Raw genomic sequence first — 46,254 nt, 5'->3', positions numbered from 1 at the left:
GCATCGCGCCGTTCGAGGTCGAGGACCCGGCGATGTCCATGTACAGCCCCGAGTGGCGGGACTGCAGGAGATACCAGGTGCCGGTTTCGAGCGCCAGCGCTGGAGCGGTGACGACAAGGGACAGGGCTGCGGACACGGCCGCGCCGAGGAGGGCCGCCAGAGCGACCCTGAGTCTGCTGTTCTTCATGTTGTTCTCCAGGGGGAGGGTGCCGGGACGGCCCCAGGAATCTACGCACATACACGTATCGATTTATGGATGGCGCAGATCATAACCCGCTGAGAGCGATTGGACAAGCCCTCGAGCTCAGGCGGGCAGCAGCTCGGCGAGACGCTCGCGGGCCGAGGCGAGGTCGATCCCCTCGGCGGCGATCCATTCGTCGTCGAAATAGGTCGAGGCGTAGCGCTCACCGGAGTCGCACAGAAGCGTGACGATGCTGCCGCGCTGCCCCGCCTCGCGCATTTCGGCGATGATCGCCAGGGCCGCCACGAGGTTGGTGCCGGTCGAGCCGCCGAGCGGGCGGCCGAGCCGCTCCGAGGCCCAGCGCAGGCACGCGATCGAGTCGGCGTCGTCTATCTTCATCATCCTGTCGACCAGGTCGGGCAGGAAGGAGTCGGCGAAGTACGGGCGACCGACGCCTTCGATGCGCGAGCCGCGTGCGGCGGTGGCGCCGCGGTCGTCGTCCCTCCAGCCCGGGAAGTAGGCCGAGTGTTCGGGGTCGGCCACGCACAGCCGGGTCTGGTGGCAGCGGAAGCGGGTGTAGCGGCCGATGGTGGCCGAGGTGCCGCCGGTGCCGGCGCCGACGACGATCCAGGCGGGGACCGGGTGGGGCTCCAGGCGCATCTGGTCGAAGATCGACTCGGCGATGTTGTTGTTGCCCCGCCAGTCGGTGGCGCGCTCGGCGTAGGTGAACTGGTCCATGAAGTGGCCGCCTGTCTCGGCGGCGAGGCGCCCGGCCTCGGCGGTGGCCGCCGCCGGGGTTTCGGTGAGGTGGGCCTTGCCGCCGTAGAACTCGATCTGGGCGATCTTGGAGCGGCTGGTGGAGGCGGGCATGACAGCGATGAACGGCAGGCCGAGCATGCGGGCGAAGTAGGCCTCGCTGACGGCGGTCGAGCCGCTGGAGGCCTCGATCACGGTGGTTCCCTCGTCGATCCAGCCGTTGCAGATCGCATAGAGGAACAGCGAGCGGGCGAGGCGGTGCTTGAGCGAGCCGGTCGGGTGGACGGATTCGTCCTTGAGGTAGAGGTCGACGCCCCATGCGGCGGGCAGCGGGAACGGAAGCAGGTGGGTGTCGGCGCTGCGGTTGGCGTCGGCCTCGACGGTGGTGATGGCCCAGTGCGTCCAGGAGCGGGCGCGGCTGCGGTCAATCGACTCCATGCTCGTCCTCGCCGATCGGGATCGGCTGCGGTCGGTCTTCCCATTTCGTCGAGAGGGTGATGGTCGTTCTCGTCTGAGCGACACCGGGAATGCCGGAGATGCGGTGGATGAGGTGTTCCAGATCGGCCATCTTGGGGACGCGGACCTTGAGCTGGTAGCACTCGACGCCGGCGAGGAAGTAGCACGATTCGACCTGGGGAACGTCGTTGAGCCGGTCGTAGATTTTGATGTGCTCGGCGCTCGAGTCGGGGATGATGCCGATGAGGGCGGTTATGCCCAGTCCGATGGCCTCGGGGTCGACGACGGCCTGGTAGCCGATGATGACGCCGTTCTTCTCGAGTTTGGTCACTCGGTCCTGCACGGAGGGCGCGGTGAGACCGACCCGTCGCGCCAGTTCTGCGTAGGTCGTGCGGCCGTCGGCGCGCAGCAGGTTAAGGATTGTCCGATCGATCTCGTCCACTCGTCGAGGATAGCCAAAGTCTTTTCTCGGGGCCTGTGCCCAGACGATGCCCGACTACTCCTAGAGGGTCGAAATCAGCCCTGAGAGCCCTGGTCATACGCCTGGTACTTTCAGGCAAAACCTACCGGCCGAAAGTATGTCCAAGAACTCATGGCAGGTTTGACTGAATAGTGATGTAATGGGTTTAACCGCACTAAGTGAGTATTCATCACGGGGAGGATGGAATCATGGAGACCGAGGACCGCCTACTCACGCCTGGCGAAGTGGCCTCGCTGTTCCGCGTCGATCCCAAGACGGTGACGCGCTGGGCCGCGGCCGGTCGGATCGGCAGCATCCGTACACCCGGCGGTCACCGGCGGTTCCGCGAGTCGGAGGTGCGCGCACTGCTCGAAGGCGACGCCGGGGCGGCCGCGTCGTTCGAATCCGGCTCGAACCCGCAGTAGGCGACCGCAGGGACGCATCGAGGCCGCGAAGCCTCGCCGAGAAGAGAGGGCCGGAGCCCTCCACTCGACACAGACTTGGCATACAACCGAAGCCTGGCACCTCGAGCGCTGGTGCCGCGCAGCCCTCCTGGGCCCACCGAAGGGGCCCGGCCCAGGAAGAAGCGCGCGGCGACCGGCGTTTCTGTGTGCCCGCTTTCAGATATTTTGCTGCTTTTGGAATGAAATTCTGCCTCATGCGGAGGAATACTCACTTGTCGTCGTGACGCAGGACTTTCACGAAGCGCGCGCCGGTGGACCGACCCCGGTTCCCGCCGGCTGTCAGCACCCCGGAACGGCAGCGCCGGAAGGGACCTGTGTGACGGAACGAGTTCCCTTGCGCGGGAGCGGTTTCACAGGATCAAGCGCTTGCCGTTCGAAACCATCCTGAAATAACCGCACGAAAACCTTGACAGGCCATCCAAATATCGGAGATTATCAATACATCGCTTGGGAGCGCTTCCCTCGCCACGACCGAACCCTCGAACGATTTCGCAGTTGCCAGAACCCAGCGGGACCCCCATTCAGAGCCGCATCGCGGCAGGGACTACGAACACGAAGGATATCGAATTATGCAAGTACATCGAAGGCGTAAGCGGATAGCGGTCACCGGCATCGCCGTCGCAGCGCTCGGTGCCAGCGCTCTGACGATCGCCACGGCGAACCACGCGTCCGCCGAAGAAGGCTGCGAAGTCGACTACAACGTAGTCAGCAGCTGGGGCGGCGGCTTCCAGGCGAGCGTCACCATCACCGCGAACGAACCGATCAACGGCTGGAACATGAGCTGGGACTTCCCCAGCGGGACCACCGTCTCGAGCGCGTGGAACGTCGACTGGAGCCAGAGCGGCACGACGTTCACCGGTTCGGACGTCGGATGGAACGCCTCCATCGCCTCCGGAGAGAGCCGCGAGGTGTTCGGATTCGTCGGCAACGGCAGCTCCTCCGCTCCGGCGCAGATCTCCGTGAACGGCGACGTCTGCGATGGACAGGGCGGCGGCGGCGAGACGACCACCCCCGGCGAAGATCCGACGAGTCCCGGCACCGGAGATCCCGGCGACAAGGTCGACAACCCCTATGACGGCGCGCAGGTCTACGTCAACCCGATCTGGTCGGCCAACGCGGCTGCCGAGCCGGGCGGCGACGCGGTCGCCAACGAGCCCACCGGCGTATGGCTCGACCAGACCAGCGCCATCTACGGCAACGGTTCACCGACCACCGGCTCCTACGGACTGGCAGACCACCTCGACGAGGCCGTCTCCCAGGGCGCGGACCTCATCCAGATCGTCATCTACAACCTGCCCGGACGCGACTGCGCGGCGCTGGCCTCCAACGGCCAGCTCGGTCCGGACCAGATCGACGAGTACAAGACCGAGTACATCGACGAGATCGTCGACATCATGGGCGACCCGGCCTACGCCGACCTCAAGATCGTCAACGTCATCGAGATCGACTCGCTGCCGAACCTCGTCACCAACGTCTCCCCGCGCGAGACCGCGACCGCCAACTGCGATGAGATGCTGGCCAACGGCAACTACGAGGACGGCGTCTCGTACGCCGCCGCCGAGTTGGGCTCACTGCCGAACACCTACAACTACATCGACGCCGGCCACCACGGCTGGATCGGTTGGGGCGACCAGGACCCGCAGTACGACAACTTCCACGCCTCGGCGGAGCTGTTCGGCTCCCTCATCGGCCAGAACGGCATGACGGCCGACGACGTGCACGGGTTCATCTCCAACACCGCGAACTACTCGGTGCTGGAGGAGCCCTACTGGGAGGTCGACCAGAACGTCGGCGGCCAGCCGCTGAACCAGAACCCGGACCTGCCCTGGGTCGACTGGAACGACTTCAACAGCGAGAAGGACTTCACGCAGGCCTTCCGTGAGGAGCTTATCGACAACGGCTACAACCAGAACATCGGCATGCTGATCGACACCTCGCGCAACGGCTGGGGCGGCGACTACCGGCCCACCGGCCCGTCGAGCTCGAACGACCCGGTGGAGTTCGTCGACGAGTCGCGGATCGACCAGCGGATCCAGAAGGGCAACTGGTGCAACCAGGCCGGCGCGGGCCTCGGCGAACGTCCCCAGGCGTCGCCTGAGCCGTGGATCGACGCCTACGTGTGGATCAAGCCTCCGGGCGAGTCGGACGGTTCCTCGGAGCTCATCGACAACGACGAGGGCAAGGGCTTCGACGAGATGTGCGACCCCGACTACCAGGGCAACCCCCGCAACGGGAACAACCCCTCGGGAGCCAGGGACAACATGCCCATCTCGGGCCACTGGTCCTCCGAGCAGTTCCAGGAGCTGCTGGAGAACGCCTACCCGCCGATCAACTAGCACGGCGAGCGTCCCGGCTCCATGAGTGGCGGTGCCGGGACGCACAACAGACCGGATTCTCGGTTCCTTCCGAAGACGGGGCCCCGCGGGACGGCGGGGCCCCGTCCTATTCGCGTCGGTAGAGGCCGCCGAGCAGGTGGTCGATGACCTTCTCGCCGAGGCTCTCGGTCTCGAGTTCAGGCCAGTTGCCGTAGGTCTTGATCGACAGGATCGGGGCGACGAGCATGACCACGGACAGCTCGACGTCCATGTCGGGCCGCAGCTCGCCGCGTTCGATGCCGAGCCGGAAGACCCTCCGGACCAGGTCGCGGCGGCGCTCGTGGAACTCCTCGTGGAACTTCCGAAGCTCGGGGTTGGATCGCATCTCCAGCGCCACGCAGTTGAGCACCGCCTGCTCGCGATCGGTGAACTGCTTGCTCATACGCCTCACGATGGTGAGCAGGTCGTCGCGCACGGAGGTGTGCGGCAGTTCGATGTCGACCGGCGCCTTCAGGCTGTCGACGGCGACGGCGATGAGCTCCTCCTTGGAGGACCAGCGTCGGTAGATGGTGGCCTTGGAGACCCCCGAGCGCTCGGCGACCCGCTCCATCGAGACCTCCCCGGTGTTGCCCTCTTCTGCGATGAGGTCGAGGGCGGCCTGGATGATCGCGTTGCTGGCCTCGCTGCTGCGCGGCCGCCCCTTGACGGTCGGCTTGGCGCATCGCGATTGGTCGTCGAGCTGCTCGATGGGTTTCACGGCGCTATCTTCCCTCAGGCCTCGGTCATGGCCCGCTCGGCGGCCTGCTCGGACCGGGCCTCGGGTGTGCGGGGCCGCTTGCCCGGGAAGAACGCGGCGATGACGATCAGGCCGATGAGTCCGACGCCGACGGCGGTGAGAGCGGTGACGTGCAGGGCGGTGACGAACGATTCGTTCGCCGCCTGCGTGACCGCCCCGACCGCCTCCGCCGGAATGGCGCCGGTCTCGATTGCGCCGTAGGTGGAGGCGTAGGACTCCCTCGCCGCGTCTGGCAGCTGCGGGGCCGCGTCGGTGATCTCCGAACGGTAGGACTGGGCCATGACGGTGCCGAGCACGGCGACGCCGAGCGCGCCGCCGGTCTGGCGCAGAGTGTTGCCGAGGGCGGAGGCGACGCCGGCCCGCTCCTTGGACACCGAGGACATGAGCGTGTTCATCGCGGGCGGCATGAGGTTGGCCATGCCGGCGCCGGTGATGAAGAACAGGCCGATGACGACCCAGACCGAGGTCTCGGCGTCGAAGACGAGGCCGGTGACCGCGAAGTTCGTCATGACCAGCAGCATCGCGACGATGCCCACGGTCTTGGCGCCGAAGCGCTGGACCATGCCGTTCGACAGCGGCGCGAAGACGAGCATGGACGCGCCGAACGGAAGGAAGAGCAGTCCGGTCTCCAGCGGCGTGAAGCCCTTGAGCAGCTGGAGGTAGAAGGTCATGAAGAACATCAGGCCCATCATGCCGAAGAAGGTGAGCGTGATGATCGCCGAAGAGGCCGAGAAACGGGTGCTCTTGAACAGCTTCATGTCGAGCGAGGCGTACGGGATGTGCCGCTCCCACAGGACGAATCCGACCAGGATGAGCACGCCGAGAGCGATGGCTCCCCAGACCTCGACGCCGGTCCACGAGCCCGCGTCGCCGGCCTCGATGATGCCGTAGGTGAGGCTGACGAGGCCGAGCATGGACAGGGCCATCCCGACCAGGTCCGGCCTGGCCTGGCTGCCCTTGGACTCGGGGGCGAGGACGATGATCGCGATGATGCCGAAGATCACGATCGGCACGTTGATGAGGAAGACCGAGCCCCACCAGAAGCGCTCCAGGAGCGCGCCGCCGACGATCGGGCCGACGGCGCCGCCGATGCCGACCGCGCCGGTCCAGATGCCGAGGGCTTTGGGGAACTCCTTGTTGGAGAAGACGTCGCGCAGAAGCGAGAGCGTCGACGGCATCATGACGGCCGCGCCGGCGCCCATGAGGGCCCGGTACCAGATGAGCTGGTCGGGGGTCGCGGAGTAGGCCGACAGCAGCGAGGCGGTGCCGAAGACGACGAGGCCGATCAGGAGCATGCGCTTGCGGCCGACCCGGTCGCCGATGACGCCGGCGGCGAACAGGAGGCCGGCGAAGACGAGGGTGTAGGAGTTGATCATCCAGGCCAGTTCGCTCTGGCTGGCGCCGACGCCGTGGTTCGGGTCGGCGAGTGTCTTCATGGCGACGTTGAGGACGGTGTTGTCCAGGACGACGACGATGAGGCTGACGACCAGCACACCGAGGATCGCCCACCTTCTGGGGTGGCCGACGTCCTCCGAGGGCTGTGCCTCTTGTGCTGGGACGGAACCGGTTTCAGTCACGAGGTTTCCATTCTCGGTGGATTCGGGATCTGTTTCGGCCGGAGCGTCGCCCGGCGGTGGTGTTGCGTCTCAGACTAAGCCTTTTCGAAACGATACGGTACCGTATCGTAATGTGCGTCACATGAAAACCTACCGCCGACATGTGACAGGTCGACCCGCTCCGTCTTTCTGCGTCCCGGAGCGCCTCCGAAGGTGGTTGAATGGGCGTCGTGGCTGCGAAATTTCCGTATGACGACCTCCAGTCCTTCCTCGCTGCGCTCCAGGCCGACGGCGAGCTCAAACGCATCAGCGCCGAGGTGGACCCGAACCTGGAGATCTCCGAGATAACCCAGCGAGTCATCCGCAACGGCGGCCCCGCGCTGCTGTTCGACAACCCCTCCGGCAGCGACATACCGCTCGCGATCAACCTGTTCGGGACCCTCCCGCGCATGGCCAAGGCCCTCGGCGTCGACGACCTCGACCAGATCGGCGAACGCATCGGCGAACTGGCCAAACCCGACCTGCCCGTCGGATGGGCGGGCATCCGCGACGGCCTCGGCAAGCTCATGCAGCTGAAATCCGTACCGCCCAAGAAGATCCGCAGGGCCCCGTGCCAGGAGGTCGTGCTCAAGGGCGAAGACGTCGACCTCAACCTCCTGCCCGGACTCCAAGTATGGCCCGGCGACGGCGGCGTCTTCCACAACTTCGGACTCACGCACACCAAGCACCCCGAGACCGGCAAGCGCAACGTCGGCCTCTACCGGCTCCAGCAGCACGACGAGCGAACCATCGGCCTCCACTGGCAGATCCACAAGAACTCCACCGGCCACTACGCCGAGGCCGAACGGCGCGGCGAGCGGCTGCCCGTCGCCATCGCCATCGGGCCCGACCCGATCATGGCCTACGCCGCCACCGCGCCCCTCCCTCCCGACATCGACGAATACCTCTTCGCAGGGTTCCTGCGCGGCGAACGCGTCGAGATGGTCGACTGCCTGACCGTGCCGCTCCAAGTCCCCGCGACCTCGCAGATCATCCTCGAAGGCTGGGCCGAGCCCGGCGAGCGCCTCCCCGAAGGGCCCTTCGGGGACCACACCGGCTTCTACACGCCGGTGGAGCCGTTCCCGATCATGCACGTCGAAGCGATGACGATGCGCGAGAAGCCGATCTACCACACGATCATCACCTCGGCCCCGCCCCAGGAGGACTACGGGCTCGGCAAGGCCACCGAGCGGATCTTCCTGCCGCTCGTCAAGATCATGATCCCCGAGGTGGTCGACTACGACATGCCCGACGCCGGAGGCTTCCACAACTGCGTGATCGTCTCGATCGACAAGAAGTACCCCAAGCACGCCCAGAAGGTCATGAGCGCGATCTGGGGACTCCAGTTGATGAGCCTCACCAAGCTCATCGTCGTCGTCGACGCCGACTGCGACGTCCACGACTACCGCGAGGTGGCGTGGCGCGCGTTCGGCAACGTCGACTACGCGAAGGACCTCCAGGTGGCCGAAGGACCCGTGGACCACCTCGACCACGCCTCCTACCACCAGTTCTGGGGCGGCAAGGCCGGGATCGACGCGACCGCGAAGTGGCCCGAGGAGGGCTACACGCGCGGTTGGCCCGAGGAGACTCGGATGAGCTCGGCGGTGAAGGCCACCGTCGACCGCCGCTGGAAAGAGTACGGACTTGGCTGAACTCGCCCCCCACCCCAACCATGTGCGCGACTTCCTGAAGCTCGTCGCGTTCGAACACTCGATCTTCGCCCTGCCCTTCGCCTACCTAGCGACCCTGACCGTGATGGAGCTGGAGGACGCCTTCAGCTGGGGCGTGCTCGTACTCGTGACCGTCGCGATGGTCTCCGGGCGCACGCTCGCCATGGCCGCCAACCGGATCATCGACCGCAAGATCGACGCCGCCAACCCCAGGACGGCCCAACGCGAGCTCGTGACCGGGAAGATCTCACTGCGGACCGCCTATGCCGGCTGCGCGGTGAGCCTGGTCGTCTTCGTGACCGCTGCCGCGATGCTCAACCCGCTATGCCTGGCGCTGAGCCCCCTGGCCGTGGTCCCGCTGATCGTCTACCCGTACGCGAAGCGGTTCACCGACTACCCGCACGCGGTGCTGGGATTGGCCCAGATGGTCGCACCTGTGGGCGCATGGCTGGCGGTGACCGGCGACTTCGAAGGCTCAGGACCAGCGATCGTGCTGGGGCTGGCCGTGGGGCTGTGGATCGGCGGCTTCGACCTGATCTACGCCTGCCAGGACGCCGAAGTGGACAGAAGGATCGGAGTGAGGTCGACCCCGGCGAAGTGGGGCGTGCAGAGCGCGCTGACGGCGTCGACGGCGACGCACGTGGTGGCCTGGGTGATGTTCGCCTGGTTCGGGGCACTGACCGAGTTCGGGCTCCTGTACTGGCTCGCCCTGGTGCTGGTCGGCGCGGTCCTGGCGTGGGAGCACACCATCGTGAAGCCGAACGACCTGTCAAAGGTGAACCGGGCGTTCTTCACAGCGAACGGATTCGTGGCGATCGCGCTGTTCGTGTTCGCGCTGGCGGACCTCGCGCTCCGCTAGCGAGAACGCAGGCCGCCGGTTAAAGCGCATGCTCTGCCTCGGTGTTCTGACCACGTGGCGCTCTTCGAACCCGGCCTCGGTGGGGAGGAGACGATGGCGCGCGCCGAGCGGCTGCCCGAAGCGGCCCTGCATGAGCGCGTCGACGGCGAGTGGTCGTTCGTCGAGACGCTGCGGCACCTGGTGTTCGCGATGGACGTGTGGATCGGTCGGATGATCCGCGGCGAGCCGCGCCCGTTCCATCGGCTCGGATTGCCGCCGGAGTTCTATCCGGCCGATGGGGCGGCGGAGATCGGCATCGACCTGGAGGCACGGCCTTCGCTTGAGGAGGTGATGGCGGTCCGGGCGGACCGGATGGCCCAGGTCCGAGCGCACACCGGCGATGTCAGACCCCGAGATCTTGAGCCCTGACAGGTCCGAGCCGCGGATCACCGCGCCGGACAAGTCCACCGACTCGAACACCGCGCCCTTGAACTCGCCGGTGAGGTGATGAGTTGCAGTAGGCGGTCAGGTCCACCAATCTGAGGCATATGGACCAGGTCCAGCGTCTTACGGCACCGGTCTCGGGTTGCCCGAACCGATCCGTGCTTCAACCCCGCGCCCCAGCAATAGCACTTGTTTCAGCTTCGGCGAGCGCGCTCTTCCTTCAGTTGCAGGCCCACCAGCGGTAACACCCATCATGAGCAGATCTGAGCAAGCCATGGATGGGTTACTACGCTGACATACGCGAGAAATAGTGTCATACGTCACATAGTTACGGTTTGTAGTCATTGATCCATGGAATTCCGACACTTGTAAACTCGATCATCTGCTCCCGAGGTCTATCGCTACGGATCGTAGTCATTGCAATTGAGATAAGCGTCGATTCGAACTTTGTGGTTGCGATAGCACGCACCTGCCGGTAGGATTCCGAATTGTTGAAAGCGCTCGCATACCCCGCGAGCAAGATCCCAAACACAGAAGGGCCCCGCACCCCTCGCCGACCACTCCTGTCAACCGGATGCCTTGTAGGGACTCAGCCGGATCCAGCCCTCCGTCTGTATTCATTCCTCTGAAGTGGAGATTCAACGCAATCTGAACCGGTTCGGCGGTGTGGAAGTGTTCCATCGCTGTTTGGCTTATTGCATCCTGCGAAGCGCCGGGTGGAAACGAAGCCGATTGAAGCCGCTCGCATCGAAGTTAGGGTGATTTCGAATATGGCCGACAATCCTCAGGGGACCACGAGGCAGATTGAAGAGATCCTGGGAGAGCTTGCCGACGGATCCAACGAGCCCTCGCAGCATCAAGCCGAAAGCAACTTGCGGCTAGTAATGTCGTTCCTGCAGAACAACGATTACTCTGCATCGGCGATCAAGACCACTTCCGTTCTCTCCGAGAACGCGAAGATCATGGTCCTGCAGCAGTACTTCGAACATGTCGAATCTGAAAGCCACTTCACGACGTATAACGAAGAGGCCGTCGGCCGCCTGCTTTCGGGCTGGTTCGGGATCGAGCTGCGTCCGCAGCGCACGCGCACCGCCACCGGAGATCAGCGGATCGCCGATCGGCCTGCCATTCCGGGTCGAGCTGGGAACACGGGCATCTACCGGGCGTCATTCGGCGATACCGAGATCTACTTCTACATGAGCGCTGAGAAGCACGAGCACGTCGAAGGGCTCATCGAGCTCGTCACCGACAATCTCGTCCTCACGACCGAAGCGACCTCTCCTCCGTGCGAGGTTTCCGAATTCGTACCACTGTGGCTGAGCAATCGCGACCGCAGCCGCGAGGACTACTACATCGACGATTCCAGCAGCCACCACCTGGAGGACTATTTCGCGAGCCAGGTCGCGGACGTCGAGGACGCACTGGGCGTGCGGATCCAGCATCCGTCCAAAGAGATGGCCATCGTGGCGAACGGCGACGGTCTCCGGTTCCACCGCGACCGTCTGGTGAAGCAGTATCGCGACCTGGCGCGGATCCCGAACGGGGAACGGGACTACCGACTGGTCCAGGACCTCACGCTCATCGACTGGGACATGCAGGACGGCACGGTCTCCGGCACCGCCTTCGAGCACCCGAACGGCGATCGATACCTCTTCCCTCTGTACCCCGGCGAATCAGTGGGGATGTTCTTCAGCGAGGTTCCCCGGTTTCCCGGACCGATGATGCTGCCCTACCACTGCGCACTCCCCATCATGGACGCGGCCGGCGACAAGACCGCGGGCACCGCGAAAGGCAAGCGGTTCAACACGCTGGTGCGCGGATACGCCAAGGCCGACGAAGTCGACGCCCTCGATGAGCAGGCTCAGGTCCTCGATCTGGGAGAGCCGGTCGAAGGGCCGGATGGAGCACGAACCTACGGTCAAGGTTTCGACGTCTTCCAACCCGGCCCGATACCTGTGACCGAAGCGGTCGCCGTGCGGGTCGTCGAAGGCCGATCGGCATCGCTCTCCCTTACCGAGTTGGACGCGGCCGCCAACAGCGACCTGATTCACGCGGTCACGGACGCGAGTCCCGAGTCCGTGTCCGTGTATCGGGTCGAGAAGTACAGCGCAGGCTTCTCCGAACTCCACGTCATCCCGGGAATCGAGGATGCCGGCGAGATCGTCATCGTGAACCGCAATGAGCAGACATCGATCGCGGCCGTGAGATATCCGCTCGCGTTCGACTTCCTCGATCGTGACATTCCATGGATCCAGATGATCGCGATGCGGACCTCCGCATGCACGCGCATCTCGAGCGATCGCATCGGAGCGCTGAGGATCTCACCGCCGGAGAAGGTGCTCCACAAGCCGGCCGTCCTGGACTCGTTCTACCCCTTCGAATACGCCGAGCCAAGAGAACCGAACGTCCTCGACATCATCGTCGTTCGATGAACCATCCCGCAAGAACAATGCCGCAAAGCTTACATTGGAGGAACCAATGACCGACGAATCGCGATTCGCCGAGAAGACGACGCTGCACCTTCGCAACCTGGCGACCAAGAGCGACGCCATCAAGACCATGTACTCCTTCAACCCGGAGTTCGAGGACGTCCCCGCGGACACCGGTCGCGACCTGCTCAACGAGAAGACGAACAGCCCGCTCTTCGGAACCGTCCGCAAATTCGACGGACGCCTCCTGGTGCTGCTCTCCTACACCTGCGCCGCGAACTGCCGGTACTGCGAAAGGCAGGACCGAGTCGGGGTCGGACTCGACCGCGTGGGCCGTCTCCGGCCCGACCAGATCGACGATGTCATCACCTATATCGCCAACGACCCGTCCCTCTACGAGATCATCCTCAGCGGCGGCGACCCGCTGATGAACCCGAAGGGCATGGAACAGGTCTTCGACAGCATGCGCGAATTGGACCACATCAAGGTCCTGCGCATCCACACTCGGTTCCCGATGCAGTCGCCGCAGCAGGTCAACCTCGACTTGATGCGCCGGTTGGCCACCGCGAAGCCGACCGTCTACCTGAGTCTGCACATCGACCACCCCGACGAGCTGACCCCTGAAGTGAAGGAGCTCATCCGGGAGTTCCGTGCGATGGGGTACATCCTCATCAGCCAGAGCGTCTTCTTGAAGGGCGTGAACGACGACGTCGAGACGCTGCACGACATGTTCCTCCAGCTGTTCCAGCTCGGCGTCCGGCCCTACTACATCTACCACTGCCAGAGGATCGTGACGACCGAGCGCTTCGAGATGGACTTCGAAGACGAGGTCCGGATCATGTCCGAACTCCGCGAGAGAATGAGCGGACTCGCGTTCCCCCAGCATGTGCTCGACCTCCCGGGCGCGCGAGGCAAGGTGGTCGTTCCCACGAACCACTGGAAGTGGGACCGGTCGGTCGTACACGACTTCGATGAACTCCCCCTCGACACCGACTCGTGGAAAGTGATCGAGGAAGGCTAGGTCGCCGGCAGATGGAAGTAGTCTTTCTCAGCTACATTCCGGAAGTCGAGAACGTGGGCGAAGCGATGCTCGCCCAGGCGAGCGCCAATCTCGAGTCCCGGGAGAGCATAGACCGGCTGGTCGAGCACCTCCGGCGCTATGTGCCCTCGATGCAGGCGGTCGACGCCGGGGACGCCCACTGGCCCGAACTCGTCGACGGCAAGACGGTGTTCAACTATACCTACGGGTTCGGGCTGCTCAACGAAAGCGTCCGGCCGACGCTCGTCCTCGAGGGCAGGGGTATCCCGTACGCGGGGGCGACGCCGTTCGGTCTGTACATGAGTGCGAACAAGCCGCACGCCTCGGCGCTGATGCGCAGCCACGGGTTCTCCTGTCCCCGAGAGGAACTCGTCGTCGGTCCCCTTTCCACGGACCAAGCCGGGCGTCTGACGGAGGCCTTCTCGGGGGCTTCTCATCTGGTGGTCAAGCCCGCATATGAGGAATCGAGCATCGGCCTCGCCCTGGTGCCGAACGAGGAGAAGGAGCTGTCCGCAGCCGTCGGGGGATTGCACGACGCACTGCGCCAGCCGATCCTCGTCCAGGAGTACATCGACGGAGTGGACGTCACGGTCCCCGTGATCGGACGCAGCCGCAGCAGCTGCCTCCCTGCCGTGGCGCTGCGCCACGACCGGCTGCATTCGGGCGGCCCGTTCGTCTTCGACGCGATGGGCAAGGCCAGCAAGGCGGGAGTGCACTACGAATCGGTAGAGGATTGGCCGCAGGCCCTGCGGAAGGAGCTGTACGCGATGGTGGAGACGGCCTTCGCGGCGCTCGGCCTGCGGGACTACGCGCGCCTGGACTGCCGCGTGACTCCCGACGGCCGCTGCCACTTCCTGGAGATGAACGCGAATCCCCAACTCGGACTGGACAAGGCGTCCTTCGCGGTCTCGGCTCGGGCCGCCGAGCTGACGGTCGGACGGGTCATCCAGATGGTGCTCGACGACGCCGCGCCGCCGTACGGGACATCGCCGCTGGCCATCGGCAGATGAAGGCCGCTGCGAAGCAATCCGGACGACGGGACCATTCAAAGCAGAGGGAGACCATGCCACGGGAACAACTGGAGGAACAGCGCATCGCCATGTGGTCCGTACCGCGGGCGCTCTCGACCGCGATGCTGCGAGCCTGGGAGAGCCGAAGCGATACGGCCGTCCTCGACGAGCCCTTCTACGGCTGCTTTCTCAAGGAGACCGGGGCCGATCGGCCGGGGCGCGAGGAGTCCCTGGCCATGATGGAGACCGACAGCGCCGCCGTGGTCGCGGACCTGCAGGGGCCCATCCCGGACGGCAAGTCCATATGGTTCCAGAAGCACCACTCGCTGCACCTGCTGCCGACCACGCCGCGGGAGTGGATGGACGGCATGGCCCATTTCCTCCTCATCCGCCATCCGAGTCTGGTGGCCGCTTCCTACCACCGGATCCGCCCCGACATGACCGCGCACGACCTGGGCTGGCGGGAACTGGCGGAGGTCCATGACCTGCTCTCCGCCAGAACCGGTCAGGCGCCGCCAATCCTGGACGCCTCCGATCTCCTCTCGGACCCCGAAAGCCATCTCGAAGCGCTGTGCGAAGCGCTCGGCGTGCCCTTCGATCCGGGCATGCTCGCCTGGCCCTCGGGGCGGAGGGCGACCGACCCTTCGCTCGGCGACCCGTGGTACGCGACCGTGCAGACCTCCACCGGCTTCATCGCCGACGAGGAACGGAAGCACGCCTCCGAGACACCTGAAGACACCGAAGCAATGCAGCAGGTCGTGGACGCCTGCCTCCCCTTTTACGAGCAGCTCCACGCCAAGCGCCTAACCACGAGCGGCAGTTGAGAATCATGGAAAGCACCTTTCGCGACGTCCTGGCGGCACTGTGGCTGGAAGTGCTCGGCCAGCCTCCGGGAAGACCGGTCGCCGACGACGAGAAGTTCTTCGAACTCGGCGGCAGCTCAGTGCAGGTGATCATGCTGCACGCCCTCATCGAGGAGCGGACGGGCGCCGAGGTGGACATCGTCGAACACTTCGACGTCCTACTGGGCAAGGACTTCTCCGGCCTCGTCGAGCTCATCAGCGCGAACGCCCCGCAACCGGACCCGCCCCGCGGCACGGAACGCGACCAAGTCCGCATCGGCGAACGGATCGCCGTCCTGGCCGCCGATCGGCCTGACCGGCCCGCCGTCATCATGGTCCGACCCAACGGCGACGAGACCGCCGTGACATGGGGCGATCTGGAACGGCGGAGCAACGCCGCCGCACACGTCCTGCAGGAGGCCGGCGCAAGCGGCGACAGCGTCGTGGTCGTCAGCCTTCCCAACGGGATCGCGCACATCACGGCCACACTCGCGGCATGGAAGCTCGGTGCCCTGGTGCTGCCGGTGAACCCGGCGCTGCCGGACCGGGAACACGCCGCTGTGCTCAAGAAGCTCCCCGACGCCATCGTCATCGGCAACCGGCCGGGAGACCTCGCCCCCGGCCCGCTGCTCGCCGGAACCGACGAAACCCCGCCGCCACCTCGCGGCACCCCGTGGTCGGCGGTGCTGAGCGGCGGCAGCACGGGCACCCCCCGGGTCATCCGGCGTCGCCACCCGTGGCTGTACGACCCGGACGCGCCCGCGCCGGCGGGATACCGGCTGCCAGGCATGCGTCCCGACCAGACCCAGCTCGTCTCCCTGCCGATGTATCACGGGGGCTTCCTCGAACTCCACAACGGACTGGCCATGGGCCACCGCGTCGTCGTCATGGAGATGTTCTCACCGCGGCTCTTCCTGGAGCTCATCGAACGGCACCGGGTGAACTTCCTCGTGACGGTGCCGACGATCATGCGGACCGTGGCCTCGGTGAAGGACGCCGACACCTTCGACCTCAGCAGCGTCGAAGTCCTGTACCACCAGTCAGGCCCCTGCCCCCCGTCCGTCAAGCGGCGGTGGCTGGAGCTCCTGCCTCCCGAGCGCGTCTACGAGGATTACGGCTCGACCGAGAACATCGGCTTCACCAGGATCCGAGGGGACGAGTGGCTCGCCCACCCCGGGAGCGTGGGCCGGCCCGCCGACGGCGTGGTCGTCCGCATCCTCGACGAAGACGGGAACCGGCTGCCCCCCGGAACGATCGGCGAGATCTTCCTGAGCGCCCCCGGAGCGACCCAGCCGCTGTACCTCGGCGGCGGCCCGCAGCTGCGCGAACACGACGGATTCCGGTCCGTCGGCGATCTCGGCCACCTCGATGAGGACGGCTACCTGTACCTCGCGGACCGGCGCAAGGACGCCATCAACGTCGGCGGAGTGACGGTGTATCCCGCCGAGATCGAGGCGGTACTGCTCGACCTGGCAGGCGTGGCCGACGCGGCAGTGGTCGCCCGCCCCCACGACGCTCTCGGCCAGCGTCCCCACGCGCTCCTGGTACGAGCCGAAGGCAGCCCCGTTCCAAGCCAGGCCGACGCCGAAGCGCACTGCGCCGCCCACCTGGCCACGGCCAAGCGGCCCGCGTCGTACGAGTTCGTCCCCAGCCTGCCCCGGAACGAAGCCGGGAAACTGCGCCGCAGCGAGTTGTGAGGAGGACGCGTACGACATGACCAACACCGGAAACCGAGACGGGCTCATCGAGTTCGCCGCACAGAGCCCGCCGCGAAGCGGCCCCCTGACCGCCGGTCAGCGGTACATGTGGGACATCATCGCCGACCTCAGCCCTCATGACGAGCACCTGAACCTGCAGCAGGTCCTGGAGGTGCCGCCCGGCCGCACCTTGGATGCGGTGCGGACCGCGCTGCGACGCCTGATCGAGACGCACGAGTCAATGCGCACCGCGTTCACCGTCGACGCCGAAGGCGAGCCCGTGCAGCGCGTCGTGCCGCGTGGCACGGTCCCGCTTCGCGTCGTCGAAGCGGGGGACAGGCCCACCGCAGGCGTCGCCGAGTCGGTGTCCGAGGAGAGCGCCGCCCGTCGATTCGACCTCGCCGTGGACCTGCCCGTCAGGATCTCCGTCGTATGCCAGGCCGGCCGGCCGACCCATGTGGTGCTGGCGATGAGCCATCTCGTAGCGGACCGGTGGGGTACCCGCGTGCTGCTCGAACAGCTCAGTGAGCGGCTCGCCGACGAAGCGGCATCGCCCGTCAGTGAAGCGTGGCAGCCGCTGGACCAAGTCGCCTACGAGGCCTCACCGGACGGCATCGCCCAGAGAGCCCGAGCCGCGGACTTCCTCAGAAGCCGACTGCGCGACTTCCCCGAGCGGCTGTTCCCCGTAGAACGGCATGCCCCCCAGCCGGAACGCTACTGGGCGGGTTGGCTGCGATCCGCAGCAGTCGACCCGGCCTCCCAAGCGCTCGCCGGACGCTGGGGCGTCAGCGCATCGGCGGTACTGCTGGCAGCCGCCTTCCACACCTTGCACCGGCTGACCGGCGTCACGGAGTTCGGTCTGGCGATGCGCACGTTCAACCGATTCCAGATCCGAACGCAGCAGGCCGTCGGGCATTTCGCGCAGGACATCCCCGTGCTGCTCCGCGATCCAGTCCGTCCACTTGAGGCGGTCGCCCGCGATGCGCAGATGGAACTGAGAAACACGATGCGCTGCACCCACTTCTGGCCGCCGGAACTCGTCCGCATCAAGGATGAGGTCGTCGCGGAACGCGGTTACGCGCTATCCGTGGACGCGGCCGTCAACCACGCCGCCTCGCCGACGTCGACGGCGCCGCCGAGTGCTGAGACGGTGCAGGCGCTACGGGGTGCCGAGGCACCCGGACCCCGATTCGAATGGGTCATGAAGCGGCGCGAGGAGAAGATCACGTTCCTGCTTTCAGCCGACGCCGCAGGGCTGTCGCTGCTCGCCGACACCACCCATCTGCGGCCAGAGCACATCGAGGAGTACCTGTACGCCCTGGAGAGTCAGCTTCTCGACCATGTGTCAGGGTCCGTCGACCAGGCGAAAACGGGCCGCGCATGACGGCGCCTCCGCTCGGGCTCGCCGCCGACGACAGGCCCGGAGCCCACCCCCGCCCGGCCGTCGCCGTGCTGGGGTGGCTCGTCCGCGCCCAATGGCGCACCATCGTGCTCGGCGCGGTCATCTCCTGTCTCTTCCTCGGCACCCAGCAGCTCATCCCCTACATTGTCGGCCGGGCGCTCGACGAAGGCGTCGTCGCCGGGGACGCCGACCAGTTGCACCGATGGACACTGGCGCTCGCCGCTGTCGTGGGCATGGCCACCCTCAGCGGCATCCTCAGCCACATCGTGGTCATCCGCAGCATCGTCGACGCCATTCTGCGCTCGCAGAAGTGCCTGGTGGAGAGCGTCCTCAGGATCGGCTCCCCACTGCATTCGCGCGTCGACCGCGGCGAGGTCGTCACGATCGCGGCATCGGACGCGTTCACCTTCGGCATGTTCGTCGGCAACATCGGCATGCTCTGCGCCTCGCTCTTCGCGTTCGGCGTCGCCGTGACACTGCTCGCGAGCCAGTCGTGGATGTTCGTACTCGCCGTAGGTGTCGGCATGCCCGCAATGTTCGCCGCGCTGCGGCCGATCTTCCTGCGGCTGGAAGCCCGGCAGGACGTCCTTCGACAGCGGATCGCCGAGCAGACCGACATCGCCACCGACGCCGTTGCCGGCCTGCGGGTCCTCAGAGGCGTCGGCGGCGAGGCCCACTTCGTTCGCCGGTACCGGGACGCCTCCAGGGCCACCCTTCGTGCCGGCGTGCGGGCCGGACACACCGGCGCCCTGCTGGCCGCCGCCCAGACGGTACTGCCCGGCGTGCTGCTCATCGCCCTGTTGTGGCTCGGCATCCGGCTGGCGCTGGCGGGCACCATCAGCGCCGGCCAGTTCGCGGCCCTGTTCGGTTACCTGATCTTCCTGACACGTCCGCTGGCGTTCACCATCATGACCGTCGACGCCTTGACCAAAGCCGTAGTCGCGTCCCGGCGCCTCACCGCTGTGACCGGCGCAGCCGAGGCTGTCCAGCCTGGGTCGCAGCCCGGCGGCCGCGAGCCGCAATGGCCCGAGGCGGCCCCCCTGATCGACCCGACGACCGGAGTCGTCGTCGAACCCGGAAGGCTGACCGGCGTCACCGCGACGTCCGCCGGGCTGCTCGACGGACTGCTGGACCGCCTCAGCGGGCTCGAGCACCCCTCGCACCCCGCGCGCATCGGGGACCTGGAACTCACCTCGTTCCCGACTCGCATCGTCCGCCAACGCATACACCTCCTTTCTGTCCGGACGCGGCTGTTCAGCGGCAACCTGCGCGAGCAGCTCGATGTGGACGGATCGAGGAGCGACACCGAGATCATGGCCGCCCTGCATGCCGCGTCGGCCGTCGACATCGTCGGCGTCGACCCGTCCCGGCTCGAGGACGACGCTCCCCCCTCCGACAGCTTCGATCTCGACCTCGTCGTGGAAGAGCGGGGCCGGAACTACTCCGGCGGCGAGCGGCAGCGATTGCTGCTCGCCCGCTCGCTGCTGACCCGGGCCGACATCCTCCTCCTGGACGATCCGGCGTCGGCCTGCGACGCCCAGACCGAGGCGCGCATCGCCGATCGGCTCGCCCGGCACCGCGCCGGTTCCACCACCGTGGTCGTCACCAGCGCACCACAGCTCCTCGCCTCATGCGATCGCATTGTGTTCCTCGGCGACGGCGACGGCGGCACCGCGATCATCGAAGGCACCCACGCCGAGCTGATTCGCCACGCCGAATACCGCCGTGCGACGAGCCGGTGAGCACCCCACAAGGTTTGCGGAAGAGTTGGACGACTCATGACTGAGACGCTGCCCATTGCCACCCCCCAGCGCACCCGCGCCTACGTGCGCGAGCTCCTGATGCGGCGACATGCCACGCAGTTCGCCACGTCATGCGCCCTGACCGTCGCCGCCGCACTGGCCGCGCTCGTCGTGCCGTATTTGCTGGGGCAGATGACTGCGGACCTCGCGGCGTTCCTCCGAGGTGCCGGGCCGGACCCGTCGAGCGCACTCGATTGGCAGCTGGCGGCAGTCGTGGCCTCCCTCCTCGCTCAGGCGCTCCTGACCTGGGCTGCCGTGCGCAGTGTCTTCACTCTCGGCGAACTGGTGCTCGCCGAGGTGCGTGAGGAGTTCATCGGCCGGACACTCTCGCTACCGCTCGCTCAGGTGGAGCGTGCCGGCACCGGAGCGCTCCTGTCGCGCGCAACGCTCGATGTGGATCAGGTCAGCGTCGGCATGACCGATTTCACGCCGCGATTCTTCACCAACTCGGTGACGCTCATGGTCTATCTGGCGGCGGCGCTGTGGATCTCGCCCTTGCTGACGGCTTCCGTCCTGGTGGTGGTGCCGCTCTTGGTTTTGGCGATGCGGTGGTATCTGCCGAGGGCGTCAGAGGCGTTCCATGCGATGCAGGAGCGCATCGCCGAGCTCACCTCCACTGTGTCGGAGACGGCAGACGGCGTCGGCACCGTGGAGGCCTTGGGCTGGCAGCGGCGGCGTCTGGCCCAGACCGAGCGCGTCATGGACGACGTCCGCGCGACCTACGCCCACACGGTTCGCCTGCGCAAGGTGCTCTACCCGGTGCTCGACTTCTCGGTGCTGTTGCCTTGCGTGGTCACGCTGTTGTTGGGCGGCAGCCTGGTCGCCGCCGGCCGCATCGGACTAGCCGAGACCACCACCATGGTGCTTCTCATGCAAATGGCGGCGGCACCGGCTATCGAGGTCATCCGCAGCATGGAGGGAGTCCAGCGTGGGCTGGTCTCACTGTCGCGCCTCATCGCGATCGGCGGGGAGCGGCCCTCGCCTGCGTTGGAAGCGAGCACTACTGCTGCCGCTTCGATCCCTCCCGACGCCGTGATGGATCGGTCGGCCGATCCCGTCATCGAGCTGTCCCGGGTCGGCTTCGGCTACATTCCTGGTCGGCCGGTGCTGCGGGAGGTCAGTATCGCGCTGCGCCGTGGCGAGAGGCTGGCCTTGGTGGGGCCGACCGGAGCCGGAAAGTCCACCTTGGCCCGGATGCTGGCGGGAGTGCAGCCGCCCGATGAAGGTTCGGTATTGATGGGCAGCATCCCGTCCACCCGCCTCGGCTCCGCCGAGTTGCGGAGGTTCGTGATGCTGGTGACGCAGGAGTTCCACCTCTTCGCGGACACGCTCGGCAGCAATCTGCGGTTGGGCGTGCCGGATGCCACTGATGCCGACCTGGAGGCCGCATTGGATGCCGTGGGAGCCCGAGATTGGGCGGCAGGCTTGCCCGACGGTTTGAGCACTGAGGTGGGTGACCACGGGCGCCCGATGTCGCCGGCGCAGATTCAACAGGTGGCCCTGGCCCGGGTCGTCCTGGCTTCGCCCGAGGTCGTCGTGCTCGACGAGGCGACGTCGATGCTCAGCCCGCATGCCGCCAGCGCCGTGGAGGCGGGGTTGAACCGTGTCCTCGACGGGAGGACGGTCGTCAGCATCGCCCACCGGCTCGCCACCGCGCACGACGCCGACCGGATCGCCGTGGTCGAGGACGGCCGCATCACTGAATGCGGCACTCACGACGAGTTGTTGGCGCAAGCCGGCCGCTACGCGTCGCTGTGGAAGCGGTGGCACAACCTTTGATCCACGGTCCAGTTCCCACAGGTCATTGAGCTCCGACCATATTCCTTCGAGCGTTTCCGAGAGATGATGCAGGTTTTCGAACAGGTCGAATCGCAGGTCCGCTCATACTGTCGCAGCTGGCCCACGGTGTTCACCACCGCCGTCGAGCCAATCACAGACCTGGTGGGTACCGACGCCGATGTCGAAGGGGGCGACAGGGACCGGGCGGCGGGAACCTGGCGCTCCCGCCGCCTGCTCCTCGCCCGGGACGGTGCCGGGTTCTCTCTCCACGACACGGTCCTGTTCACCGGGACCTCCACGACCATGCACTATGCCAACCACATCGAGGCCGTCTACGCCATCGAAGGCGCAGGGACGCTCCGCGACCTGGAAATCGGCGAGGTGCACCACCTCGCCCCCCGGCACTATGTACGTCCTCGACGGACACGAGCGCCATACCCTTGAGATCGAGCAGGATCTGCGCTGTATCTGCGTGTTCAACCCGCCGGTCACCGGCCAGGAGGTCCACGATGCCGACGGTGTCTACCCGCTCTTGCTCGATTCCGACACCTGACCTAGAAACGACTCTTCGCGCAGAAGTTATATGATCAACGAAGGAGGTGTCAATTAATGGAACCGTGGGAGCGGCTTCGAGCCGATTCGCTTGTGTTTGAGGATCGCGATCTACTGGCATTGAATAAGCCTGCTGGGATCTCCGTGGTAGGGGAGAGATCGGGGACCGACCTTCTTCGTCTCGCCAAGGAGGCTGGAGAATACGTGAATCCGATACATCGAATAGATAAGGCGACTTCGGGCTTGATTCTCCTTGCTAAGAATTCCAAATTTCACGGCACTGTTACTAGGCAGTTTGCGAAGCGTTCGGTCTTGAAGGCGTACCTGGCCATCACGAAATCAACGGATCTCCCAGAATTCGGCGTCATAGATCTTCCCGTGATGACGGCCAGCAACGCGCGCGTCAGGATTGCTGCGCTTCGCGATGACATTCGACATGATGAAGAAAGTAATCGATGGTATGTCCGCGATTTCGATGTCTATAAGCATGTAAGAAGCTATCCCTCACAGACCATTTTTGCGCGGCTCTTCGAAACCGAGTCGAATTCGGTAGTCCTTCTCCGCCCTGTCACGGGGCGCCGACACCAAATCCGGGTGCATCTCGCTTGGATCGGGCACCCCATCAACGGAGATCCTCTCTTCGATAAGAAGGCAGCCGCTAGAGGCGAACGAACCGCACTCCATTCATGGGCGTTGACGTTTCAAATGTCCGATACTTCTGATTCTAAGACTTCATTGACCGCGGCCCCAGGAAACGATTTTTGGACCCCCATTGAAAGAGCATCGGATCCAGGCACAGTCTCGACCATCATCGCGGACGCCCGAGACAGGTTCTCGGAGCTCGATTCGGTGTACCTGGACGTACTCCAGAGCCTATCCATCAAAGAAAAGTGATTTCAATACCTATCGAGGCTCGGTCCCCGTTCTTGAAAGGTGACAGGATGACCAGCGATGCACGTGGTCCACTGCGAGACCAGATTCTTTCCCTCCTGTTAGAGATTACTCGTGAGACGGGGCGACCGCACTCCATCGGCGACCAAATGGCGCTGATCGAGTTGTTGGAAACGGATCTGGAATTCAGAACTGCAGCCGTCAGTGGGACCGAGAGGAGATTCGGGATCGAAATGGATACGAATGCTGCGTTTATTGAGGGTATCCGCGGCCTCACCGCTCTCACGGAGTACGTTCACGCCAGGCGAAACGGCGGAGACCCGGTATTACGGCCGCACTGCGACGTCTATTCTGACTTCGCATCGACGATGATTCCGGGGGCGCTTGCGGGACGTGAGTCTGCCAAGCACGGACGAATGCTGGCGGGACGGAGCACTTTCGCCGGCTTCGATCGGTACGCCCAGGGTAAGCTCGGTGAAGTGCTATTGGCCCTTGGGATGGAAGGCTTCGATGTCCTCGTCGAGTGATTCACGCGCATCCCTAACGGTGACATGCTCTAGTTCGGGAGACCGGAGGGAATGCCCTATCTGCTGCTCGATCAGTTCAGGATGAGCGCATGGCGAGGTAGCGCAGGCATTGCTCGCCGGGCGTTGCCCTCCATCCGGCGGAACCCGGGTTCGGGCGGACATCGCGGATGCGAAGTCGGGATAGCAGGGTCTGCTCGCTCAGTCCTTCCGCGCTGATGCTGAGATGGACATCCTTCATCTCGTAAGAGAAAGTGGCAATGTCCGCGGTCGCGAGCGTGTCGACGTTCCTCAGCGGGGTCGTTAGGCCTAGCCCGGTACGCTTAACTACGGACTCTTTTCGGGTCCACAAGGGGCTGAGATCATCCTCCCGGAAGAATCGGTCTCGATAGCGGCGCTCTCCCTGGGCGGCGATCTGCTCGAAGAGACCCTCGTCGAAAGGTATACGCGACTGTACGTCAACACCGATCGGCATGGGAGCCAATGCACATGCGCAGACCGAGTCGTCATGCGACCAGTTGAAGTGCCAGCCGCAAGGTCCCTGGAACTGAGGTTTGCCAAACGTCCCGAGGACGACTTCGGGTAGAGGGATCCCGACTCGTTCCTGCCAGAGATACTGCAGCAACGAGAACGCCACCACACTCGTGTACCGATCTTCCTGTCGGTGAAAGCGGTCGCTCTTGAACTGCCGCTCGATTGGTACAGCGGCCCTCAGGTGTTCGAACGTCGTTTCGTCCAGAAGGCCCGCGCGGGCGATTGCCAGATCGATCATTAGCCCGCCTGCGGCCGATCACGATCGGTGACCAGGAGGACTATCACAGCCCAGTGACGGCTGAAGTCGAAGTGCCCACCGGGGAAGACATGGCTCTGCCGCCGTTGGATCCGGACCGGGCCGTTTCGACCATCGCAAGTGTGGCTTCGATCCGGTCGGCAATCGCCTTAGCTTGGGCGTGGCCCTCCTCAAGGCGGTCGACAGTCGCGCCGAGCTGATTCGCGCTCCTCTCGGCGCTGAGAGCGCGGAGCTGGCCGCGGCATTCGTCGGCTGACTCGCTGCTGGCCGCGATCGCGGCGATGAGGTGGCGAGTCTGGTCCAGGGCGGCGCGGATCGCGGCGGCGAGGGCGTCGACTGAGGGCAAGCGGGGCTCCGTCCATGGGGGTGTCGGCTGCGGTCAGCCTAGCGTAAACCGGGCAAATCATGAGGCGCTCGATGGCCCGGCCGTCACAGCATCATCCTGGGTAGCCGCGGTCCGGAACGGGCTCCGATCGGTGCCTGCCCGGGTTATGTGTTGGCGACCTTGGTGGCCTTCGCCATTGCCTCGTTCCAGGGGAACTGTTCAGCGATGGGACCGCCGTGGCGGCGTTCGTGCTCGGGCACCTCCAGGAAGGTCACGCCTTCCTCGGTCAACCTCGACCTTTGAGGGGGACATTTGGCGCAGAGCAACCATCTGCCCGACACCACTCCCGCCAACACCCCCGCGACCATTGCCGGGATTACCAGGCGACCATCTACAAACTCGGGCCCTTCCAGGGCCGACCGCTTGGTCATGGAGCCCGAGCCGGACGGCGAGCGAGGCCTCCTGCAGGCCCACCTCATCGCACGGGCCTCCGGAGACGGCCGACAGCACTGTTTCGGGGTCGCTTCTCCCCCGGTGTCGCCGTCCCCGTTCGGGACCCGTCCCGGCTCGTTCCTGTCGATGCGTTGTATCGACACGGTCTCAACGCTGGACTTGACGGGGTGCCGTAGGCCAAGATGAGGCCATGTGCCCCCGAACGACCGATCTAGACGTCACCGTGGAGGCGCCGTGCATCCTGTGATCGGATACGTCATCGCCTCGGGGCTGTTCGCCATCGGACTCTACGGGGTCCTCACCAGACGCAACGCCGTCATGCAGCTCGCCGCCGCCGAACTCATGCTCGGCGGCGTCCATCTGGTCCTGGTCACCACCGACGTCGTCCGCGGCGCCTACACCGGGCAGAGCTTCGCGCTGTTCATCGTGGTCATCGCCGCCGCCGAAGTGGGCGTGGGGCTGGCGCTCGTGCTCAACCTCTGGCGGGCCCGCGCGACGATCGACACCGACGACCTACCCGAGGAGACGCGGGAAGAACAGGCGGGTCGGCGCTTATGACTTTCTTCGCGTGGGCGCTGGTCGCTCTGCCCGCCGCGGCCGGACTCGCCGGGCTGATGCTGCGGCGTCGCGAACACGCGGCCTGGCTCGGCGTCGGGGCCCCCGCCGCCGCTCTGGTGTGCGCCGTCGCGGCCGGGTTCGCCAATCCGGTCACCGCGTTCGCCCTGGCCGACTTCGGCTCGGTGCGCGTCTTTGCGGCACTCGACCTCTCGCCCACGGCCGTAGCGGTCGCCGTCGCCAGCGCCGCCGTCTCCATGCTCGTGCAGCTCTACTCGGTCGCCTACCTGCGCGATGATCCGCGGTACGTTCCGTTCACGGCGCAGGTGAACCTGTTCTGCGCGGCGATGCTGCTCGTGGTCGCCGCCGACGACCTGGTGTTCCTGCTGATCGGTTGGGAGGTCATGGGCGCCTGCTCGTACCTGCTCATCGCGCACTACGCGAATCTGCCCGAGGCCCCGGGGTCGGCCGCGAAGGCGTTCTTGGTGACGCGGTTCGGCGACGTCGGGTTCGTGCTCGGTGTCATGGTCCTGGGCGTCTCGGCCGGGACGTTCCGCGTCAGCGAAATCGGCGAGGTCTCCTCAGGGGTCGCGACCGCCTCGATGCTGCTGATCCTGTTCGGGTGCGTCGGGAAGTCGGCGCAGTTCCCGCTCCAGGTGTGGCTGCCTCCGGCGATGGCCGGCCCCACGCCGGTGAGCGCGCTCATCCACGCGGCCACCATGGTCGCCGCCGGGGCGTACGTTCTGGCCAGGCTGCTGCCGGTGTGGCCTCCGGAGCTGCTGATCGTGGTCGCGATCGTCGCGGCCGTCGGCATGGTCGGGGCCGGGCTGTGCGCCTTCGCGGCCACCGACGTCAAGGGCGTCCTGGCGTGGTCGACGATCAGTCAGGTCGGGTTCATGTTCGCCGCCGTCGCCGTCTCCGCCGCCGACACCGCCCTGTTCCACCTGCTCGCGCACGCGGCTTTCAAGGCGCTGCTGTTCCTGACCGCCGGGGTCGTGATCCACATGGCGGCCACCGACGGCTCGTTCCGGACCACGCGTCTGCGGCCGGGCTCCTCGCCGCTGGCGTTCTGGTCCATGACGATCGGCCTGGCCGCGATGGTCGGACTGCCGCCGCTGGGCGGGTTCTACAGCAAGGAGGCCGTGCTCGGCGCCGCCTCCGAGGCCGCGACCGCTGCGGGCGTCGTCGTGTTCTGGGCCGGTGTCGTCGGCTCGATCATCACCGCCGCCTACTCGGCTCGACTATGGCTGCTGCTGTTCTGGCGCGGCGGCGCCGAGGCGCGGCATGCGACGCCCCGGCCCGAGGCGATCGGGCTGTGGACGCTCTCGATCGGCACCGTGGGCGTCGGCGTCCTGTACTTCGCCGGGCCGCTCCGCCTGCCCGCGCTGCACCTGGACCTCATGGCGCTCATGCTCATCGCCAGCGCCGGCGGGCTCTACCTGGTCGGCGACTCGTGGTGGCGCGACAGGGCCCGCGACCCGAGCAGACTGCTCGGGAGGACGAGAGGCCTGTTCGCCGAGGGCGTCTACGGCGACGCCGTGGCGACCTCGACGGCGCGTTCTGCCGCGCGGGTCGCGACAGGTGCGGCGCGGCTGCTCGACGAGCAGCTGGTTGACCGGACGGTCGTCGAGGGCTCGGCGCGCGCGACCGTGGCCGCCGCCCGTTGGACCGAGGCGGGCCACCGGGGCGGGCTGGTCGGGTACCTGCGGATCAGCGTGGCCGGAACGCTGCTCGTCGCCGTAGTCGCGATCGGAGTGAGCCTGTGGGCGTAGTCCTCATTGCCGCTGTTGCGCTGCCTTTCCTCGGGGCGGTGCTCGCCTGGCGGTACCGCTGGCACGACATCGGCGTCCTCAGCTCGGTCCTGGCATTCGGGGCGGTCGCGGCGCTCCCGTTCGGGCGCGGCGACCTCTGGTGGCATGAGGTCCACTTCGCCTGGGCCCCGGGGATCCACTTGGACTTCGCCCTGGCCGTCGACGGGGTCTCGTGGCCGCTGGCGATGCTCACGGCCCTGCTCGGCGTGCTCTGCTGCGTGCACAACGCCCGGTCGGGGGAGCCCACGCTCACGGCCCTGCTGCTCGCCGTCCAAGGCGCCTCCACGGCGGTGTTCCTGTCCGAGAACCTGGTCCTGTTCTTCATCGCGTTCGAGGCGGTCCTGCTGCCCATGTGGGCCGTCGTGTACCGCTACGGGGACGAGCGCACCCGCCGCCGGGCCGCGGCGAAGTTCGCGCTCTTCACCATCGCCGGGTCGCTGCTCATGGCCACCGGCCTGTTCGCGGCGATCGCCGATGCCGGCACCGCCGACCTCGGTGACATCATCGCCGCCGGGGGCGTCAGCGAGCGGCTCTCGCTGACCGTCTTCGTCCTGCTCGCGCTCGGGTTCGCCGTCAAGGCGCCCCTGTGGCCGCTGCACTCGTGGCTGCCCGACGCCCACACCGCCGCGCCCACCGTCGGCTCGGTGCTGCTCGCCGGCGTGCTGCTCAAGCTGGGCACCTACGGCCTCATTCGCGTCGCCGGCGGCATCGCCCCCGACGGCGCCGCCGAGGCCGCCCCGGTCCTCGCGGTGCTAGGGGCGATCGGCATCGTCGTCGCAAGCCTGGTGTGTCTGGGGCAGGCCGAGATCAAACGACTCATCGCCTATTCTTCGGTGGGGCACATGGGGTTCGTGGTGCTCGCCTTCGCGACGGGTACCGAGGCCGGGATCCGGGCCGCACTGTTCGCCAACCTCGCCCACGGCCTCATCACCCCGCTCCTGTTCTTCCTGGCCGGGGCCCTCAAGGACCGCACCCGCACCGGTCAGCTCGCCGAGCTCGGCGGCTTGCGCCTAGCCGCGCCCGCGCTCGCGGGTGTGCTCGGGTTCGCCTCTCTCGCCTCGCTCGGACTGCCGGGCCTGGCCGGGTTCTGGGGCGAGGCGTTCACGGTCTACGCCGCCGCCGACCGGGGCGGCCCCTGGCTCGGGCTCGCCGTCGCCGCGGCGCTCGGCGCGTTCCTGACCGCGGCCTATCTGCTGCGGATGCTCAAGTACGTCAGCCACGGTCAGCCCACGCCGGCGGTCGTGGGCATCAAGGGCGCTTCGACCGCCGAACTTGCCATCTGGTCCCCGCTGGTGGCTGCCACGCTCCTGCTCGGCCTCGTCCCCGGCCCGCTGCTCGACCTGTTCGCGACGGGAGTGCTGTAGATGGAGACCCAGGCGATCGACCACGCCGCGCTGCTGCCGCTCTACCTGGCGGCGGCCACGGCCGCGGCCGCGCTGTTCGCCGGGCGCTTCGCTAAGGCCGCCGCAATGGCCGGGCTCGCGGCGTCGGGCTCCGCGGCGGTGTGGCTGGCGTTCGGACCGACACGAGAGACCTTCGCGGTCGGCGAGTGGCACTCCTTCGCGGCCGACGACGCCTCCATGGGCCTCGCCGCGCTGTTCGCCGGGATCACCGTGCTGGTCGCCGCGATCAGCGGCAGCCGGGAGAGCGAGTACTTCTTCCTACTGGCGATCTCGGCCTCCGGCGGCATCGCACTCGCCTCAAGCCGGGACCTCATCACGCTCATCGTGGCACTCGAAACGCTCACCGTCCCGCTGTACCTCCTGGTCGCCAAACCGGGGCGCGCCGGCGCCGAAGCCGGCGTGACGTTCCTGATCGCCTCCATCACCGCCTCGTCGACCGCGCTCATGGGCGCCGCCCTGCTCTACGCCGCGGGCGGCTCCGTCCACTTCGCCGCACTCTCCGAAGACCTCGACGGCGCCGACACCAGACTCGTCGCCGCCGGGACGGCGCTGCTCCTCGGCGGACTCGCGTTCAAACTCGCCGCCGCGCCGCTCCACTCCTGGGCGCCCCTGGTCCTCGAACGCGCACCGCTGCCGATCGCCACATACCTGGCGAGCGCGTCCAAGCTCGGCGGCGCCGTCGCCGTCGTCTGGGTCGTCCACTTCGCTCTCGCCCCGTCCGCGGGGACGGTGGCCGGGATCGTCCTGGCCGGGATCGCCGTGGCCTCGATCGCGGTCGGGAACGTCGGCGCTCTGGTGCAGCGCCGCACCGTCGGCGTGCTGGCCTGGTCCGGGATCGCGCACGCGGGCTACGTGCTCGCGCCGCTCGGAGCGCTCAGCGCAGCGACCGGGAGGGACGGCGAAGCCGCCGCGGCCTCCGCGGCGCTCGCCTACGCGGTGTTCTTCGTGCTCATGGAAGCCGGGGCGTTCGCCTCCCTCACGTCCATGCGCGAACACGACGGCGGGGCGATCGCCGACCTCGGCGGACTGTTCCGGGCCGCACCCCGCGCCTCGACCGTCTTCGTCATCGCCGTCATCGGACTGGCGGGACTGCCGCCCGCGCTCGCCGGGACCTTCGCGAAGATCGCGGTCCTGGAATGGCTCGCGTCCTCCGCGGTGTGGCTCGCGGTCGTCGTCGTGGCCGGAGCCGTGGTGGGCCTGGCCTACTACCTGCCACTGGCCCGCACCGTCCTGGTCTCCCGGGGCGGAGAAGGGGCGAAGGACCGGTACGGGCTCGCGGTCCTGGCGATCGGCGCGGCCCTGGTCGCGGTCAGCCTCGCCCCGCAGGCCGTGCTGGAATTCACCTCGTTCTCGCAGTGAACTCCCAGGTCAGCGAGGAATACTTGCCGTCGAAAAGGCGTTTAGTCCTCGGAATGGGGAAAGAGGGACCATGAAACACCGCAACAGCCTCAAGACCGCGGTCCTGCTCGGCGCGCTGACGGCGCTGGTGATCGCGATCGGCTACGCCTTCGGCGGCTCCACCGGCGTCATCATCGCCGGTCTCATCGCCGTGGGCATCAACGTCTACGCCTACTTCAACTCCGACAAGATCGCGCTGCGCTCCATGCAGGCCCGGCAGGTCTCCGAGGCCCAGGCGCCGCAGCTGTACGCGGTCGTGCGGGAGCTCTCGCAGCGGGCCGGGGAGCCCATGCCCCGGCTCTACGTCGCACCGACCCCGCAGCCCAACGCGTTCGCGACCGGCCGCAACCCCGAGAACGCGGCCGTGGCCGTCACCGACGGGATCCTGCGGATCCTCACCCCGGCCGAACTGCGGGCGGTCCTCGGCCACGAGCTATCGCACGTGTACAACCGCGACATCCTCATCTCATCGGTCGCCGGGGCGCTCGCGGGCATCATCACGACGCTGGCGAACATCGCCTGGTTCATCCCGATCTTCGGTGGGGACCGCAACGGGCCCAACCCACTCGTGCTCATCCTGACGATGCTGCTCGGTCCGCTCGCGGCCGGGCTCATCCGCATGGCCGTCAGCCGCTCGCGCGAATACGAGGCCGACGCCTCGGGCGCGCGCCTCACCGGCGACCCGCTGGCGCTGGCGAGCGCGCTGCAGAAGATCTCGGCCGGGGTCGACCGGATGCCGGCCAGGGGCGACAGCCCGCTGGCGAGCGAGGCGCACCTGATGATCGAGTCGCCGCTGCGCGGCGGCTTCTCGAGCCTGTTCTCGACCCACCCGCCGACCGAGCAGCGGGTGGCGCGCCTGCGCGAGATGGCTCGCGGAGTCATCCGCTGAGCCGTTCACCGGACACGGCAAGGCAGCTGTGCCCGCGCCGGGGCACAGCTGCTGAGTCTTGGCGACGCCGAAGCGCTAGTAGACGCTGCCGCCTATGTCCTTGATGCCGGTGCGGACATCGAGGAGGTAGACGAGCGCGGCGCACAGGGCGACGAGGCCGAACAGGCCGAGGCGGCCGAATCCGCCGAAGATGAGTGCCAGACCGAAGCTGATGACCAGAAGTCCGAGCCAGGTCCCCTTGGTCAAGGTGCCGATGGCGTTGAACGCCTCGGGCTTCTGGACGGCGCAGTGGACAGACGCGATGAGCGACAGGAGTGCGGCTCCGTAGCCGATGATCATCCAGGCCCAGTTGCGGACCTCGAAGGCGAACGCGGCGGCTTCGATCTCTGGCATTGCCCCACCCTACCCGCAGGAACTCAGGAACCGGTCGGCTCGGTTACTTGCCGAGCTTGCGACGCTGCACGCGGGTCTTGCGCAGCAGCTTGCGGTGCTTCTTCTTCGCCATACGCTTGCGTCGCTTCTTGATGACCGAGCCCATACAGCTTCCTCACAGATATCCGTAGACGTTGGTTTGAGCCCAACCAGCCTAGCTCGCGTTCGGAGCGGACACCGAGCCGGGCGCGAGCAACCGAAGGCCCCGTCACAGCGGTTCGCACGGACGGGGCCCGGTGGTCGGTAACCGAACCCGGATCGGAGATCCCATGGTCCGAAAGGCTCGGCCTTGAGGTCTGTTTCTCCGAGGCACTCGGTCAGTCTTCGGTCCGGAGTGCTTCGGAGAGGTAGGTCTTCACGGCGCTTTCGGGAACGCGAAACGAGCGCCCCACCCGCACCGCCGCGATCTCACCGTTGTGGACGAGCCGGTACACGGTCATCTTCGAGACGCGCATCAGCTCGGCCACTTCTGTCACCGTCAAAAACTTGACCTCGTCGAGGAGGTCCCCGGGTTCGCTCATATGTCTCACCGTTCTGTTGAGGGCTGTTGCGAGGACGTGGGGTTCTGTGATGTGTTAGAGGTGCGGTGGACGCGAATGCCCATATGAACCGAAACTAATCGGTCGTCACTGTCCGTGACGTTGATGTCTTTCGATCGGGATGTTGCTCATGTTACGACAGTCCGGCTCATTGGGCAACAGGCGGTCTCGCCTGATCTGCGCCGTGAAGTCCGTGATCTCCTCGGTCGGATCGTTCGGTGCCTGCCCTGTTCAGGCGGTGGAGGCGATGAAGTCGGTGATCTCGTCCATCAGATCCGCGTAGCTCCTGCCGTAGACGTCCTCGGCAGTCCCCGCTGCCGACTCGCCCTGGCGCGCGGTCGCGTCGAACCAGGCGGCGAACTCGTCGACACCGTAGGTGTCGATCATGTAGTGAACACCGAGGAACCCGCAACCGTACTTCCCCGAGCCGGCGAGAGTGTCGTCGTCCTCGTCGGGCGGCACGATGTCGCTGGAGCAGCCGCCGTCCTCCACGTAGTTCCCCACGTCCCACATCCGGTCGTAGTCGTCGACCGGCCGGTCGCCGTGGTCGATGTACTCGGCGATGCCCTCGACCATCCACCAGGTGTCGTTCGCGTACCGCTCCGAAGGCGCGCCCCACAGGGTCACTGCGTGGCCGAGCTCGTGGCGGATGACCGAGGTCAGGTCGTAGCCCCATCCGGTGCGGTCGACGTTCATGACCGTCGCGTAGGTGGAGGGCTGCCGCTCCCCCGCGACGGTGCCGGTGAGCGGCAGCGCGAAGCCGAGCACGTCGTCGGTCTCGAACATCCCGCCGAACCAGACCTCGAACTCCTCGTTTCCGGAGATGTAGACGACGTACCGGTCGGGGGTTTCCCACAGCGCCCACTCGTCGGCGTTGAGGGCGGCCTCCTCTGAGATCTCCAGGGCGTCCTGGAGCCGGTCGGACATGTGCGCCGGGGCTGCGACGACGGTGCGGGCTCCGACGGCGGCCACCAGCTCGTCGGTCTCCCACGGGTGCGGCCCGTCCTGGCCTTCGGAGTTCTCGACCTCGACCATGACCATGCCGTCGTCGCCGGCGCGCCAGAAGGTGCGGAAGACGACGTCGGCCGGGGAGCACTCGTCGGCGGGCTCGGCGAAGCAGTGCGTGACCGCGACGCCGATCTCGTACAGCGGCACCGCCCCGGAGCTGTCCTCCAGCGGACCGGAGGTGATCCGGTAGTCGAAGCGGCTGACCTGCATGGCCCGCAGGGTCTCGTAGCGGGTGGTCATCCGGCCGTGGAGCGTCGGATCGAACGCGGCGAGCCATCCGTCGCGGCTGCCGTCGACGAGCGACTGCGCGTGGGCGTCGAGGACGAGCTGCGACTGCTCCTTGAGGTAGGCGAGGACCTCGGGGGCCGAGGCGTCCGGGCCGGGGCTGGGGATGGTGCCTTCGCCGGGCGCGACCGGAGCGCCTTCGATGACGCCGGTCTCGGCGCTCGGCATCGCGGGCCGCCAGCCGTTGACCAGGGCCCCGGCGAGGACCGAGGAGGCGACCAGGGCCATGACGACCACGACGGTGCGCAGCCGCGAGCGCTTCGGTTCGGGGCGGGGCCAGAAGTAGCCCGGCGGAACCTGGTAGACCGGCGGCGCCGTCGGCGAGGCCATCTCCACCGGAGGGGGCGGCCCGACCGGGGCCGGCGTCACGGTGCCGTCGGCGGAGAGCCGCTGGGCGGGGACCCTCGGCGACTCCGGCGGGGCGGACGGGGTCGTCTCACCGAGACGGCTTGGGGGCGGCTCCGGGGGGAACTCCTCGGGGGCTTGAGTCACCTTCGCAACTTTAGTCTCCGGACGCTGGTTTCGCGAACCGTCAACTGTGCAGAGTGACGCCCTCGAGGGCAACGCGGCCTAGGGCATGTTGTGGATCCAGCCCGTTCGGGACAGACCCTAGGACTTTGTCCACAGTGAGCGGGCGAACACCGCCACGTTGGCGGGACGCTCGGCCATTCGGCGCATCAGGTAGCCGTACCACTGGTTGCCGTAGGGCACGTACACGCGCATCCGGTAGCCGTCGGCGGCAAGGCGCAGCTGCTCGGCCGGGCGGATGCCGAACAGCATCTGGAACTCGAAGGAGTCCGGTTCGCGGTCGAACCAGCGGGCGCGGTCGATGGCGATCTCGACCAGGCGCGGGTCGTGCGTAGCGAGCATCGGGTAGCCGGCGCCTGCCATGAGCGCGTTGATGCACCGCACGAACGAGCGGTCGACGTCGAGCTTGCGCTGGTAGGCGACCGACTCGGGTTCCTTGTAAGCGCCCTTGCACAGGCGGATGCGCGAGCCGGCGGTGGCAAGAGCCTTGCAGTCGTCCTCGGTCCGCCGCAGGTAGGCCTGGAGGACCGCCCCGGCGTCGCCGTACTCCTCGCGCAGGCGCGCGACGATCTCCAGCGTCGAGTCAGTGACGGTGTGGTCCTCCATGTCGATGGTGACCGTGGTGCCGGTGTCGGCGGCGGCGTTGCAGATCTCGCGGGCGAGCTTATAGGACAGCTCAGCGTCGATGCGCTGCCCGAGCGCCGAGAGCTTGACGCTCACCTCGGTGGTCTTGGACAGACCCTCGGCCTTGAGCGCGGCGAGCAGGTTCAGGTACTCGACTCTCGTGGCGTGCGCCTGCTCGACGACGATGGTGTCCTCACCGAGGTGGTCGAGGGTGGCGAGCAGGCCGTCGGCGGCCAGGACTCTGGCGGCGGCGACCGCGTCGGCCGTCGTCTCGCCCGCTACGTAGCGGCGGACGAGCGAGCGGGACACCGGCGCGGTGCCGACGAGACGCTCGATCTTCGATGAGCGAGCGGCGGCGAGGATGACAGAACGCAGCATGTTTGCAGCGTATCCTCCCATCGTTCAATATCTGGTCACGGTCCCATAACGCGGAGGTTGAAACATTAAAAACAAAGACACAACTCGAGCTCAGACCACTACTTCGAAGAGAAGATCATGCCTTCGTCCGTTGAATTATTGATTTTGGTGATGGAGAGGACCGACATCACCGACGGCGTCACCGGACCCTCTCGTAGAGGAAGAACGACGCGAGACCCTCCGCCAGCGGCGGTTCGGACAGGACGAGCTTCCACTCGGGGTACTGCTTCGCGACGTCCGCGGTGAACTCGCGCCGACGCACGTGCGGGGCCGTCTGGCCTCCCGCGTAGTCCGTCGAGTAGACGAGCACGTGCCGACCGGCACTTCCGAACAGCCGGGACAGGTAGGCGTCGTAATCGACGTCGCTCGGGAGGTGGAAGAGCACGTCCATGCTCAGGGCGAGGTCGCGGCGATCCGACAGGTCGACGCCGGACGGCAGATCGAAACTGTAGTTCGGCCGCTCCGAGAACCGCTCGCGCATCCTCTCGACGATGGTCTCGGAGACGTCGACTCCGGTGTACGACGCACCGTGCAGGTCGACCTTCGCGAGGACCTGACCGTCCCCGCAGCCCCAGTCGATCAGGCTGTCGATCTCCCGTTCCTTGATCAGATCGCTCACGAACCGCGCCTTGTACGAACCCTCGTCCCCGCGCGAGCCCTCGCCGGAGTCCCTACCGTCGCGATAGCGCCGGTCCCAGTATCGGGCCGGCGTGTACTCGAGCCGTTCGCTCAGGCGCCCGCCTCGGTCGGACTGCGACAGCCTCTCCACCAGCACACGAGCCGAGAAGTGATCGGTGAGGTGCTTCCATGCCGCCGACTGCTGAGCCGCATGGGCTTCCGGGTCGGCGCAGAGCCGCTCCGCGACCGAAGCGACCTCGTCCGGTTCGCAGTAGACCGCCGCCGGGCCGAAGGTGGGCTCGAAGCGCCGGTCCATAACGACCGGCACCCCCGCGGCCATCGCCTCGAGCGGCGCCCGGCCGAACGCCTCCAGCCCGTCGGTGGAGATGAAGTAGGCCATGATGTCGATCTGCGCAAGGAAGTCCCTGGCGGACAAGTCGTTGAACGCGTGAACTGTCCAGTTCGAAGGCAAGCTCCCCAGGATGCGGGTCGGCGTCTCCGCGCCTCCGAGAACATGGATCTCGAACGGTTCCCGGTCCGGGTAGCAACGCAGCAGCGTCTCCGGGTCTTCCGGCCACTTCAGCAGGTGGTCGCGAGAGTGCCTGCCGATGCGGATGCGACCGTCCGGGGAGCGGCGTCCGTCCAAACGCCACTGCCCGACCTCGATGGTCTCGTTCCAGAGTTCGGATGCCACGTCGAGGCCGGCGATCTCCTCGGCGTGGTGCTCGAGCAGCGTGGCTCGCACGTTCGGTCCGCCCGGGTACCAGGTGGGGCGCCCCAGCCATTCGGTGACGTTTCGCTCCACGGCGGCGACGTCCCAGGCCTCCTCGCGGGGCTCGTCCGTCCCGTAGAACTTGAACGGTGTCTGATTGGCGACTACGACGGTGTTCCCCGCCGTGATCCTCGGACGCCGCTCGAGCGGCTTCACCAACACGGTAGGCAGGCGCACGACTGCGAGGTCGCACTCGACGGCGTCGTCGAGGCCGATCAAGCTCACCGACTTTCCGTTGACGAGCTCCTCCACACGCGGGTGGAGCGGCGCGTTCGGGCCCCATTTGTAGATGGGGTGGTGCAGTAGACCGACCTTGAGTCCCAGGTCGCGGCAGACGCGGATCTCGGCGGCGTTGGTCGAGGTGTTGCCGCCCTGCAGCCCGAGGTGCGAGATGAAGACGACATCGAATCTGGAACGCCGCGTCTCGGGTGACTGCGAGTCGTAGCGCCGATGCCAGTCGACGACCGTCCGGAGCGCCGCGAGCCGATCGGATGCGGGGACTCTGGTCCGCGACGCGACCGCCAACGCCTCCTCGGCCGCCGAGTCAGGGAAGCCTCCGGCGAGTGCCTCGCCGACGCGCTCGAGCCGACGCAGGTCGCCGGGCATCGCCCCACCGGTCGTGGTTTGGCCGGCGCGCACACGGAGCAGCGCGGACGCCCGCCGCTTCAAGGCGATGTCGCGGGACAGGCGGCGCAGCTCGATGACATCGCAGCCGCAGATCGCCGCGAAGGCGAGGAGCGTCAGGCCTGAGCCGAAGAGCGCCGGCCCCAGCGGGAGCGCCAGCGGCATTGCGGCGGCCGCAGCGCAGGCGAGTGCCGGCACGGCGTTCCGGGGTCGGAGGAGTCGCTTGGCGGTCGCGGGCTTCATCGGGCGCCTCCCAGGCTCAGGGCGGCGGCCTCGGCCGCCTCCGGTCGCGGTTCGACGGTGACGCCGAGGCCGCTCACTCGGCGCAGCAGGGCCTCCGGGGAGAAGCGCTCGTGGACCGTGCGAAGGCCGGCGGCGGAACGCTCGGCATAGTGGACCGGATCGTCCATGAAGCGCCGCACGTGCGCCTCGACCTCGTCCGGTTCGCAGTAGAGCGCACCGTCGCCGAACAGCTCGGCGAAGCTGGGCTGAAGGATGCAAGGGACCCCCGCGGCCATGGCCTCCAGCGGTGCGCGGCCGAAGGCCTCGGCCAGGTTCTCGTCGATGAAGTAGACGTAGACGTCGACCTCGGCCAGGAATTCCACTGCGGACTTGGTGCCGAAGGGATGAGAGGTCCACCTCGGCGGTATCGCGCCGAGGATCTGCAGCAGCGCCTCGTGGCCGCCGAGCACGTGCACCTCCATGTCCGCGGCGTCGGGGTAGGCGGCGCGGAGGCGCTGCGCCATGTTCGGGAACTTGGTGACGTGGTCGCGGCTGTGCCGTCCGATCCGGATCGGGTCGCCTTGCGCCCGCGTCCTTCGCGGCCGCACCGTCCAATCGACGATGTCGATCGTCTCGTACCAGAAGTCGTCGGCGAGGTCGATCTCGGCGAGCTCGTCGGCGTGGTGCTCACGCAGAACGTCGCGCACTGCCGGCCCGATCGCGTACCAGGTGTGCGGACCGAGCCACTCGGTGACGTTCCGGTGGACGTCGCGGATGCTCCAGGCCGTCCCGTATCCGCCGGTCAGCCCGTATTCCTCGAAGGGCGTCTGATTGACCAGCAGCACCGTCCGGGCCGCGTCGATCCGGGGACGGTCGTCCATGATGTTCGCCAGGGCCACTGGGAACCGCACGATCGCCAGATCGCATCGGACCGTGTCCTCGGGGTGGACCTCGATGACGTGCTCACCGTCGATCAGGGTGCGCAGCCGGGGGTCGACCGGACGGCCCATGGCCCGGTCCCGGACCGGGTGGTGGACCAGTGCGACCTTCAGACCGGCCGAGAGATAGGCCAGGATCTCGGCCTCGTTCGCAGAGGTCGTGCCTCCCCGCAGGTTCAGCGTGGAGACCACTGCGATGTCGACCTCCAGCGTCCTCCCTTCGGCCCGGCGCACTCGGCCGAGCTTCGCGCGGTGCTCGCACAGGGCGGCCATGGCCTTCACCCGGCACTCGGCGTGTTCGTTCCGGGATTCGGCGATTTCACGAAGGGCGGCTCCAGCCGTCGCCGACCAGCCGTACTTCAGCCGATTCTCCCACGACTCGAGCTCACGGAGCCGCTTCGCCGGCGGCTGTCCGCTGCGTCGCGAACCCCTGGAAGACCGCCGAGGCTCCGGTTCCACTGCGGCGGCCCGCGCCCGGTCGAGCGCCCGCTGCAGACGCAGATGCACGAAGGCGGTCAGCAGGCCGAGCGCGCCGACCGTGACGGCCGCGCGCAGGCCAGGGCCGTCGAATGGGAGCACGATCGCGACCACCGGAGCGGCGGGCAGGGCCGCGGCCGCCGACCAGGTCGGCCGACGCGCGGCGGTTCTTGCTATTTGCTTCAGGCGCATGACTTGTGGGTTCCTCGTCTCTTTCGGTCGAGCGCGTGAGGTACGGTCCGCGGCGGTCATCCCGATACGGAGCGGAAGGCAAAACGCCGAGTGATCATCGCCAGCACTAGGCCGGTCCAGATCGCGAGGCTTCCACCCGCGGACCATTGCAGGGAAGTGGGCTCCACAACTGCCGCGAACCCGATCGCCGCGGCGGTGGCGCACAGTCCGGCGCCGGCGAGCGCCGCTTCCTTCTTGGTGAGCGCTCGACGCGAAGCGGTGCGTCCGCGCCCGGTCTCGGTACTGAGGCGGGGTTTCTCGGCGGGTTCGGGCTCCGCCGACTGCACGCGGATGCGGTCCACCGCGAGCTCGGGGTGCTCGAATCGGAGCAATTCGACATAGGCTTTGGTGGGCACGACGATCGGCGCGGTGTGCCGCTCCTCGAGGTCGATGAAGTCGAACCCGTACTTCGAGGCCGACGCCAGGACGGACCGGTTGATCAAGGGACGCGCGCCGTCTACCGCTGTCCATTCGGGGCGGTGGACGAGTCCGACCCGGACCCCGCTCTCGGCCAGAAGAGCCGCGTCGTCGAGCATCAGGCGGCGCCGTCGGTCGAGAGAGCGCCAGTCCGCCGCGAAGATGCGGCCGTATGCGATCTCGCGGTTCTGCGCCTTGGTGCGCGTGATGTCGCGGGCGATGGGGAACGGACGGGGCCTCGCCAGCGACGCCATGAAAGGCTCCGTAGTGCCTTTGGTTATGTTCCGGTGCCAGTCGGTGAACCCGGAGTGGTAGGCGAGTCGGCTCGCCGACATCCAGTGCCGCGAGACCTCCCCGGCCGACAGCGTGGTCGCCGAGTGGCGGACGAGTGTCAGCGGCCCGGTCGCGAGTCGAGCGACGGCCCGCCTGCCGAACACCGTCTTGACGCGAGAGCGGAATTCGGAGTCGGCGGTCTTCCTGACCTCGTCGAAGAAGCCGATCCGCCGCAGGACCGGGTCGGCGCGGACCATGATCGGGGTCGACCTCGCTGCGATCACCGCGGTCTGGGGATCGATCATCAGCGACAGGTCCTCCCTGACCGCGATGCTGTGCGATTCGACCATGACCAGGCCCGGATTGTCGATCAGCGGTCGCACCTGCTTCTCGAGGCGGTGCGGGTGCGCCCAGTCATCGGAGTCCAGTCCGGTGACGAACCGGCCCTTGGCGACCGCCAACGCGCGGTTCCTCGCCTGGTAGGTGCCGGCGTTCTGGGGTTGGATCAGCAGTTTGACGCGCTGGTCGAGGGCGGCGGCCTCACGGAGGACGTTCCGGTACTCCGCCCCGGAGCCGTCGTCGACCAGCAGCAGTTCCCAGTTCTGCCAGGATTGCGCGACGATCGACCGCACGGCGGTCAGCAGCGTCTTGTCAGGTTTGAAGCAGGTCATGACCACCGAGATCAGGTGGCCGCCCTCGACCGCCTCCACCGGTCGGGTCCGGAGCCGGTCGATGCTCAGGGGCGCATCGTCGTCGGGATCCGACAACTCCGGCCAGTCGGCGAACTCCTTGAGGCGACGCAGGTAGCCCCGCGCGGAACCGCCATTGCACGGGTGCGCGTCCTGGCAGCGAATCGCCTCATCCAGTCGACAGGGCAGCTCGCCGTAGGAGCCGATCAGCGTCTTGACGCGTCTGCCGCGGCCGTCGAGATAGGCCGTCATGACGTGCGGTTCGCGGTACTCCAATGGGATCCGGCCATCCAGCCGCCTGTGGGCCAGGTCGAACAGCTCAAGGGCCGTGGCGCGCTCATCGTGGTCGCGGGCCTTGAGCGCGATCGACGCCGCGAGCGCGCAGACCGCTTCGAGGTTGAGGGCGGCCTTGCTCAGCCGCGACCGGTCGGCGCCGGGTCGCAGGACGGCGTCGGGGTCGTCCGGACACGCGAGGCGTGCCAGCACGTGCCGCGCCAGGCGCGAGTTGTGGTACTGCCCCCACAGGTAGATGTCGTTGACACTGCAGGCCTTCGCGGTGACCAGCGCCCGCTCGACCAACCGGTCGACGGTCTCCGATCCGCCGGTACGCGGCGCATCGTCTCCGGCGGTCGGCATCGGGTTCGGCCCGTGGCGAAATCCGGGATCTCGCGGTCGACTGCCTGCTACGAGGGAATCGGTCATGCACAGGCACGATACTGGCCGAGCGGGACTTTGAAGGCCAATTGCTCGGCGTGTTGCCCGATCCCGTCGAACCGTCTCCCGTTTCGATACAGCCGTTCCGCTGGTGAGCGAGCCCGAGCTGCGGCCGCTCGCGCAAGACCTACGCCGTGGTGGTGACGATTCGGTGAACGCCGGTGGCGACGGCACCGACCGCGTCCGGGGACAGCTCGGCCGTGACCTCTGAGCCGAGGCCCCGGACGCGGCGCCTCACTTCATCGCCGTCAGGCGATCGTCATCGAGTTCCACCCGAAATCGATGACAGGGGACGAGGAGTAACGGCCGGTGCCGTCGCCCTTGAACAGGTAGAGCAGGTTATGGTCCGGCTCACGACCGAGCCAGTCCGCGTGGCCGTCTCCGTCGAAGTCGCCGACGGCGGCCGCCGACTCCATCACGTCCCAGCCGCAGTCGAACAGGAGCGGAGGCGCGAACTGCCCGGTGGCCGGTCCCGCATAGAAGTACATGCACTCGTCGGCGAGCCTCACGCCGACGACGTCGGCGTGGCCGTCCTCGTTCATGTCCCCGACCGCGGTCAGTTCCTCCACCAGGTGGAAGCTCGACCCGATCTGGATCCGTTTGGCGAATGTATTGCCCGTGCCGGCGCCGGGGTAGAGCCACAGAGTCCCGGTGCCGGCCTCGGTGGCGATTATGTCGACGTTGCCGTTGCCGGTGTAGTCGTGCCCGGAGACGATGGCGCTCATGACCCCCCAGCCGAGGCCGATCGACGAGCGCGAATTGAACGTGGTTCCGTTGCCCGGGTAGAACCACAGCCGACCGGTGCTCGCCTCCCGGGCGATGATGTCGGCGTTGCCGTCGTTGTTGAGGTCGCCTGCGGTCTCGATGAGGTTCATGACGCCCCAGCCACCGCCGACAATGTACTTCGTGCCGAAGCCGCCGGTACCGTCGCCCGGCCAGACCTCGAGGTTTCCGGTCGCGTCCCGGCGGGCCACCACGTCGTCGAGGCCGTCGCCGTTGTAGTCGTAATTCCCGGCGGCCACCTGTTCGGCCGGGCCGGCGTCGTGGGCTTCGGACTGCGCCGAGGCCGTGGGCGGAACGACGAAGACGGCGGCGCCCACGATGTAGACGTTCGCGGCGACGAGCCACCGCAGAACCCGGGCGATACGGCCCGGGTGCGAGCTGTTTTTCATGAATGCTTCCTTCGAAATCAGGGCCGATTGGCCTTCGTGGTGCACAGACAGTGACCGTCCTTAGTCAACTGCATACAGTAGCCACGGGCATGATTCCGAAGAAATGAGAAATACCTCGGGTCGCGACCTATACCGTCGGCCACTGCCGACACGTCCGCTCGGCGCTGGATTTCGACCGAATCGGCACATGCGGCGTCCTGGGCACCTATGGTCCGGTGTGGATGCCGATCGGTGCGGGCCATGAGAGCCCCGCCGTGACCACGGAACAGGAAAGGGGCGCCATGGCACTCCAGTCGACCGACCGGCCCATCCGGCCGAGATTCGCCTTCCTTCGAAGGAACCGGCTCACCATCGCCGCGGCCGCGGCGCCACTCGCGGTCCTGCTCGCCGCCACCATGATCACGGCGGCGCCGACGAACGGAGCCCCCTCCGCGCCCGGTGCCACACCGGCGCCCGAACAGGCCACCGAAAACCCCAATTACAGGCGAGTCTCGCTGACGAGCCCCGGGGCGACGATCGAAATTCTGGGGCAGCCTGAACCGTTCGACACCGAGGCTTTCGCGGGCGAAGTTGACCTTGCGAGGCCCCAGGGGACGCAAGCGATGAACACCGCGAACCTCGTGCTCCGGCTGAGCGGCCAGGAGGGGGCCTTCGGAGAAGTCTTCGTCTCAATCCGCCCCGGAATCCCGACGGACTTCCAATACGACCAGTCGACGCAGTCGATCATCTTCAATCCCGGCCTGGAATTCGAGGTCGAGTCGGTGCCCGGCATCGTGAACGGTGGCGATCCCCTCTACCTCTATACCGCCCCGATCAGGCTGCTGCCGACCGAAACCGTCGCGGACCCGCAGTTCCCGCCGTTCGGCCAGACCTTCAGGGTGCCGAGCCTGGAAATCCTGTGGGACGGGGCGGATGGCGTGACCGGCTCCGAACCGGTCGGCTTGCTGACCGACTTCGATTTGACCGTGACACATCCCGCCTGAGGCAAGGATCGGAAATGCATCAATTCAGGGATATTCGACCGCTGTCCATTCTCAGCGGAGAGGGGCAAAGACGAATGAGTTCTCTGTCGCGCCAATGGCTCCTGGTGACCGCCTCCGGTGTACTCACCACAGTCATGATCGGCATCCCCTCCCAGGCCCAGCAGACTCCCCAGACCGGACCGGCGCTCGAATTCGATTCAGCCATCTGCGGCGGCGCGGGTGATCTGGAGGTGGAGTTCCTGCTGACCGATGCGATCGGTGATCCCGTCCACCCCGAATACACCTACGTCCTCGCCGACGTCGACGTCCAGATCGGACCCGAATCGGATCCCTGGGGGGACGCCGATCTCGCCGGCACCCTCCAGCCCGGCACCGAGTTGCCTCCACCCGGAGAGGGCTCGCTGTCCGGGACGGCGATGGTTCCGGGGGACGTCGGCCGCGTCGGCCTGAAGGCGGAGGTCGACCGGAAGTTCGCGGACGGGCGCGGTGACGAGCGGATCGTGCTGCAAGCGGAGACCGACCTGGACGAATGCGCGCCGGTCGTCCCGGAGCAGGCCGTCGAGGTGCCTGACAGGGTCTGGGGGCCCTACGGCGGGAAGCGGACGATCCCGACGGTGCAGTCGCCCTCCGGAGGCCAGACCACCCACCCGAGCGTCGTTCGGGTGCCCGGCGGTTGGAACGGCTTCGAGTACTGGATGGCGCACACGCCGTATCCCTCCAGCAATTCCGCGTGGGAGGACCCGAACATCGCCGCGTCCAACGACGGGGTCAACTGGGTCGTGCCGACGGGCCTGACCAACCCGATCGACGACCAACCCGGGCTGCCGGGGCCCTACAACTCCGACACCGACCTGCAGATGGGCCCGGACGACACGATGTACGTGTTCTGGCGGGTGGTGATTCCCGACGCACTCCAGGAGCGGATCAAGTACTCGACGTCCACGGACGGCGTCAACTGGTCTGCGCCGGCGGAGGCCCTGCGGAGCTCCATGAGGGTGAGTCGGCCGCTGTCGCCGTCGCTGCTGTACGAGGACGGCCGCTGGGTCATGTGGGCGATCGACATCCTGGGCTCGCCGAACCGGATGGTCTACTACGAAGGCGGATCCACTCCCGCGAAAGCGAACTGGAGCCCCGCGGACGCCGTGAGCCTGGGGCCGATGCAGCGGGACAAGGAGCCGTGGCACCTGAACATCTTCAAGGACGACACCTCGTACATCGGCCTGTTGAACGACACCGCGATAGGTTCCACCGGCCGTGACGGAGACCTGTTGTTCATCCTGGGAGAGACGCCGTTGAGCTTTGAGAACTCGCACTTCTCGGGTATTCCGAGAATCAAACCCACCATGCACGACCACCTGTACCGGGCGACCATGTTCACGGACACCGAATTCGGCAGACCCGGATACCGGGTGTGGTACTCGGCGCGGATGGCGCTCAACCCGGACGTGTGGAACATCCAGCAGACGTTCCTCCTTGGCGCGGCGGTCAACGGAGCCCCGCCGTGATCGGACTCCGGCGCGTGGGAACGCGTCGTTCCTGATCCCAAGACGGCGGGCCCGGACTCATCGAGTCCGGGCCCGCTCGTCACTTGCCCTGCGGCGGTTCCGATAGCATGAGCACGCCCGGCCAGGCCAGTACATCTGCAGCGAATGACTCGCAGAACCCGAAGGACACCGATGCAGTACAGGATCCAGCCCTCTGCACAGGTCGACCCGTCCGCCGAGCTCGGCGACGGCACCAGCGTCTGGGAACTCGCCCAGATCAGGGAGAGGGCCGTCCTCGGAGAGAACTGCATCGTAGGGCGCGGCGCCTACGTCGGCACCGGCGTGCGCATCGGCTCGAACGTGAAGCTCCAGAACTACGCCCTCGTCTACGAGCCGGCGACGCTCGCCGACGGCGTGTTCGTCGGACCGGCAGCCGTGCTCACCAATGACCGCCAACCGCGCGCAATCGCCGCCGACGGCCGCCGCAAGAACAACGCAGACTGGGATGCCGTAGGCGTCACCGTCGAGACCGGCGCCTCGCTCGGGGCTCGCTCCGTGTGTGTCGCTCCGGTGCGGATCGGCAAGTGGGCGATGGTCGCCGCCGGCGCCGTGGTCACCAAGGACGTCCCTGACTACGCGCTCGTCCTGGGCGTTCCGGCCCGCCAAGCCGGCTGGGTCGGCCGCTCCGGCGCCCGGCTCGAAGCCGACCCCGCAGAAAACGGTGTGTGGGTGTGCCCCGAGACCAAGGAGCGCTACCGAGAGGCCGACGGCGCCCTCGCGCCGGTCGAAGACCAATAGCACTCCGCTGAGAGGCATTGAACGTCGACAGGATTCGTCCCGCTGCTCAAAGCCGGCGACGATGAAGAGAAGGCGCGCCAAGCCGGTTGGCTGCCACAAGACTTCCTTTGACCCCCGACTTCGGGCGGAGCGGCGATGAGGATGCGGCCGTCCCGTAACAGTGAAGTGCCGGAGTGTGTCCATGTTTGCCTGGGGAGTCCGGCAATGGTCGCGGGGGCGTTGGCGGGAGTGATGTCGGGCAGATGGTTCTTCTGCCCCAAGGGCGGCGGCGATGACGAGGTAGGAGTCGGGTGGGGGCGGGCCCTTCGGAGTTCGGTCCGCTTCGGGCGGGCTTCAGGCGGGCAGCGGCGAAGGATCTGAGTGGAGGTCGGGGGCGGGTCGTCGGCCACGGAGGTCGGTCGTGGGGAGCGGGAGCAGGAGCGGGACTCTAGGGTTCGCGGGAT

Annotated in this window: 38 protein-coding genes and 2 pseudogenes; 24 read left to right on the top strand and 16 right to left on the bottom strand. The window is 67.1% G+C overall.

What is annotated here, in order from left to right; translation table 11 throughout:
- From L0U85_RS13130 to L0U85_RS21350, 3 genes and pseudogenes are all read right to left on the bottom strand, one after another.
- A pseudogene (locus tag L0U85_RS13130) lies at positions 1–187 on the bottom strand (RICIN domain-containing protein); the annotation flags it as partial.
- A gap of 117 nt (positions 188–304) precedes the next feature.
- Complete coding sequence (locus tag L0U85_RS13125) at positions 305–1,375, bottom strand: PLP-dependent cysteine synthase family protein (RefSeq protein WP_241378213.1); 1,071 nt, start codon at positions 1,373–1,375, stop codon at positions 305–307.
- Entirely contained in the window at positions 1,362–1,835 is a 474-nt protein-coding gene (locus L0U85_RS21350; RefSeq protein WP_241378212.1) for an Lrp/AsnC family transcriptional regulator, read from the bottom strand. Before L0U85_RS21350 ends, L0U85_RS13125 begins: the two co-directional genes overlap by 14 nt.
- A gap of 227 nt (positions 1,836–2,062) precedes the next feature.
- Here L0U85_RS21350 and L0U85_RS13115 point away from each other — a divergent pair, with 227 nt between their 5' ends.
- Both L0U85_RS13115 and L0U85_RS13110 read left to right on the top strand, forming a co-directional pair.
- A complete protein-coding gene (locus L0U85_RS13115; protein WP_241378211.1) occupies positions 2,063–2,278 on the top strand; it encodes a BldC family transcriptional regulator in 216 nt (71 codons plus the stop codon).
- Between the two features lie 608 nt (positions 2,279–2,886).
- Positions 2,887–4,653, top strand: a complete 1,767-nt coding sequence (locus L0U85_RS13110) for a glycoside hydrolase family 6 protein (RefSeq protein ID WP_241378210.1) — start codon at positions 2,887–2,889, stop codon at positions 4,651–4,653.
- A gap of 106 nt (positions 4,654–4,759) precedes the next feature.
- Here L0U85_RS13110 and L0U85_RS13105 read toward each other — a convergent pair whose 3' ends face one another.
- Both L0U85_RS13105 and L0U85_RS13100 read right to left on the bottom strand, forming a co-directional pair.
- Entirely contained in the window at positions 4,760–5,389 is a 630-nt protein-coding gene (locus L0U85_RS13105) for a TetR/AcrR family transcriptional regulator (protein WP_241378209.1), read from the bottom strand.
- A 14-nt stretch (positions 5,390–5,403) separates the two neighbouring features.
- Positions 5,404–7,005 carry an MFS transporter gene (locus tag L0U85_RS13100; protein WP_241378208.1) on the bottom strand — a complete coding sequence of 534 codons (1,602 nt, stop codon included), beginning with the start codon at positions 7,003–7,005 and terminating at the stop codon, positions 5,404–5,406.
- 200 nt (positions 7,006–7,205) lie between these two features.
- Here L0U85_RS13100 and L0U85_RS13095 point away from each other — a divergent pair, with 200 nt between their 5' ends.
- From L0U85_RS13095 to L0U85_RS13025, 14 genes and pseudogenes are all read left to right on the top strand, one after another.
- Positions 7,206–8,675, top strand: a complete 1,470-nt coding sequence (locus L0U85_RS13095) for a menaquinone biosynthesis decarboxylase (protein ID WP_277605762.1) — start codon at positions 7,206–7,208, stop codon at positions 8,673–8,675.
- Complete coding sequence (mqnP, locus tag L0U85_RS13090) at positions 8,668–9,552, top strand: menaquinone biosynthesis prenyltransferase MqnP (RefSeq protein ID WP_241378206.1); 885 nt, start codon at positions 8,668–8,670, stop codon at positions 9,550–9,552. Before L0U85_RS13095 ends, mqnP begins: the two co-directional genes overlap by 8 nt.
- 93 nt (positions 9,553–9,645) lie before the next feature.
- Positions 9,646–9,960, top strand: coding sequence for a DinB family protein (locus L0U85_RS13085; protein ID WP_241378205.1), 315 nt, complete (start codon positions 9,646–9,648; stop codon positions 9,958–9,960).
- Positions 9,961–10,859: 899 nt separating this feature from the next.
- Entirely contained in the window at positions 10,860–12,407 is a 1,548-nt protein-coding gene (locus L0U85_RS13080; RefSeq protein WP_241378204.1) for a hypothetical protein, read from the top strand.
- Positions 12,408–12,453: 46 nt separating this feature from the next.
- The gene (locus tag L0U85_RS13075; protein ID WP_241378203.1) at positions 12,454–13,425 is read left to right on the top strand and encodes a radical SAM protein; all 972 of its coding nucleotides are present in this window, start codon (positions 12,454–12,456) and stop codon (positions 13,423–13,425) included.
- Between the two features lie 11 nt (positions 13,426–13,436).
- Entirely contained in the window at positions 13,437–14,453 is a 1,017-nt protein-coding gene (locus L0U85_RS13070; protein WP_241378202.1) for an ATP-grasp domain-containing protein, read from the top strand.
- A gap of 53 nt (positions 14,454–14,506) precedes the next feature.
- Positions 14,507–15,277 (top strand): sulfotransferase, encoded by a 771-nt coding sequence (locus L0U85_RS13065; RefSeq protein WP_241378201.1) that lies wholly within the window; start codon positions 14,507–14,509, stop codon positions 15,275–15,277.
- Between the two features lie 5 nt (positions 15,278–15,282).
- A complete protein-coding gene (locus tag L0U85_RS13060) occupies positions 15,283–16,992 on the top strand; it encodes an AMP-binding protein (protein WP_241378200.1) in 1,710 nt (569 codons plus the stop codon).
- Positions 16,993–17,008: 16 nt separating this feature from the next.
- Complete coding sequence (locus L0U85_RS13055; RefSeq protein WP_241378199.1) at positions 17,009–18,376, top strand: condensation domain-containing protein; 1,368 nt, start codon at positions 17,009–17,011, stop codon at positions 18,374–18,376.
- Complete coding sequence (locus L0U85_RS13050) at positions 18,373–20,136, top strand: ABC transporter ATP-binding protein (RefSeq protein WP_241378198.1); 1,764 nt, start codon at positions 18,373–18,375, stop codon at positions 20,134–20,136. Before L0U85_RS13055 ends, L0U85_RS13050 begins: the two co-directional genes overlap by 4 nt.
- 36 nt (positions 20,137–20,172) lie before the next feature.
- A complete protein-coding gene (locus tag L0U85_RS13045) occupies positions 20,173–21,975 on the top strand; it encodes an ABC transporter ATP-binding protein (RefSeq protein WP_241378197.1) in 1,803 nt (600 codons plus the stop codon).
- 159 nt (positions 21,976–22,134) lie between these two features.
- Positions 22,135–22,528 (top strand): annotated as a pseudogene (locus L0U85_RS21345) (ectoine synthase).
- A 56-nt stretch (positions 22,529–22,584) separates the two neighbouring features.
- A complete protein-coding gene (locus L0U85_RS13030; protein WP_241378194.1) occupies positions 22,585–23,421 on the top strand; it encodes an RNA pseudouridine synthase in 837 nt (278 codons plus the stop codon).
- 47 nt (positions 23,422–23,468) lie between these two features.
- Positions 23,469–23,945 (top strand): hypothetical protein, encoded by a 477-nt coding sequence (locus L0U85_RS13025; protein WP_241378193.1) that lies wholly within the window; start codon positions 23,469–23,471, stop codon positions 23,943–23,945.
- A gap of 76 nt (positions 23,946–24,021) precedes the next feature.
- Here L0U85_RS13025 and L0U85_RS13020 read toward each other — a convergent pair whose 3' ends face one another.
- Positions 24,022–24,714 (bottom strand): 4'-phosphopantetheinyl transferase superfamily protein, encoded by a 693-nt coding sequence (locus tag L0U85_RS13020; protein ID WP_241378192.1) that lies wholly within the window; start codon positions 24,712–24,714, stop codon positions 24,022–24,024.
- Positions 24,715–24,757: 43 nt separating this feature from the next.
- Positions 24,758–25,078 carry a hypothetical protein gene (locus L0U85_RS13015; protein ID WP_241378191.1) on the bottom strand — a complete coding sequence of 107 codons (321 nt, stop codon included), beginning with the start codon at positions 25,076–25,078 and terminating at the stop codon, positions 24,758–24,760.
- 666 nt (positions 25,079–25,744) lie between these two features.
- Between L0U85_RS13015 and nuoK the strand changes: the two genes are divergently transcribed.
- The 5 genes from nuoK (at position 25,745) to htpX (ending at position 31,566) form a co-directional block, all read left to right on the top strand.
- A complete protein-coding gene (nuoK, locus tag L0U85_RS13010) occupies positions 25,745–26,068 on the top strand; it encodes an NADH-quinone oxidoreductase subunit NuoK (RefSeq protein WP_241378190.1) in 324 nt (107 codons plus the stop codon).
- Complete coding sequence (locus tag L0U85_RS13005; RefSeq protein WP_241378189.1) at positions 26,065–27,837, top strand: proton-conducting transporter membrane subunit; 1,773 nt, start codon at positions 26,065–26,067, stop codon at positions 27,835–27,837. The genes nuoK and L0U85_RS13005 overlap by 4 nt, the downstream gene beginning before the upstream one ends.
- Entirely contained in the window at positions 27,828–29,240 is a 1,413-nt protein-coding gene (locus L0U85_RS13000) for an NADH-quinone oxidoreductase subunit M (RefSeq protein ID WP_241378188.1), read from the top strand. The genes L0U85_RS13005 and L0U85_RS13000 overlap by 10 nt, the downstream gene beginning before the upstream one ends.
- Positions 29,241–30,638: a proton-conducting transporter membrane subunit gene (locus tag L0U85_RS12995; RefSeq protein ID WP_241378187.1), complete on the top strand. Its 1,398-nt coding sequence runs from the start codon at positions 29,241–29,243 to the stop codon at positions 30,636–30,638.
- A 70-nt stretch (positions 30,639–30,708) separates the two neighbouring features.
- A complete protein-coding gene (htpX, locus tag L0U85_RS12990) occupies positions 30,709–31,566 on the top strand; it encodes a zinc metalloprotease HtpX (protein ID WP_241378186.1) in 858 nt (285 codons plus the stop codon).
- A 75-nt stretch (positions 31,567–31,641) separates the two neighbouring features.
- Here the strand turns inward: htpX and L0U85_RS12985 are convergent, their stop codons facing one another.
- The 9 genes from L0U85_RS12985 to L0U85_RS12945 form a co-directional block, all read right to left on the bottom strand.
- The gene (locus L0U85_RS12985; protein WP_241378185.1) at positions 31,642–31,959 is read right to left on the bottom strand and encodes a DUF2516 family protein; all 318 of its coding nucleotides are present in this window, start codon (positions 31,957–31,959) and stop codon (positions 31,642–31,644) included.
- Between the two features lie 43 nt (positions 31,960–32,002).
- Entirely contained in the window at positions 32,003–32,104 is a 102-nt protein-coding gene (locus L0U85_RS12980; RefSeq protein WP_081687713.1) for an AURKAIP1/COX24 domain-containing protein, read from the bottom strand.
- A gap of 211 nt (positions 32,105–32,315) precedes the next feature.
- Positions 32,316–32,519, bottom strand: a complete 204-nt coding sequence (locus L0U85_RS12975) for a helix-turn-helix domain-containing protein (protein WP_241378184.1) — start codon at positions 32,517–32,519, stop codon at positions 32,316–32,318.
- Positions 32,520–32,768: 249 nt separating this feature from the next.
- On the bottom strand, positions 32,769–34,322 hold the full coding sequence (locus tag L0U85_RS12970; protein WP_241378183.1) for a hypothetical protein: 1,554 nt from the start codon (positions 34,320–34,322) through the stop codon (positions 32,769–32,771).
- A gap of 117 nt (positions 34,323–34,439) precedes the next feature.
- Positions 34,440–35,360 carry a proline dehydrogenase family protein gene (locus L0U85_RS12965; protein ID WP_241378182.1) on the bottom strand — a complete coding sequence of 307 codons (921 nt, stop codon included), beginning with the start codon at positions 35,358–35,360 and terminating at the stop codon, positions 34,440–34,442.
- Between the two features lie 178 nt (positions 35,361–35,538).
- Positions 35,539–37,656, bottom strand: coding sequence for a methyltransferase (locus L0U85_RS12960; protein WP_241378181.1), 2,118 nt, complete (start codon positions 37,654–37,656; stop codon positions 35,539–35,541).
- Positions 37,653–39,242 (bottom strand): glycosyltransferase, encoded by a 1,590-nt coding sequence (locus tag L0U85_RS12955; protein ID WP_241378180.1) that lies wholly within the window; start codon positions 39,240–39,242, stop codon positions 37,653–37,655. Before L0U85_RS12955 ends, L0U85_RS12960 begins: the two co-directional genes overlap by 4 nt.
- A 56-nt stretch (positions 39,243–39,298) precedes the next feature.
- A complete protein-coding gene (locus tag L0U85_RS12950) occupies positions 39,299–41,362 on the bottom strand; it encodes a glycosyltransferase family A protein (RefSeq protein ID WP_241378179.1) in 2,064 nt (687 codons plus the stop codon).
- 260 nt (positions 41,363–41,622) lie between these two features.
- A complete protein-coding gene (locus L0U85_RS12945; RefSeq protein WP_241378178.1) occupies positions 41,623–42,546 on the bottom strand; it encodes a VCBS repeat-containing protein in 924 nt (307 codons plus the stop codon).
- A 215-nt stretch (positions 42,547–42,761) separates the two neighbouring features.
- Between L0U85_RS12945 and L0U85_RS12940 the strand changes: the two genes are divergently transcribed.
- The 3 genes from L0U85_RS12940 to L0U85_RS12930 all read left to right on the top strand — a co-directional run bounded on the left by L0U85_RS12940 (position 42,762) and on the right by L0U85_RS12930 (position 45,811).
- Positions 42,762–43,529, top strand: coding sequence for a hypothetical protein (locus L0U85_RS12940; RefSeq protein ID WP_241378177.1), 768 nt, complete (start codon positions 42,762–42,764; stop codon positions 43,527–43,529).
- A 74-nt stretch (positions 43,530–43,603) separates the two neighbouring features.
- Positions 43,604–45,034, top strand: coding sequence for a hypothetical protein (locus L0U85_RS12935; RefSeq protein WP_241378176.1), 1,431 nt, complete (start codon positions 43,604–43,606; stop codon positions 45,032–45,034).
- A gap of 171 nt (positions 45,035–45,205) precedes the next feature.
- Positions 45,206–45,811, top strand: a complete 606-nt coding sequence (locus L0U85_RS12930) for an acetyltransferase (RefSeq protein WP_241378175.1) — start codon at positions 45,206–45,208, stop codon at positions 45,809–45,811.
- Positions 45,812–46,254: the final 443 nt, after the last annotated feature.

It is taken from the genome of Glycomyces sp. L485 (genome assembly GCF_022548875.1).
Classification (GTDB): Bacteria; Actinomycetota; Actinomycetes; order Mycobacteriales; family Micromonosporaceae; genus Glycomyces.
Note: the sequence above shows the minus strand (reverse complement) of the source record. Positions and strands in the feature narration are given on the sequence as shown.

Bases quoted from the DNA above. Each gene is read 5' to 3' on its own strand.
- L0U85_RS13125 (WP_241378213.1), bottom strand. From the start codon at position 1,375: ATGGAGTCGATTGACCGCAGCCGCGCCCGCTCCTGGACGCACTGGGCC.
- L0U85_RS13115 (WP_241378211.1), top strand. From the start codon at position 2,063: ATGGAGACCGAGGACCGCCTACTCACGCCTGGCGAAGTGGCCTCGCTG.
- L0U85_RS13110 (WP_241378210.1), top strand. From the start codon at position 2,887: ATGCAAGTACATCGAAGGCGTAAGCGGATAGCGGTCACCGGCATCGCC.
- L0U85_RS13095 (WP_277605762.1), top strand. From the start codon at position 7,206: ATGGGCGTCGTGGCTGCGAAATTTCCGTATGACGACCTCCAGTCCTTC.
- L0U85_RS13085 (WP_241378205.1), top strand. From the start codon at position 9,646: ATGGCGCGCGCCGAGCGGCTGCCCGAAGCGGCCCTGCATGAGCGCGTC.
- L0U85_RS13080 (WP_241378204.1), top strand. From the start codon at position 10,860: ATGTCGTTCCTGCAGAACAACGATTACTCTGCATCGGCGATCAAGACC.
- L0U85_RS13075 (WP_241378203.1), top strand. From the start codon at position 12,454: ATGACCGACGAATCGCGATTCGCCGAGAAGACGACGCTGCACCTTCGC.
- L0U85_RS13070 (WP_241378202.1), top strand. From the start codon at position 13,437: ATGGAAGTAGTCTTTCTCAGCTACATTCCGGAAGTCGAGAACGTGGGC.
- L0U85_RS13065 (WP_241378201.1), top strand. From the start codon at position 14,507: ATGCCACGGGAACAACTGGAGGAACAGCGCATCGCCATGTGGTCCGTA.
- L0U85_RS13060 (WP_241378200.1), top strand. From the start codon at position 15,283: ATGGAAAGCACCTTTCGCGACGTCCTGGCGGCACTGTGGCTGGAAGTG.
- L0U85_RS13055 (WP_241378199.1), top strand. From the start codon at position 17,009: ATGACCAACACCGGAAACCGAGACGGGCTCATCGAGTTCGCCGCACAG.
- L0U85_RS13050 (WP_241378198.1), top strand. From the start codon at position 18,373: ATGACGGCGCCTCCGCTCGGGCTCGCCGCCGACGACAGGCCCGGAGCC.
- L0U85_RS13045 (WP_241378197.1), top strand. From the start codon at position 20,173: ATGACTGAGACGCTGCCCATTGCCACCCCCCAGCGCACCCGCGCCTAC.
- L0U85_RS13030 (WP_241378194.1), top strand. From the start codon at position 22,585: ATGGAACCGTGGGAGCGGCTTCGAGCCGATTCGCTTGTGTTTGAGGAT.
- L0U85_RS13025 (WP_241378193.1), top strand. From the start codon at position 23,469: ATGACCAGCGATGCACGTGGTCCACTGCGAGACCAGATTCTTTCCCTC.
- L0U85_RS13020 (WP_241378192.1), bottom strand. From the start codon at position 24,714: ATGATCGATCTGGCAATCGCCCGCGCGGGCCTTCTGGACGAAACGACG.
- L0U85_RS13005 (WP_241378189.1), top strand. From the start codon at position 26,065: ATGACTTTCTTCGCGTGGGCGCTGGTCGCTCTGCCCGCCGCGGCCGGA.
- L0U85_RS12995 (WP_241378187.1), top strand. From the start codon at position 29,241: ATGGAGACCCAGGCGATCGACCACGCCGCGCTGCTGCCGCTCTACCTG.
- htpX (WP_241378186.1), top strand. From the start codon at position 30,709: ATGAAACACCGCAACAGCCTCAAGACCGCGGTCCTGCTCGGCGCGCTG.
- L0U85_RS12985 (WP_241378185.1), bottom strand. From the start codon at position 31,959: ATGCCAGAGATCGAAGCCGCCGCGTTCGCCTTCGAGGTCCGCAACTGG.
- L0U85_RS12980 (WP_081687713.1), bottom strand. From the start codon at position 32,104: ATGGGCTCGGTCATCAAGAAGCGACGCAAGCGTATGGCGAAGAAGAAG.
- L0U85_RS12975 (WP_241378184.1), bottom strand. From the start codon at position 32,519: ATGAGCGAACCCGGGGACCTCCTCGACGAGGTCAAGTTTTTGACGGTG.
- L0U85_RS12965 (WP_241378182.1), bottom strand. From the start codon at position 35,360: ATGCTGCGTTCTGTCATCCTCGCCGCCGCTCGCTCATCGAAGATCGAG.
- L0U85_RS12960 (WP_241378181.1), bottom strand. From the start codon at position 37,656: ATGAAGCCCGCGACCGCCAAGCGACTCCTCCGACCCCGGAACGCCGTG.
- L0U85_RS12955 (WP_241378180.1), bottom strand. From the start codon at position 39,242: ATGCGCCTGAAGCAAATAGCAAGAACCGCCGCGCGTCGGCCGACCTGG.
- L0U85_RS12950 (WP_241378179.1), bottom strand. From the start codon at position 41,362: ATGACCGATTCCCTCGTAGCAGGCAGTCGACCGCGAGATCCCGGATTT.
- L0U85_RS12945 (WP_241378178.1), bottom strand. From the start codon at position 42,546: ATGAAAAACAGCTCGCACCCGGGCCGTATCGCCCGGGTTCTGCGGTGG.
- L0U85_RS12935 (WP_241378176.1), top strand. From the start codon at position 43,604: ATGAGTTCTCTGTCGCGCCAATGGCTCCTGGTGACCGCCTCCGGTGTA.
- L0U85_RS12930 (WP_241378175.1), top strand. From the start codon at position 45,206: ATGCAGTACAGGATCCAGCCCTCTGCACAGGTCGACCCGTCCGCCGAG.